The organism is Sphingomonas arabinosi, assembly GCF_036663715.1.
Classification (GTDB): domain Bacteria; phylum Pseudomonadota; class Alphaproteobacteria; order Sphingomonadales; family Sphingomonadaceae; genus Sphingomonas.
In genome coordinates, this window is the sequence record NZ_JAXOJN010000007.1 from 171,700 (window position 1) to 229,370 (window position 57,671).

General features: G+C 64.0%; 52 protein-coding genes (2 of these 52 only partly in view). 30 read left to right on the forward strand and 22 right to left on the reverse strand.

Annotated elements, in window-relative coordinates; all coding sequences use genetic code 11:
• A protein-coding gene (locus tag U1708_RS13380; RefSeq protein ID WP_332746345.1) for a carbamoyl phosphate synthase small subunit crosses the window boundary here: on the reverse strand, window positions 1-1,197 show its 5' portion. Its footprint begins 126 nt before the window's first position; the window shows 1,197 of its 1,323 coding nt (coding positions 1-1,197); it begins with the start codon at window positions 1,195-1,197; the stop codon falls past the left edge of the window.
• A gap of 140 nt (window positions 1,198-1,337) precedes the next feature.
• On the opposite strand from U1708_RS13380, the gene U1708_RS13385 reads away from it, so the two are divergent.
• The 6 genes from U1708_RS13385 to U1708_RS13410 all read left to right on the forward strand — a co-directional run bounded on the left by U1708_RS13385 (window position 1,338) and on the right by U1708_RS13410 (window position 8,206).
• The gene (locus tag U1708_RS13385; protein WP_332746346.1) at window positions 1,338-1,790 is read left to right on the forward strand and encodes a GatB/YqeY domain-containing protein; all 453 of its coding nucleotides are present in this window, start codon (window positions 1,338-1,340) and stop codon (window positions 1,788-1,790) included.
• Window positions 1,791-2,273, forward strand: a complete 483-nt coding sequence (locus tag U1708_RS13390) for an endonuclease domain-containing protein (RefSeq protein WP_332746347.1) — start codon at window positions 1,791-1,793, stop codon at window positions 2,271-2,273. It abuts the gene before it with no gap.
• Window positions 2,274-4,136: a DNA primase gene (gene dnaG, locus U1708_RS13395; protein ID WP_332746348.1), complete on the forward strand. Its 1,863-nt coding sequence runs from the start codon at window positions 2,274-2,276 to the stop codon at window positions 4,134-4,136.
• Entirely contained in the window at window positions 4,136-6,163 is a 2,028-nt protein-coding gene (gene rpoD / locus U1708_RS13400) for an RNA polymerase sigma factor RpoD (protein WP_332746349.1), read from the forward strand. Before dnaG ends, rpoD begins: the two co-directional genes overlap by 1 nt.
• Before the next feature lie 348 nt (window positions 6,164-6,511).
• Window positions 6,512-7,441, forward strand: coding sequence for a BstA C-terminal domain-containing protein (locus tag U1708_RS13405; RefSeq protein WP_332746350.1), 930 nt, complete (start codon window positions 6,512-6,514; stop codon window positions 7,439-7,441).
• Window positions 7,442-7,666: 225 nt separating this feature from the next.
• Entirely contained in the window at window positions 7,667-8,206 is a 540-nt protein-coding gene (locus tag U1708_RS13410) for a pseudouridine synthase (RefSeq protein ID WP_332746351.1), read from the forward strand.
• A gap of 931 nt (window positions 8,207-9,137) precedes the next feature.
• On the opposite strand, the gene rplS is transcribed toward U1708_RS13410, so the two are convergent.
• Both rplS and trmD read right to left on the reverse strand, forming a co-directional pair.
• On the reverse strand, window positions 9,138-9,530 hold the full coding sequence (rplS, locus tag U1708_RS13415) for a 50S ribosomal protein L19 (RefSeq protein WP_031395442.1): 393 nt from the start codon (window positions 9,528-9,530) through the stop codon (window positions 9,138-9,140).
• A complete protein-coding gene (gene trmD / locus U1708_RS13420; RefSeq protein ID WP_332746352.1) occupies window positions 9,527-10,258 on the reverse strand; it encodes a tRNA (guanosine(37)-N1)-methyltransferase TrmD in 732 nt (243 codons plus the stop codon). The genes rplS and trmD overlap by 4 nt, the downstream gene beginning before the upstream one ends.
• A gap of 108 nt (window positions 10,259-10,366) precedes the next feature.
• Here trmD and U1708_RS13425 point away from each other — a divergent pair, with 108 nt between their 5' ends.
• A complete protein-coding gene (locus tag U1708_RS13425; RefSeq protein WP_332746353.1) occupies window positions 10,367-11,272 on the forward strand; it encodes an NAD(P)/FAD-dependent oxidoreductase in 906 nt (301 codons plus the stop codon).
• On the opposite strand, the gene rimM is transcribed toward U1708_RS13425, so the two are convergent.
• The 4 genes from rimM to ffh form a co-directional block, all read right to left on the reverse strand.
• Window positions 11,273-11,734, reverse strand: a complete 462-nt coding sequence (gene rimM / locus U1708_RS13430) for a ribosome maturation factor RimM (protein WP_332746354.1) — start codon at window positions 11,732-11,734, stop codon at window positions 11,273-11,275.
• A gap of 25 nt (window positions 11,735-11,759) precedes the next feature.
• Window positions 11,760-11,984 carry a hypothetical protein gene (locus tag U1708_RS13435; protein ID WP_332746355.1) on the reverse strand — a complete coding sequence of 75 codons (225 nt, stop codon included), beginning with the start codon at window positions 11,982-11,984 and terminating at the stop codon, window positions 11,760-11,762.
• A 132-nt stretch (window positions 11,985-12,116) separates the two neighbouring features.
• Window positions 12,117-12,563, reverse strand: a complete 447-nt coding sequence (gene rpsP / locus U1708_RS13440) for a 30S ribosomal protein S16 (RefSeq protein WP_107961785.1) — start codon at window positions 12,561-12,563, stop codon at window positions 12,117-12,119.
• Between the two features lie 67 nt (window positions 12,564-12,630).
• Window positions 12,631-14,172, reverse strand: coding sequence for a signal recognition particle protein (gene ffh / locus U1708_RS13445; RefSeq protein WP_332746356.1), 1,542 nt, complete (start codon window positions 14,170-14,172; stop codon window positions 12,631-12,633).
• Between the two features lie 332 nt (window positions 14,173-14,504).
• Between ffh and U1708_RS13450 the strand changes: the two genes are divergently transcribed.
• From U1708_RS13450 to U1708_RS13465, 4 genes are all read left to right on the forward strand, one after another.
• Complete coding sequence (locus tag U1708_RS13450) at window positions 14,505-16,130, forward strand: putative bifunctional diguanylate cyclase/phosphodiesterase (protein WP_332746357.1); 1,626 nt, start codon at window positions 14,505-14,507, stop codon at window positions 16,128-16,130.
• A 307-nt stretch (window positions 16,131-16,437) separates the two neighbouring features.
• Window positions 16,438-17,685: a tRNA (N(6)-L-threonylcarbamoyladenosine(37)-C(2))-methylthiotransferase MtaB gene (mtaB, locus tag U1708_RS13455; protein ID WP_332746358.1), complete on the forward strand. Its 1,248-nt coding sequence runs from the start codon at window positions 16,438-16,440 to the stop codon at window positions 17,683-17,685.
• Window positions 17,682-18,617: a signal recognition particle-docking protein FtsY gene (ftsY, locus tag U1708_RS13460; RefSeq protein WP_132740487.1), complete on the forward strand. Its 936-nt coding sequence runs from the start codon at window positions 17,682-17,684 to the stop codon at window positions 18,615-18,617. Before mtaB ends, ftsY begins: the two co-directional genes overlap by 4 nt.
• Window positions 18,618-18,728: 111 nt before the next feature.
• Window positions 18,729-19,355: a septation protein A gene (locus U1708_RS13465; RefSeq protein WP_332746422.1), complete on the forward strand. Its 627-nt coding sequence runs from the start codon at window positions 18,729-18,731 to the stop codon at window positions 19,353-19,355.
• Window positions 19,356-19,485: 130 nt separating this feature from the next.
• On the opposite strand, the gene U1708_RS13470 is transcribed toward U1708_RS13465, so the two are convergent.
• The 6 genes from U1708_RS13470 to U1708_RS13495 form a co-directional block, all read right to left on the reverse strand.
• Entirely contained in the window at window positions 19,486-20,100 is a 615-nt protein-coding gene (locus tag U1708_RS13470; protein ID WP_332746359.1) for a superoxide dismutase, read from the reverse strand.
• 102 nt (window positions 20,101-20,202) lie between these two features.
• Window positions 20,203-21,000, reverse strand: coding sequence for an SDR family NAD(P)-dependent oxidoreductase (locus tag U1708_RS13475; RefSeq protein ID WP_332746360.1), 798 nt, complete (start codon window positions 20,998-21,000; stop codon window positions 20,203-20,205).
• Between the two features lie 15 nt (window positions 21,001-21,015).
• Window positions 21,016-21,780: an SDR family oxidoreductase gene (locus U1708_RS13480; RefSeq protein WP_332746361.1), complete on the reverse strand. Its 765-nt coding sequence runs from the start codon at window positions 21,778-21,780 to the stop codon at window positions 21,016-21,018.
• A 125-nt stretch (window positions 21,781-21,905) separates the two neighbouring features.
• Entirely contained in the window at window positions 21,906-22,970 is a 1,065-nt protein-coding gene (locus tag U1708_RS13485) for a phosphotransferase family protein (RefSeq protein ID WP_332746362.1), read from the reverse strand.
• A complete protein-coding gene (locus tag U1708_RS13490) occupies window positions 22,967-24,049 on the reverse strand; it encodes a Zn-dependent alcohol dehydrogenase (protein WP_332746363.1) in 1,083 nt (360 codons plus the stop codon). The genes U1708_RS13485 and U1708_RS13490 overlap by 4 nt, the downstream gene beginning before the upstream one ends.
• A 125-nt stretch (window positions 24,050-24,174) precedes the next feature.
• Window positions 24,175-25,458, reverse strand: a complete 1,284-nt coding sequence (locus tag U1708_RS13495) for an acyl-CoA dehydrogenase family protein (RefSeq protein ID WP_332746364.1) — start codon at window positions 25,456-25,458, stop codon at window positions 24,175-24,177.
• A 156-nt stretch (window positions 25,459-25,614) separates the two neighbouring features.
• Here U1708_RS13495 and U1708_RS13500 point away from each other — a divergent pair, with 156 nt between their 5' ends.
• Entirely contained in the window at window positions 25,615-26,859 is a 1,245-nt protein-coding gene (locus U1708_RS13500; RefSeq protein ID WP_332746365.1) for a TetR/AcrR family transcriptional regulator, read from the forward strand.
• Window positions 26,860-27,248: 389 nt separating this feature from the next.
• Here the strand turns inward: U1708_RS13500 and U1708_RS13505 are convergent, their stop codons facing one another.
• Window positions 27,249-28,583, reverse strand: coding sequence for a spinster family MFS transporter (locus tag U1708_RS13505; RefSeq protein ID WP_332746366.1), 1,335 nt, complete (start codon window positions 28,581-28,583; stop codon window positions 27,249-27,251).
• Between the two features lie 421 nt (window positions 28,584-29,004).
• Here U1708_RS13505 and U1708_RS13510 point away from each other — a divergent pair, with 421 nt between their 5' ends.
• Window positions 29,005-29,700 (forward strand): glutathione binding-like protein, encoded by a 696-nt coding sequence (locus tag U1708_RS13510; RefSeq protein WP_332746367.1) that lies wholly within the window; start codon window positions 29,005-29,007, stop codon window positions 29,698-29,700.
• Window positions 29,701-29,925: 225 nt separating this feature from the next.
• On the opposite strand, the gene U1708_RS13515 is transcribed toward U1708_RS13510, so the two are convergent.
• Complete coding sequence (locus tag U1708_RS13515; RefSeq protein ID WP_332746368.1) at window positions 29,926-30,219, reverse strand: SDR family NAD(P)-dependent oxidoreductase; 294 nt, start codon at window positions 30,217-30,219, stop codon at window positions 29,926-29,928.
• 29 nt (window positions 30,220-30,248) lie between these two features.
• Complete coding sequence (locus tag U1708_RS13520; RefSeq protein WP_332746369.1) at window positions 30,249-30,863, reverse strand: glutathione S-transferase family protein; 615 nt, start codon at window positions 30,861-30,863, stop codon at window positions 30,249-30,251.
• A 75-nt stretch (window positions 30,864-30,938) separates the two neighbouring features.
• Between U1708_RS13520 and U1708_RS13525 the strand changes: the two genes are divergently transcribed.
• From U1708_RS13525 to U1708_RS13545, 5 genes are all read left to right on the forward strand, one after another.
• Window positions 30,939-32,522 (forward strand): class I adenylate-forming enzyme family protein, encoded by a 1,584-nt coding sequence (locus U1708_RS13525; RefSeq protein WP_332746370.1) that lies wholly within the window; start codon window positions 30,939-30,941, stop codon window positions 32,520-32,522.
• Window positions 32,523-32,612: 90 nt separating this feature from the next.
• A complete protein-coding gene (locus tag U1708_RS13530; RefSeq protein ID WP_332746371.1) occupies window positions 32,613-33,389 on the forward strand; it encodes a thioesterase family protein in 777 nt (258 codons plus the stop codon).
• Between the two features lie 125 nt (window positions 33,390-33,514).
• Window positions 33,515-34,027: an EF-hand domain-containing protein gene (locus tag U1708_RS13535; protein ID WP_332746372.1), complete on the forward strand. Its 513-nt coding sequence runs from the start codon at window positions 33,515-33,517 to the stop codon at window positions 34,025-34,027.
• Window positions 34,028-34,099: 72 nt separating this feature from the next.
• The gene (locus U1708_RS13540; protein WP_332746423.1) at window positions 34,100-34,819 is read left to right on the forward strand and encodes a response regulator; all 720 of its coding nucleotides are present in this window, start codon (window positions 34,100-34,102) and stop codon (window positions 34,817-34,819) included.
• A 38-nt stretch (window positions 34,820-34,857) separates the two neighbouring features.
• The gene (locus U1708_RS13545; RefSeq protein ID WP_332746373.1) at window positions 34,858-36,174 is read left to right on the forward strand and encodes a sensor histidine kinase; all 1,317 of its coding nucleotides are present in this window, start codon (window positions 34,858-34,860) and stop codon (window positions 36,172-36,174) included.
• Between the two features lie 122 nt (window positions 36,175-36,296).
• Here the strand turns inward: U1708_RS13545 and U1708_RS13550 are convergent, their stop codons facing one another.
• From U1708_RS13550 to U1708_RS13565, 4 genes are all read right to left on the reverse strand, one after another.
• Window positions 36,297-37,592, reverse strand: a complete 1,296-nt coding sequence (locus U1708_RS13550; RefSeq protein WP_332746374.1) for an MFS transporter — start codon at window positions 37,590-37,592, stop codon at window positions 36,297-36,299.
• On the reverse strand, window positions 37,592-39,724 hold the full coding sequence (locus U1708_RS13555) for a M3 family metallopeptidase (RefSeq protein WP_332746375.1): 2,133 nt from the start codon (window positions 39,722-39,724) through the stop codon (window positions 37,592-37,594). Before U1708_RS13555 ends, U1708_RS13550 begins: the two co-directional genes overlap by 1 nt.
• 117 nt (window positions 39,725-39,841) lie before the next feature.
• Window positions 39,842-40,024, reverse strand: a complete 183-nt coding sequence (locus tag U1708_RS13560; protein WP_307083898.1) for a hypothetical protein — start codon at window positions 40,022-40,024, stop codon at window positions 39,842-39,844.
• A gap of 41 nt (window positions 40,025-40,065) precedes the next feature.
• Window positions 40,066-40,782, reverse strand: a complete 717-nt coding sequence (locus tag U1708_RS13565) for a Crp/Fnr family transcriptional regulator (protein ID WP_307083895.1) — start codon at window positions 40,780-40,782, stop codon at window positions 40,066-40,068.
• Window positions 40,783-40,913: 131 nt separating this feature from the next.
• Here U1708_RS13565 and gntA point away from each other — a divergent pair, with 131 nt between their 5' ends.
• Together gntA and U1708_RS13575 are read left to right on the forward strand one after the other, a co-directional pair.
• The gene (gene gntA, locus U1708_RS13570) at window positions 40,914-41,600 is read left to right on the forward strand and encodes a guanitoxin biosynthesis heme-dependent pre-guanitoxin N-hydroxylase GntA (protein ID WP_443030051.1); all 687 of its coding nucleotides are present in this window, start codon (window positions 40,914-40,916) and stop codon (window positions 41,598-41,600) included.
• Window positions 41,593-42,180, forward strand: a complete 588-nt coding sequence (locus U1708_RS13575; RefSeq protein ID WP_332746377.1) for a DUF1989 domain-containing protein — start codon at window positions 41,593-41,595, stop codon at window positions 42,178-42,180. The genes gntA and U1708_RS13575 overlap by 8 nt, the downstream gene beginning before the upstream one ends.
• Window positions 42,181-42,185: 5 nt before the next feature.
• Here U1708_RS13575 and U1708_RS13580 read toward each other — a convergent pair whose 3' ends face one another.
• The gene (locus U1708_RS13580; RefSeq protein WP_332746378.1) at window positions 42,186-42,857 is read right to left on the reverse strand and encodes a cell wall hydrolase; all 672 of its coding nucleotides are present in this window, start codon (window positions 42,855-42,857) and stop codon (window positions 42,186-42,188) included.
• Between the two features lie 905 nt (window positions 42,858-43,762).
• Between U1708_RS13580 and U1708_RS13585 the strand changes: the two genes are divergently transcribed.
• The 8 genes from U1708_RS13585 (at window position 43,763) to U1708_RS13620 (ending at window position 52,102) form a co-directional block, all read left to right on the forward strand.
• Entirely contained in the window at window positions 43,763-43,966 is a 204-nt protein-coding gene (locus tag U1708_RS13585; protein WP_332746379.1) for a cation:proton antiporter domain-containing protein, read from the forward strand.
• A 7-nt stretch (window positions 43,967-43,973) separates the two neighbouring features.
• Window positions 43,974-44,351 (forward strand): cation:proton antiporter domain-containing protein, encoded by a 378-nt coding sequence (locus U1708_RS13590; RefSeq protein WP_332746380.1) that lies wholly within the window; start codon window positions 43,974-43,976, stop codon window positions 44,349-44,351.
• A 143-nt stretch (window positions 44,352-44,494) separates the two neighbouring features.
• Entirely contained in the window at window positions 44,495-44,857 is a 363-nt protein-coding gene (locus tag U1708_RS13595) for a hypothetical protein (RefSeq protein WP_332746424.1), read from the forward strand.
• Between the two features lie 165 nt (window positions 44,858-45,022).
• On the forward strand, window positions 45,023-46,270 hold the full coding sequence (locus tag U1708_RS13600; protein ID WP_332746381.1) for a DUF2254 domain-containing protein: 1,248 nt from the start codon (window positions 45,023-45,025) through the stop codon (window positions 46,268-46,270).
• Window positions 46,271-46,638: 368 nt separating this feature from the next.
• Window positions 46,639-48,249 (forward strand): alpha-N-arabinofuranosidase, encoded by a 1,611-nt coding sequence (locus tag U1708_RS13605; protein WP_332746382.1) that lies wholly within the window; start codon window positions 46,639-46,641, stop codon window positions 48,247-48,249.
• 101 nt (window positions 48,250-48,350) lie between these two features.
• Window positions 48,351-49,973 carry a DUF5597 domain-containing protein gene (locus U1708_RS13610; RefSeq protein ID WP_332746383.1) on the forward strand — a complete coding sequence of 541 codons (1,623 nt, stop codon included), beginning with the start codon at window positions 48,351-48,353 and terminating at the stop codon, window positions 49,971-49,973.
• 258 nt (window positions 49,974-50,231) lie between these two features.
• Window positions 50,232-50,627, forward strand: a complete 396-nt coding sequence (locus U1708_RS13615; RefSeq protein WP_332746425.1) for a PH domain-containing protein — start codon at window positions 50,232-50,234, stop codon at window positions 50,625-50,627.
• Between the two features lie 59 nt (window positions 50,628-50,686).
• The gene (locus U1708_RS13620; protein WP_332746384.1) at window positions 50,687-52,102 is read left to right on the forward strand and encodes a PH domain-containing protein; all 1,416 of its coding nucleotides are present in this window, start codon (window positions 50,687-50,689) and stop codon (window positions 52,100-52,102) included.
• 254 nt (window positions 52,103-52,356) lie between these two features.
• Here U1708_RS13620 and U1708_RS13625 read toward each other — a convergent pair whose 3' ends face one another.
• Window positions 52,357-53,214 carry a serine hydrolase gene (locus U1708_RS13625; protein WP_332746385.1) on the reverse strand — a complete coding sequence of 286 codons (858 nt, stop codon included), beginning with the start codon at window positions 53,212-53,214 and terminating at the stop codon, window positions 52,357-52,359.
• A 654-nt stretch (window positions 53,215-53,868) separates the two neighbouring features.
• Here U1708_RS13625 and U1708_RS13630 point away from each other — a divergent pair.
• Window positions 53,869-56,508: a TonB-dependent receptor gene (locus tag U1708_RS13630; protein ID WP_332746386.1), complete on the forward strand. Its 2,640-nt coding sequence runs from the start codon at window positions 53,869-53,871 to the stop codon at window positions 56,506-56,508.
• 22 nt (window positions 56,509-56,530) lie between these two features.
• A protein-coding gene (locus U1708_RS13635) for an alkaline phosphatase D family protein (protein ID WP_332746387.1) crosses the window boundary here: on the forward strand, window positions 56,531-57,671 show its 5' portion. The gene runs 452 nt beyond the window's last position; the window shows 1,141 of its 1,593 coding nt (coding positions 1-1,141); it begins with the start codon at window positions 56,531-56,533; the stop codon falls past the right edge of the window.

Here is a 57,671-nt window from a genome sequence, read left to right on the forward strand (position 1 = left end):
GAACAGCGACACATGCGTCTCGCGGACGTTCGCCGGCAGGCTGTCACGCTCGACTGCGAAGCCGTGGTTCATGCTGGTGATCTCGACCGCACCGTCGGAAAGGCGCTTGACCGGGTGGTTGGCGCCGCGGTGGCCCTGGAACATCTTGGTCGTGGTCGCGCCGACCGCGAGGCCGAGCAACTGGTGGCCGAGGCAGATGCCGAACAGCGGCTTGCCCGTATCGAGCAGTTCGCGGATCACTGGCACCGCGTATTCGGCGGTCGCGGCGGGGTCGCCGGGGCCGTTCGACAGGAAGATGCCGTCGGGGGCGAGTGCCATCACGTCGTCGAAACTGGCGGTGGCGCTTACGACGGACACCTTGGCGCCGGCCGCGACGAGGTTGCGGAAGATGTTGCGCTTAGAGCCGTAATCGATCGCGACGACATGGGGGCGAGCTTCACTTGAGCCCCCTCCCGCAAGCGGGAGGGGGTTGGGGGTGGGCTCGCGCTCACCTGCCGGGGGGACGGTGGAAGAATGCTCGACCGCACCGCCGTCTGTCGAGGAAGGCGCGAGCCCACCCCCGGCCCCTCCCGCCTGCGGGAGGGGGGAAGAAGAATATCCGAAGCCCAGCTTCCAAACCCCGCCGGGCGCATCCTCACCCCAGCCATAGTGCATCTCGGTCGACACGTCCTTGGCGAGGTCCATCCCCTCCAGCCCCGGCCACGCCCGCGCCATCGCCAGCAACGCCGGCACGTCGAACTCGCCACTCGCCGAATGCGCGATCACGCCATTAGGCGCGCCCGCGACCCGGATCCGCCGCGTCAGCGCGCGCGTGTCGACGCCCGACAGGCCGATCCGCGCATGCCGCTTCATCCAGCCATCCAGCCCCTCGACGGCGCGGAAGCTCGACGGCTGCGTCACGTCCTCGCGGACAATGATACCGAGTGCATGCGGGTCGTCCGCCTCGACGTCGTCGGGGTTCGCGCCGACGTTGCCGATGTGCGGAAACGTGAAGCAGATCATCTGCCCGGCGAAGGACGGGTCGGTCAGCACCTCCTGATAGCCGGTCATGGCGGTGTGGAAGCACACTTCGCCGACCGCACTGCCCTCCGCGCCGAACCCGCGACCCCAGATCACGTCGCCATTGGCGAGGACGAGGACGCCGGTGGCGCCGGCTGGCTTTGCCACAGGCACGGGTGTTGGCAGGGCGTCGGCCATCAGGCTGGGCACTCTCTTTAGATTGTCGATGTCGCTAAGTGGTGTCCGCTAAGGCCGCCGCGCCGCAGCGTCAATCTGTTAAACATTCGGCGGACGCGCTATCCCGTCGGGCTATCCCGAACCGCCTGAAAGACCAGTACATGATTCGCGACGACATCAAGGCTGCGCAGCTGACCGCCATGAAGGCCGGCGACAAGCAGAGCCGCAACGCTATCTCGTTGATCCAGGCCGCAATCAAGAACCGCGACATCGAGGCGCGGACCGGAAAGGCGCCCGAGAGCGACGATGCGCTGGTGATCGAAGTGCTGCAGAAGATGGTCAAGCAGCGCCGCGAGTCGATCGAGATGTTCTCGAAGGGCGGCCGCCAGGAGCTCGCCGATGCGGAGACCGCGGAGGTCGCGGTGATCGAACGCTTCCTCCCGCAGCAGATGAGCGAGGCGGAAACATCGGCGGCGATCGAGGCGATCAAGGCGGAACTCGGCGCGTCGGGCATGAAGGACATGGGCCGCGTGATGGCCGAACTGAAGGCCCGCCATGCCAGCGAGCTGGACATGAGCAAGGCCAGCGGCCTGGTAAAGGCAGCGCTGTCGTAAATGGATAAGGGCGGCCCCCTTCTTCCTCCCCTCCCGCAAGCGGGAGGGGACCGAGGGGTGGGCCCGCGCCATCGACTGGACCGACCAACAGAGAGAGCACGCGACCTCCGCAACGACGCGACGAATGCCGAGCAGATGCTATGGCGGCAGCTGAAGGGCTCCAGGTTGCAGGACCTGAAGTTCAGCCGCCAGATGCCGATCGCCGGATATTTCGCCGACTTCGTATGCCGCTCGCACAAGCTGATCGTCGAGCTGGACGGTAGCCAGCACGTCGAAGCTTCCGCCTATGATGCGAGCCGGACGCAAGCACTCGCAGCCGCCGGCTACCGCGTCGTCCGCTTCTGGAACAATGATCTGACCTCGAACATGCCCGGCGTATTGGAGACAATTCTGACCGCAGCGATCGGAACCGAGCGCGCGCCCACCCCCCAGCCCCCTCCCGCAAGCGGGCGGGGGGGCTCTGTCGTGGGCGGGGCGAGTTAAGTGGCCCTAACCCCACAATTCCTCGACGAACTCCGCGGCCGCACCTCGCTCTCGGCGCTCGTCGGCAAGACCACCAAGCTCACCAAGGCCGGTCGCGAGCACAAGGGCTGCTGCCCATTCCACAACGAGAAGACGCCGTCGTTCTACGTCAACGACGACAAGGGCTTCTACCACTGCTTCGGCTGCTCGGCCCACGGCGACGCGATCAAGTGGATGACCGACCAGCGCGGCCTCCCCTTCATGGACGCGGTCAAGGAACTCGCGCAGGCCGCCGGGATGGACATGCCCGCGATGGACCGCCAATCCGCCGCCAAGGCCGAGCGCGCCAAGGGCCTGCACGAGGTAATGTCCGACGCCGCCGACTGGTTCACCGAGCAACTGAACGGCCTCCCCGGCACCGAAGCTCGCGCGCTTCTCGACCGCCGCGGGATCAAGCCCGAGACGGCGCGCGCGTTCGGCATGGGGTTCGCCCCCGACAGCCGCGGCAAGCTCAAGACCGCGCTCAAGGACTACGGCGACCCGATGCTGGTCGAATCCGGCATGCTGATATCGGTCGAAGGCAAGGACCCGTACGACCGGTTCCGTGGCCGCCTGATGATCCCGATCCGCGACCCCCGCGGCCGGACGATCGCGTTCGGCGGCCGCGTGCTCGACGGTGGCGAGCCGAAGTACCTCAACTCCCCCGACACGCCGCTCTTCGACAAGGGCCGCACGCTCTACAATCTCGACAAGGCCGCCCCCGCCTCGCGCAAATCGGGCCGCGTGCTGGTGGTCGAGGGATACATGGACGTCATCGCACTCGCCCAGGCCGGGTTCGGCGAAGCGGTCGCCCCGCTCGGCACGGCGCTCACCGAAGCGCAGCTCGAACGGCTGTGGCGGATGGTCGACGTCCCCCTGCTCTGCTTCGACGGCGACGGCGCCGGCCAGAAGGCGTCGCTCCGGGCCGCCCACCGCGCGCTCCCGCTGCTCGCCCCCGGCCGCAGCCTCGCCTTCGTCACGCTCCCGCAAGGCCAGGACCCCGACGATCTCGTCCGCTCGGGCGGCCCCGCCGCGTTCGAAGCGTTGCTCAAAACCCCCGAACAGCTCGTCGACCGGCTCTGGGCCTCCGAAGTCGCCGCCGAGGCGCTCGACACCCCCGAACAGCGTGCCGGCCTCAAGCGCCGCCTCCACGAACTCGCCGAAGGCATCGCCGACCCGTCGGTGAAGCAGCAATACCACGCCGAGTTCAAGAACCGCTTCTACGAGCATTTCAAACCCGTCCGCGCGCCCTTCGTACCTAGAGGCGAGCGCCCTAAAGGCGGCTGGAAGCCCCCCGCCGCGCCCGTCACCGAAGACGCGAAGGCCTTCCTCGCCACCGGCATCGACCGCGTATTGGCCAAGGCGGTGCTCGCCGGCCTGATCCGCCACCCGGTCGAGATCGCGCGCCACATGGAGGTGCTCGGCTCGCTGCAAATGATCGACGGCGCGCTCGGTCGTTTGTTCGAGGCCGTCGTAGATGTTGCACTTGAGGACCAGAAGCTTGATAGCGGGCGCTTGCTCACCATATTGGCGAGGTCCGGTTTCAATTCAGTCGCGAGTGACCTGTTGAGAGCCGATACGATGCCCTACTCGTTCACGCAGACCACGGCCGATCCAGCCCGCGTCCGTGCCGACCTCGACGAGGCGATCGCGATCATGGTCGCGCGGCCTGAGGTAGACGCGGCATTGAAGCAGGCGACCGCGGCGATGCAGACGCACTTCACCGAAGAGGCGTTCGAACGACAAGTGGCTATGGTAAGAGAGAAACAGGCGTTGGAAGTCCGACTTGCAAATCTTGTACAGTCGAACGAAGACGCCCGAGCGTTGGGTACCGAGGGCGATTGATGGCTAAGGCGAACATGGCGGAACCCGCCGAGACGAACGAAACCGGCGATGCGCCGCTGATCGACATGAACGATGCGTCGATCAAGAAGGTCATCGCGCGCGCCAAGAAGCGCGGCTACATCACCTATGAGCAGCTCAACGAGGCGCTGCCGCAGGGCGAGATGTCGTCCGACCAGATCGAGGACATCAGCGCTGCGCTGAGCGAGATGGGCATCAACATCGTCGAGAACGACGAAGCCGGCGAGGACGGCGAGACCGAGCCCGCCAAGGACGACGAGGACGAGCCGGAGGCCGCCGACGCGGATGCCGACACAGGCCCCGCGATTGAGAAGAAGAAAGAGACGATCGATCGCACCGACGATCCGGTCCGCATGTACCTGCGCGAGATGGGCGCGGTCGAGCTGCTCAGCCGCGAGGGCGAGATCGCGATCGCCAAGCGGATCGAGGCGGGTCGCGACACGATGATCCTGGGTCTCTGCGAATCGCCGATCACCTTCAACGCGATCATCGACTGGTCGACCGCGCTGAACGAGGGCACGATGCAGCTGCGTGAGATCATGGATCTCGATGCGATGCTGTCGAAGGACCCTGCGCCGGAAGCGATGGCCGAGGACGGCGAAGCCGACGACGGCGAGATCAGCGAGAAGAACGCCGGCCCTTCGTTCAAGGAAGAGGCCGAGCCCGAAGAGCCGTCCGCCGACGAGGACGAGGACGGCGAGCGCCGGACTCCGCGCGCATCGGACGACGAGGAGGAGGACAACACCCTCAGCCTCGCGCAGATGGAGGAACAGCTCAAGCCGATCGCGCTCGAGCGCTTCGCCAGCATCACCGCGCTCTACAAGAAGTTCAGCAAGATCCAGCAAGCCCGCGTCGACGCGATGGGCATCGGCGGCGATTTCTCCGCGGCCGACGAGCGCAAGTACCAGAAGCTGCGCGAGGAACTCACGGCGGAAGTCGAGAGCGTCCAGTTCCACAACGCCAAGATCGAATATCTGGTCGATCAGCTCTATGCCTATAACCGTCGCCTGACCGCGCTGGGCGGCCAGATGCTGCGCCTCGCCGAGCGCCACAAGGTGCCGCGCAAGGACTTCCTCGATCGCTATATCGGTCACGAGATCGACGAGAACTGGCTGACGACGGTCAACAAGGTCGACAAGAAGTGGACCGCGTTCGTCGCGAACGAGGGCGAGGCGGTCGAGCGCATCCGCGCCGAGATCGCCGACATCACGCAGCAGACCGGCATGGCGCTCACCGAGTTCCGCCGGATCGTCAACATGGTCCAGAAGGGCGAGCGCGAGGCGCGGATCGCCAAGAAGGAGATGGTCGAGGCGAACCTGCGGCTGGTGATCTCGATCGCCAAGAAATACACGAACCGCGGCCTGCAGTTCCTGGATCTCATCCAGGAGGGCAATATCGGCCTGATGAAGGCGGTCGACAAGTTCGAGTATCGCCGAGGCTACAAGTTCAGCACCTACGCGACCTGGTGGATCCGCCAGGCGATCACCCGCTCGATCGCGGACCAGGCGCGCACGATCCGCATCCCGGTCCACATGATCGAGACGATCAACAAGCTGGTCCGCACCAGCCGCCAGTTCCTCCACGAGCAGGGCCGCGAGCCGACCCCGGAGGAGATGGCCGAGCGCCTCTCCATGCCGCTCGAGAAGGTCCGCAAGGTGATGAAAATCGCCAAGGAGCCGATCAGCCTCGAAACGCCGATCGGCGACGAGGAGGATTCGCATCTCGGCGACTTCATCGAGGACAAGAACGCGATCATCCCGGTGGACGCCGCGATCCAGGCGAACTTGAAGGAGACGGTGACGCGGGTGCTGGCGTCGTTGACGCCGCGCGAAGAGCGCGTGCTGCGCATGCGCTTCGGCATCGGCATGAACACCGACCACACGCTCGAGGAAGTCGGCCAGCAGTTCAGCGTGACGCGCGAACGCATCCGCCAGATCGAGGCGAAGGCACTGCGGAAGCTGAAGCATCCGTCGCGTAGCCGCAAGATGCGGAGCTTCCTCGACCAGTAAGGGTTGGGGAATTGTTAATCGAACGAACGGGCCGCGGTGGAAACACCGCGGCTTTTTTAATTCTACGACGCCTCCAATATTTAACGGGCCACCGTTGATGGCGCTTCCTTCCAAATCACCGGCATCATGAAAGCCCATCAAGCAAGCGATGAAGGATCATTTGGCGATGAGGCCACGGGGCAGTATACGCCAAGCAACTAATAATCGCCTGCGGTTCGGGCAGTTCGACGTATTAAAATCGCCCCCTTGTCAGGCTGACGTTCTCGCGTAACATATGATGATTAAATCGTTAGGTCGTGTTCCGGAATATATAGAACTCTGCCACGACGTTTGTAAGGATATGCGCCTTTGACCACAGGTAACGCGTTAACTGCACCCATCCCTCGACAGGGAGTTCTCGATCTCGGTGTTGAGGTTGAACGGGTTGTGGCAGGTGTGGAAATGGGCGTGCTGGAAAACGGCGTCCCTTTTCTGACACAACGTGGTCTTGCCGAAATGTCTGGAGCAGCGCGCAAAACAATTCAGGAGTTGAGCCAAGAATGGGCGGAAGCCCAGATCACAGGGGTTTTTCCGAAGGGAAGACTGACTTTCTTTAGAGATTACCTATCCCGAAACGGCTATGATGAGCCAAGCCTTTATATCGAGACGAAGACAGGCGGCTCTCCACACTATGCCTATCCTGATGTAGTCTGCATGGCAGTGATCGAATATTTTGCTTTTGAGGCGCAGCGCACTAACGAAACGGCTATTAAAAATTACCGAAATCTTGCTAGGTTTGGGCTTCAGAGCTTTATTTATCAGGCTCTTGGATACGCGCCACCTGATAAGTGGAAGTATCACCATGACAGGGTTTCTCTTCTGCAAGGAGGCGCCCCAGACGGCCACTTTATAATTTTCAATGAGGTGAGTGGATTAGTAATCGATCTCATAAATGCCGACTTGGCCGTAAATGATAAAACCATACCTGACATTAGCGTGGGGCGCTGCTGGGGCGATCACTGGAATGCCAGCAGCTTCGAAACAATGTTCGGGCCTCGCGTTAAGTTTGAGCATAACTATCCGATCTACTATCCGCAGTCTGCTAGCAACCCGCAGTTCCCTTGGGCTTATCCCAATGAAGCTCTAGCTGAGTTCCGCCGATGGTTCCGACATGACTATCTCGTAACTCGTTTCCCTCGCTACATTCTGACCAAGGCTCATCTTTTGGGCGGGCAAGCGGCCGCGAAGCAACTCGGCAACCTATACCAACCCGCCGCTATCGCGGGACCGGGGCGGTGAGATTGTCCTCCCCCTCCGCCTGACCAGTACCAGCCACTCCGCCAATCCATCAGATCGTTCTTTAATCCTATCCTCCCCTGTAAGGGGAGGTGGCGCGAAGCGACGGAGGGGTGACGCCCTATCGTGAGCGGGTCACCCCTCCGTCAGCGCTGTGCGCTGCCACCTCCCCTTGCAGGGGAGGAATTACGGTCGAACCCGGTCGACAATCCCTCTAAAGCCCCCGCCATGCCCCGGGTAATCCTGTTCAACAAACCGTACGACGTCCTCAGCCAGTTCACCGACGTGAACAGTCCGACGCCCCGCGCGACGCTGTCGCAGTTCGTCGATGTGCCGGGAGTCTATCCGGCGGGGCGGCTCGACCGCGATAGCGAGGGGCTGTTGCTGCTGACCGACGACGGTCGCCTCCAGGCGCGGATCGCGGACCCGAAGTTCAAGCTGCCGAAAACCTATCTCGTGCAGGTCGAGGGCGATGCCGATCCCGCCGCGCTCGATCGGTTGCGACAGGGCGTCGTGCTGAAGGACGGCCCTGCCCGCGCCGACGTCGAGCGGATCGACGCGCCCGACCTCTGGCCGCGCGTGCCGCCGATCCGCGTCCGCGCGAGCATCCCCGATTGCTGGCTCAAGATAACGATCCGCGAAGGCCGCAACCGCCAGGTCCGCCGCATGACCGCCGCGATCGACCACCCGACGCTGCGGCTGGTCCGGTGGAGCATCGGCGAGTGGACCTTGACGGATTTGGCACCGGGGACATGGCGCGACGCCTGACGGGCGGTTGAGGTGGGCTGACGGCCGCCTGCGGGCCAGCGGAGGCGCGGCCGCCCCGCTAAGACCCGCCCTTCGGACGGCAGCGTTCGTGACTACAAGCGAAACGCCTCCCCGCCCCCACCGTCATCCTGACGAAAGTCAGGACCCAGGGTCACGAACGCCACGCTGCCTGGCTCTGGGTCCTGACTTTCGTCAGGATGACGGGTGGGGGGGTTACGTCCTGCCCGGCCAACGATCGTCATTCCCGCGGAGGCGGGAACCCATAATGGCTGGCCTCGCAATATGATCAAGAACTCCTGAGGATATGGATCCCCGCCTGCGCGGGGATGACGACGCACTGCGGGATGCGGAATGCGTCTGGGTGAAAGGCATAACTCCCTCCCCTTCAGGGGAGGGTCGGGGTGGGGCAGTGCCCCAAGCGGCGCTCAGCATGGCAAGGCCCCGCCCTCCAAAGAACGGCCACCCCAAAGCTTGTTCCCCCGCGAAGGCGGGGGCCCAGACTGGACTCCCGCCTTCGCGGGAGAACAAGGAAGCGGGAGCAGGCCTGCGCAGGAACGCGCGTCCCTGTCCGCCCAAAAAACCGCCTCCCACACCCCAAGGACAGAAGAGGCGCGCAGACACCACGGCCACCACACGCCAAATTGCTAATCAACTGTCCTACACGCCACGAGAAGCGCACCGTCGCCGGATGCCTACGAACGCCCCTTTAACCGCGACACCGCCCCCACACCCCTACGCCACAGCCGCGGCGAAAATGCTTCCCAGCGTCTATACTTCTTATACTTCCGCACTGCAGCATAGACGCGCGCCGCACAGAAACCGCAGCGCTTCCAACCACTTGCCGCCCCAACCAGCCCCTACCCCCCGCACAACGAAAAAGGGCGCGGGGACCATCGCCCCCGCGCCCTTCCTCAACTCTGGCAGGCTCCGATTACTCGGCGGCTGCGGTGCCCTTCGCAGGGCGCATGTCGCGACGCTCGGCGATACGCGCTGCCTTGCCGGTGCGGCCACGCAGGTAATACAGCTTGGCGCGACGCACGGCGCCCTTGCGGACGACTTCGATCGAATCGACGTTCGGCGAGTAGAGCGGGAAGACGCGCTCGACGCCCTCGCCGAAGCTCATCTTACGTACGGTGAAGTTCGAGCCCATGCCCTTGTTCGAGCGCGCGATGCACACGCCCTCGTAGTTCTGAATACGCGTGCGCTCGCCTTCGACGACCTTCACGCCGACCTTCAGCGTATCGCCAGGGCGGAAATCGGGGATCGTCTTGTTGGCCAGGAACTTCGCGATGTTCTCGGCTTCGATCGTCTGCAACAGGTTCATGTCTCGTCCTCGTGTCGCTGCGCGCCAGAGGGCGACTGGACCCGAGCACCCTCATGGCGCTCCCAAAGGTCCGGTCGCCGTGACCGTGTATCGATCTCCGCACGGCGTTTGCGCCATGCCGCGATCTTCGCATGATCCCCCGATCGCAGCACCTGCGGGATCGTGCGCCCTTCCCATATCTGAGGTCGGGTATAGTGCGGATATTCGAGCAGCCCCGTTTCGAAGCTCTCGTCATCCCCACTAGAAGCCGCGCCCATTACGCCGGGAAGCAGTCGAATGCAAGCATCGAGCAGCACCAGCGCCCCCATCTCGCCGCCCGACAGGATGTAGTCGCCGATCGAGACTTCCTCGATTGCGCGCGCCTCGAACAGCCGCTCGTCGAACCCCTCGAACCGACCGCACAAAATGGTGACGCCGGGGCCTTGCGCGAGTTCGCGAACCCGCTCCTGGGTAAGAGGCTTCCCCCGAGGGGTCATGGCCAGCACCGGCCGCCCATCGGCAACGCTGTCGATCGCAGAGGCCACAACGTCGGCCCGCAGCACCATCCCCGCACCACCACCAGCCGGGGTATGGTCGACGGACTTGTGCTTGTCGGTAGCAAAATCCCGGATCTGCACCGGCGAGCAGGACCACCGCCCCTCCCCCAGCGCCCGGCCCGCAAGCGACGTCCCCAACGGCCCGGGAAACATCTCCGGATACAGCGTCAATATCGTGGCAGCGAAAGTCACAGCGTCCAATTCTCTATGCGTTTGCGCCATCGTGCGGCGCCGAATGCGCCCAGCACCTATACGGATCGGCGCAGTGGAACAATTACGCTGGCGAAACGCTCGCGGCGAATGGACGATTGCATCATCATCGGCGCCGGCCCGGCCGGGCTGACCGCGGCCATCTATCTCGCCCGGTTCCACCTCTCGATCCGGCTGTTCGATTGCGGCAGCAGCCGCGCAGCGCTGATCCCCTGCACGCACAACCACGCCGGCTATCCCAAAGGTATCCGCGGCACCGATCTGCTCGCGTCGATGCTCGCGCAAGCGGAGAAATATGGTGCGGTGCGTGAGGGTGTCCGGGTCGATGCGATCGAGGTCGACGAGGACGGCTTCACCGTGCGGCTCGGCGATCGGCGGGCCCGCGCGCGGAGCGTCCTGCTCGCCACCGGGGTCGTCAACAACCGCCCGGACATCCCCGATGCCGTTCATGACGAGGCGTTGGAGGCGGGACTGTTCCGCTACTGCCCGATCTGCGACGGCTACGAAGTCACCGACAAGCGCGTCGGCGTCATCGGCACCGGCGACCACGGCATGCGCGAGGCCCTGTTCCTCCGCGGCTACACAAAGGACGTGACGCTCATCGCTCCCAAGGGTGGCCACGATCTCGATCCGAAATGCGAGGCTGCCCTAGACGAAGCCGGCATCGTCCGCGTCGGCGGCCCCTGCGGCAACTACGCGATCGAGGAGGGCAAGCTCGCGCTCGATACGGTCGAAGGGCGGATGGCGTTCGACAGCGTCTATCCCGCGCTAGGCTCGGTGATCCGCTCGGAACTCGCCGTCGCCGCCGGCGCGAGCGCGTCCGAGGACGGGTGCCTGGAGGTCGACTCGCACCAGCGCACCTCGATCCCCGGCCTGTTCGCGGCTGGCGACGTCGTGAAGGGGCTAGACCAGATCAGCCACGCAATGGGCGAAGCCGGCGTCGCCGCCACCACGATCCGCAACATGCTTGCCGAGCAACGGCCGCTGCGGCGATGACTATTCGGCGGCGAAGGAGGCCTCGACCACGAGCCGCTCGGCATCCCACTCGGGCACCGCCTCGACCCGCATCGGCACCATGAAACGCTTGGCGGTCGGCCGCTCGATCTCGATGACATCGCCGGCACCGAAATTGTCGATCGCCACGACACGCCCGATCGCCTCCCCGTCGGTCGAAACGACATCGAGTCCGATCAGGTCGGTATGATAATACTCGCCCTCTTCAAGCGGCGGCAGCGAAGCCCGCGGCACGGTCAGTTCGGTCCCACGCATTGCCTCAGCGGCATTGCGGTCGGCCACCTCGGCGAACCGTGCGATCATGCCGTTGTTGCCGCTGCGCGCAGACTTCAGCGACAGCGCGCCATCATTGAAGCTCTTATAGCTTCCAAAATTCTCGGCGAAGACCTTCAGCCGTACTTCGCCACCGATGCCATGCGCACCGATGACGACGGCAAGCGTCACCTCATCCTTGCGCGGAGCCGCCTTCTCAGCCTTCGGCAGAACCGGGGTCGCGGCCGGGGGTGTCGTCGGAGCCTTCGGCGGGGTCGTCGGCGGAGACGCCTTGGTTGGTGGCATCTTCGATGTCCTCGGGTGCGGGGGCTGTGCGGGGGTCGGATTCGGGGGCCATCATGCGCTCCTGTTCGGGGTTACCGATGAAGAACGCACGAACGGCCGATCGGGTGCGGAGCGCGTCCACTACCCAATCCGTCATCCTGGGCTCGACCCAGGATCCAGGGTCACGAACGCTGCCGTCCCTGGCTCTGGATCCCAGCTTTCACTGGGATGACGGGGTTGGAGAAATGACAAAACAAGGGCGGCCGAGGTTTCCCGACCGCCCCAAATCTTACGAAGCGCTCGTAGCGTCTTCGACTTCGGCAGCGACGACCTGCTCGGTCTCTTCGTTGCTACCCGTAGCAGGTGCAGCCTTTGCAGCTGCTTCGGCCTCTGCAGCTTCAGCCGCCTTGGTCGCACGCTCTTCAGCGCGCTCGGTGGCCTTCTCGCCGGGCTTGCCCTTGTTCGGGTTGTTGCGCGCCGAACGCTCGAGCACGCCAGCCTGATCGAGGAAGCGCGCAACGCGGTCGGTCGGCTGCGCGCCGACGCTCAGCCAATGCTTCGCGCGGTCGGCGTCGAGCTGCACGCGCTGCTCGTTGTCCTTGGCGAGGAGCGGGTTGTAGTTGCCGATCTTTTCGATGAAGCGGCCATCACGCGGGCTACGCGCATCGGCAACGACGATCTTGTAATAGGGACGCTTCTTGGAGCCACCGCGCGCGAGGCGAATGTTGATTGCCATGATATTTTCCTTCGTTTTCTAGATAGGTTCCCCAGCGCGAGCCGAGGTGTCGTGGTTGGATAAGAGATTATTTCTTCTTCAGAAAATCGTCGAAACCGGCAGGCATCTGCGGCATCTTGGGGCCACCAAGCCCCGGCAGACCGCCGCCACCGCCCGGCAGGCCACCAGCGCCAGCCTTGTTGAGCATGTCGCCCATCTGCGGCCCGCCAATCGCATTGCCGATGCCACCGAGACCGCCACCCATGCCGCCCTTGCCGAGCATCGCCATCATGCCCTTCATGCCGCCCATCTTCTTGATCTTCTTCATGGCGGTCGACATTTCGAGGTGCATCTTGAGCAGCTTGTTGACCTCCTGCACCGTGGTGCCGGAGCCCTTGGCGATACGGATCTTGCGCTTGGCGTTGATCAGTTCGGGCTTGTTGCGCTCCTTGATCGTCATCGATCCGATCATCGCGTCCATGTGCACCAGCACCTTTTCGCCACCGACCGACGCGACCGCCCCCTGCGCCTTCTTCATGCCGGGGATCATACCCGCCAGCGCGCCGAGTCCGCCCATCCGCTGCATCTGCGCCAACTGGGCACGCAGGTCGTTCATGTCGAACTGACCCTTGGCCATCTTGGCGGCCATCCGCTCGGCGTCTTCCTGCTGGATAGACTCCGCGGCGCGCTCGACCAGGCTGACGACGTCGCCCATGCCGAGGATGCGGCCGGCGACGCGCTCGGGATGGAACGCCTCGAGCGCGTCGAGCTTCTCGCCGGTCCCTGCAAACTTGATCGGCTTGCCGGTGACCGCGCGCATCGACAGCGCCGCGCCGCCACGAGCATCGCCGTCCATGCGGGTCAGCACGATGCCCGTCAGCGGCACCTGATCGCTGAAGTTCTGCGCGACGTTGACTGCGTCCTGACCGGTCAGCGAATCGACGACCAGCAGGATCTCGGCCGGGTTCGCGACGTCGGCAACCGCCTTCATCTCGTCCATCAACGCCTGGTCGACATGGAGTCGGCCGGCTGTGTCGAGCATCAGGACGTCATAGCCCTGGAGCTTGGCCGCCTGCATCGCGCGGCGCGCGATATCGACGGGCTGCTGGCCCTGCACGATCGGCAGCGTCGCGACGTCGATCTGCGTGCCGAGTGTCGCCAGCTGCTCCTGCGCGTTCGGGCGATTGACGTCGAGCGACGCCATCAGCACCTTCTTGCGCTCGCGAGCGCCCTGTCCGAAATTGGCCTGCCCGGCCGCCAGCCGCTTGGCGATCTTGGCGGTGGTGGTCGTCTTGCCCGAACCCTGGAGGCCGACCATCATGATCACGGCCGGCGGGGTGACGCCCAGCTCGAGCTCGGAAGCCTCGGAACCAAGCATCTCGACCAGCGCATCGCTGACGATCTTGACGACCTGCTGACCCGGCGTGACCGAGCGCAGGACGTTCTGGCCGATCGCCTTCTCGGTCGCCTTGTCGACGAACTCGCGCGCCACGGGCAGCGCGACGTCGGCTTCGAGCAACGCGACGCGCACCTCGCGCATCGCCGAACGCACGTCCGCTTCGGTCAGCGCACCCCGGCCGCGAAGGCGGTCGAAGACGCCGCCAAGTCGATCGCTCAGGCTTTCGAACATCGAAATACTCCCTATCACCGTCACCAAACGCAAAAGCGCCGGCGGGCGAAACCTCGCCGGCCAGCGTGCATCCTTGGATGCTCGTCATATGCGCTCCGTAACGGAACGTGATGGGCCACCTACTGGAACGCCGCGGCGGATGCAAGATGGGTCGAGGATCGGACGATCAGGCGGCACCCACTCATCGCTGCTTGGCCATATACCGTACCCGGTACTCTGCAACCAATCGCACCTGCGCCTCGCCCCGTCTCGCTTACACGGCTTCTTAAGATATCTTACACGGGTCGCGTGGCACACTGCAGGCCAATCAGAAGACCGAACAGGCCAACCCCATGACCGTGAAGTCGGTAGCGACGCGTTCGCTCCGCAACATCAGTCGGGAATTCATGACCGGTGCCGTCACGGGCGCCGCACTGCTTCTGTTCGTCGGCACCGCGGGCACCGCTATCGTCAAGGCGCTGGCACAGTGGCACGGTAGCGATGCGGTGATCGATCGCGCCTTGATCGCGGCGCTGCTATTGAACGCGGCACTGATCCTGTTCGGCTGGTTCCGATACCGGGCGTTATCGGAAGAGTTGAGCGACCTGACCGACGCCGGCCGCCATGCCCACGCGCTTGCGCAGCGTGATCCGCTCACCGGCTTCCTCAATCGCCGCAGCCTTTCCGAAGACGGGGCGACGCTGTTCTCCAGCGCCCGCCGTCGCGGCAAGGTGATGGCCATGCTGACGATCGACATCGATCACTTCAAGAGCGTCAACGATCTGCACGGCTATGCAGTCGGCGACCTGTTGCTCGCTCACGTCGCGGAGACGATCGCGGCGATCGCGCCCGGCACCAGCCTGCTCGCGCGCCTGGGAGCCGATGAATTCGCCTGCACCTTCGTCTTCGACTCTCCGCGCAAGAACGTCGCCGACCGGATCGCCGAGCGCATGGTCGCAGGCCTTGCATCGCCGTTCCGCACCAACGGCGTCGACATCCACACCAGCGTCTCGATTGGCATCGCCCTGTCCGATCGCGATTGCCCCTCGATCGACGCACTGCTGCGTAACGCCGACATCGCGCTCCACGCTGCCAAGACCGCCGGACGCAGCCGTCACGCGTGGTTCGACACGTCGATGGAGCAATCACTGCAACTGCGCGGCGAACTCGAAGCAGGTCTCCGCAGTGCCATCCCGGCGCAGGAGGTCGTTCCGTATTTCGAGCAGCAGGTCGACCTGACCACCGGCCTCATCACCGGCTTCGAGGTGCTGGCGCGCTGGGAACACCCGACGCGCGGCACGATCGCGCCCGACGTGTTCATCCCGATCGCGGAGGAAACCGGGCTGATCGGAGAGCTCTCGCTGTCGATCATGCGCCAGGCATTCGCCGCCGCGCGCGACTGGGACGCGGCACTCAGCCTGTCGGTCAATGTCTCGCCGCTGCAACTGCGCGACGCGTGGCTCGCACAGAAGATCATCAAGACGCTAGTCGAGACGGGCTTCCCCGCCAGCCGGCTTGAAATCGAGATTACCGAGAGTGCGCTGCTCGACAACCTCCCGCTCGCGCAGTCGATCGTCGGCAGCCTGAAGAACCAAGGCATACGCATCGCCCTTGACGACTTTGGCACCGGCTATTCGAGCTTGGCGCATCTGAGGGCACTGCCGTTTGACCGGATCAAGATCGACAAGAGCTTCGTCTCGTCGATCCTCGACAATCCGGAGAGCATGGCGATCGTGAATACGATCGTGCGGCTGGGGGACAGCCTCAACCTGCCCACGACCGCAGAGGGAATCGAGGACGCCGCAATCGAGGAGCGTCTGCGTGCGATCGGATGCACGAAGGGCCAGGGATATCTGTACGGGCGACCGCTCGGCACGGCACAGGTCCGGCGCTTGCTGGCGGAAAAGCGACTGCTGGCACAGCGCCCCGACCGCGACGCGCCGCCACCGCGAGGGATTGCGCCTCGATTGGCGAGCTAAGACCCACCAAACGCCACCCCGGCCGATGCCGGGGCCCAATTGGAAAGGTCGCAGTAACCGCGGACCGTCCTTCACCATCATCGTCTCCCAACTGGGCCCCGGCCTCCGCCGGGGTGGTGTTGGGTGAAGGACCGCTCCTCAATCTGTTCTCCCGCGAAGGCGGGAGCCCAGGACCAAGCAGCGCTCCGTTTGATCCCCTGGGCTCCTGCGTTCGCAGGAGAACGGCGGTGGACAGCCGGGCATTTCCCACAGACCATAAAACCGCAAAGCGTGGACTTCCCCCCCCGCCCCTCCTAAATCGCGCGCTATGCCATCTGCCCCGCAGCCAGAGGTCATCAGCCTCGGCTGCCGCCTCAACATTGCCGAAAGCGAGACCATCCGCGCGCTCGTCGCCGGGCGGGACATGGTCGTGGTCAACAGCTGCGCCGTCACCAACGCCGCCGTGAAAGCCACACGGGTTGCCATCCGCCGGGCCAGGCGCGACCGCCCCGAGGCCCAGATCGTCGTCACCGGATGCGCCGCGCAGATCGACCCCGCCAGCTTCGCCGCCATGCCCGAAGTCGACCGCGTCATCGGCAACGCGGACAAGCTGACCGCACAAGCGTGGCAGACCGAGGCCCCGGTTGTCGTCTCCGACATCATGCAAATCCGCGAGACCGCACCGCATCTCGCCGCCAGCTTCTCCGCCCACGCGCGGGCGTTCGTCGAGGTCCAGAACGGGTGCGACCATCGCTGCACCTTCTGCGCGATCCCGTTCGGCCGAGGCCCGAGCCGCTCGGTCCCCGCCGGCGCGGTCGTCGACCGGATCGCCGGCCTGGTCGATTCAGGCCACAGGGAGATCGTCCTCACCGGCGTCGACCTCACCAGTTACGGTCCCGACCTTCCCGGTACGCCAACGCTAGGCCAGCTCGTCGAGCGCATCCTGAATCATGTGCCAAAGCTGGAACGCCTGCGCCTGTCATCGCTCGATGGCATCGAGATCGACGACCGCCTCTTCGCGCTGCTCACGGGCGAAGCGCGCATCATGCCGCACGTCCACCTCTCGCTCCAGGCCGGCGACGACATGATCCTCAAGCGCATGAAGCGCCGCCACTCGCGCGCCGAAAGCGTCGCCCTCGTCGAACGCCTCAAAGCCGCCCGCCCCGACATCGCGATCGGCGCAGACCTGATCGCCGGCTTCCCGACCGAGGACGCGGCGATGTTCGCCAACACGCTTGCGCTGATCGACGACTGCCACATCGTCCACCCGCACATCTTCCCCTATTCGCCGCGCGCCGGCACCCCTGCCGCGCGGATGCCGCAAGTCGAACCCGAAGTCCGCCGCCAACGCGCCGCCCTGCTCCGCCAAGCCGGTGAAACGGCGCGAGTGAACTGGCTCCAAACGGTGGTCGGCACCTCGCAGGACGTACTCGTCGAACGCCCCGGCGACCGCGGCCATATCGGCAATTTCGCAGAAGTCGTACTGGACGAACCTGCGATACCCGGCGACATCGTCCGCATCACGATCACCGGCGCCACGTCCGACCGCCTTAGCGCAACACGAGAACCATTATGAGCACCACCCCAACCTGGCACGACAAGCTGATCGGCGGCTTCAAGCGCACCTCCGACCGGCTCGTCGGCAACCTCGCCGGCCTCGGCGGCGCGCGGCTCGACAACGCGACGCTCGACGACATCGAGGAAGCGCTGATCGCCTCCGATCTCGGCCCCGAGACCGCCGGCCGCATCCGCCACCGCCTCGCCGAGGGCAGCTTCGAGCGCAACATGGAGGAGCTCGGCATCCGCGTGATCGTCGCGGAAGAGGTCGAGAAGGTCCTCGCCACCGTCGCCAAGCCGATCGAGATCGACGCCTTCCCGCGCCCGCAGGTGATCCTCGTCATCGGCGTCAACGGCTCGGGCAAGACCACCACCATCGCCAAGCTCGCGCATCTGCTGATGGAGCAGGATTACGGCGTGATGCTGGCGGCGGGCGATACCTTCCGCGCGGCTGCGATCGGCCAGCTCCGCACCTGGGCCGAGCGCGTCGGCGTGCCGATCGTGACCGGCCCCGAGGGCGGCGACGCGGCAGGCGTGGTGTGGGACGCGGTCAAGAAGGCGACCGAGACCGGCATCGACGTGCTGATCGTCGACACCGCCGGGCGCTTGCAGAACAAGCGCGAACTGATGGACGAACTGGCGAAGATCCGCCGCGTCCTCGGTCGCATCAACCCGGAGAGCCCGCACGACATCGTCCTCGTGCTCGATGCGACCACCGGCCAGAACGCACTCCAGCAGATCGAGGTCTTCAAGGAAGTCGCGGGCGTCACCGGGCTCGTGATGACCAAGCTCGACGGTACCGCGCGCGGTGGCGTGCTCGTTGCGGCGGCGGAGAAATACGGCCTCCCGATCCACGCGATCGGGATCGGCGAGGGCATGACTGACCTGCGGCCGTTCGATGCTAACGAGGTCAGCCGGATCATCGCGGGCGTCGAGAGCGTTCGGAAGTAACGCTACTCCATTCGCCCCGACCCTCTTTTTCCGTTCGTCCTGAGCGTAGTCGAAGGACCGGCCCGTTTGTGGCATGTCCTTCGACTAATCTCAGGACGAACGGTATTCTGGATTGATCTCGTGACCCCCACCAAGCCCCCCTTATCCCCCGGCCTCCGCATGGCCATCGACTATGGCCCACTCGCGATCTTCTTCGCGGTGAATTTCCTCACGCCCGGCCTGCCGATCGTCCGCGTCGTCGCCGCCACCACCGCGTTCATCATCGCCACGGTCGCGGCGATGATCGTGTCGAAGGTTAAAACCGGCCATATCTCGCCGATGCTGTGGCTGTCGGGCGCGCTGATCGTCGTGTTCGGCGGGCTGACGATCTACTTCCACGACCAGCGCTTCATCCAGATGAAGCCGACGATCATCTACGCGATGTTCGCCGCAATCCTGACCTTCGGGCTCGTCACCGGGCGACCGCTCCTCCAGTCGCTGCTCGGCACCGCCTATCCCGGCCTGTCCGCCGATGGCTGGCGCAAGCTGACGCGCAATTGGGCGGTGTTCTTCGTCTTCATGGCGGTGCTGAACGAAGCGGTGTGGCGCAACACGACCTGGGATTTCTGGGTCGGCTTCAAGCTGTGGGGCTCGATCCCGCTGACGTTGCTGTTTGCATTCGCCAACATCCCGATGCTGCTGAAGCATGGATTGCAAACGGGCGACAAAGCCGTGACCGACCTGCCGCCCGAAGGGTAATCTCTGCTCTGCTCTGCTCCCCTCCCGCCTGCGGGAAGGGTTGGGGGAGGGCCTGACCAAACAGAGCGGACGCCAGTACGTACGTCGCGCCCTCCCCTAGCCCTTCCCGCGAGCGGGAGGGGAATGCGCCTCAGCCCGCGACCTTCGCGTAGCGCTCGCCTACGACGTCCCAGTTCACGATGTCCCACCAAGCCTTCAAATAGCCCGGACGATCATTCTTGTACGTCAGGTAATAGGCATGCTCCCACACGTCGTTACCGAGCAGAGGCGTACCCGGCTCCTTGGCGTCATCCATCAGCGGATTGTCCTGGTTCGGCGTGCTCGTCACCTTCAGCTTGCCGCTCGCATCCGCGATAAGCCATGCCCAGCCCGAGCCGAACTGCCCAGCACCCTTGGTGTTGAACTCTTCCTTCAGCTTGTCGAGGCTACCGAAGTCGCGATCGATCGCCTCGGCGAGCTTACCTGACGGTGCTTGGCCGCTCTTAGCCGCCATCGTCTTCCAGAAGAAGTCGTGGTTCCAGAAGCCACCACCATTGTTGCGGACCAGCGGCGGCTGCGACGAGATCATGCCGAGGATGTCCTCGATCGACTTGCCTTGCAGCGCCGAATCCTTCTCGACACCCTCGTTCAGCTTCGCCGTGTACGCCGCGTGATGCTTGTCGTGATGAAACTTCATCGTTTCCTGATCGATCACCGGCTCGAGCGCATCATAGGCGTAAGGCAGCGGTGGGAGTTCGAAAGCCATGGGGTTTCTCCTTTATGGGGTCGGACGTGAAACGCCCGCGCGCTCCAAATGGTCCCCAGAAACTCGTTACGCAAGCGTGCCCGTCGTCGTCGAGCCAGTCCGTCAGGCGGCGGTCTTGCCGTATTCCTGCCGTGTCACCGGGTGGCTCGACGAGAGCCCCCCATCGACCGCGATCGCCTGGCCGTTGACGTAGCTCGCGTCGTCGGAGGCGAGGAACAGTGCCACCTTCGCCAGTTCCTCGGGCTGTGCGCCGCGGTGGAGCGGGTTGAGGCGGCCGACGCGGTCCATCTTGTTCGCCTCGCGCGCGTAGTCGAAGACGGGCTTGGTCATCCCGGTTTCGGTCAGGCCGGGGCAGATCGCATTGACGCGGACATTGGAGCCGGTGAGTTGCTGCGCGGAGACGGCGGCGAGGTTGATGACGCCGGCCTTGGACGCGGAATAGGCGGGCGAGCCCGCGCCGGAGCGGATGCCGGCGACGCTAGCGGTAAGGACGATGGCCCCCTTGCCGCGTTCGGCGATGCGCGGGGCGGCGTGCTTCGTCGCGAGGAACGGGCCGATCAGGTTGACGCGGAGTACTTCGGTGATGAGCGCGACGTCGGTATCGAACAGGTTCGCCATGCCGCCCGAGATACCCGCATTGGCGAACATCACGTCGACCCCGCCGAAGCTGTCGCACGCGAGCACGACCGTACGGATCACGTCCTCTTCGAGGCCAGCGTCGATGCGGATCGCCTTGGCCGTGCCGCCGGCTTGCGCGATCAGGTGGGCGGTTTCGTCCGCGCCTTCGGTCTTGTCGGCGACGATGACCTTGCCTCCTTCGCTCGCGAACAGGAGCGCGGCGGCGCGGCCTATGCCGGAACCTGCGCCGGTGACGATGATCGACTTGTTCTCGAAACGCATGGGGTTCCCTTCCGGTTAGATCGTGACACCGCCGTCGATGACCATCGTCTGGCCGGTCATGAACGCGCTGGCCTGCGAGGCGAGGAAGACGACCGCGCCGGCGATCTCCTCAGGCTCGCCGATCCGGCGGAGCGGAACGCGCGTGTTCGCGGCCTCGATCCGGTCCGGGTCCTCCCAGAGCGCGCGTGCGAAGTCGGTCTTGATCAGGCCGGGCGCGATGCAGTTCACGCGGACGTTGGACGGCCCGAACTCGACCGCGAGGTTGCGCGCGAGCTGCATGTCGGCGGCCTTGCTGATGCAGTAGGCGCCGATGACGGGCGAGCCGCGCAGGCCGCCGATCGACGAGATGATGATTATGCTGCCGCTGCGGCGCTCCAGCATCTCGGGCGCGACCATCTGGATCAGCCAGTGATTGGAGACGATGTTGTTGTCGAGAATCTTGCGGAACTGGTCGTCGGCGATGCCGGCCTGCGGTCCGTAATAGGGGTTCGAAGCGGCGTTGCAGACGAGGACGTCGATCCGGCCGAACCGGGCGCGCGTCTCGTCGACGAGGTGTTGCAGCGCTGCCTTGTCGGAGATGCTCGCGGCGATGGCGATCGCGGTACCGTCGCCGTGCTTGGCGTTGAGCTCCGCGGCGACGGCATCGCAGGCGTCCTGCTTGCGGCTGGAGATCACAAGCTTAGCACCGTGCCCGGCGAGTTCGCGCGCGGATGCGAGGCCGATCCCGCGCGACGATCCGGTGACGATGGCGACGTGTCCCGTAAGATCGAACTGCGACATTCCTGCTTCTCCCCTCCCGCATGCGGGAGGGGCCGGGGGTGGGCACCCGGCCAGCCACAAACGGTATCGGTTATGGTGAGCGCGAGCCCACCCCTAGCCCCTCCCGCACGCGGGAGGGGGATGAACTAAGCCCCCGCCCTCACCGCGAACCCCCAGGCCGCATCCGCCAGCCCGTGGATCTTCGCCACCGTCTTCTCCGCTTGCGCGCTCGACGCGGTGCCGTCGACGATGCGCTTCTTGATGCCCTGGACGATGCCGGTCAGCCGGAAGAGATTGTAGGCGAAATACCAGTTTAGATCGGGCACCCCATCGCGGCCGGTCGCAGCGCAATAGCGCTCGACGACCTGCTCGATCGTCGGGATCCCCGTTTCCGGCCCGGTCATGCCGAGCACGCCCGAGCGCCCTTCGGGTTCGGTCACCCAGCTCATCAGCAGATACGAGAAGTCGGCGAGCGGATCGCCGAGAGTCGACAATTCCCAGTCGAGAACAGCGGTGACTTTCGGCTCAGACGGCGCGAAAATCATGTTGTCGATGCGGTAGTCGCCGTGGACGATCGAGGTACGCGTCTGCTCGGGGAGCGTTCTTGGCAACCATTCGATCAGCCGCTCGACCGACTCCATCCGCTCGGTCTCGGCGGCACGGTATTGCTTGGTCCATCGGCCGACCTGGCGCTCGAAATAATTGCCGGGCTTGCCGTAGTCGCCGAGCCCCGCCGCCGCATAATCGGTGTTGTGGAGCGCGGCGAGCGTGTCGACCATCGCCTCGTAATGTGCAGTCCGCTCGGGCGGGGTCGCGCCGGGCATCGCGCCGTCCCAGATCGTCCGGCCCTCGACCATCTCCATGACGTAGAAGGCCGAACCGATCACGGCCGCGTCTTCGCAGAGACCATAGGGCCGTGGGACCGGGAAGCCGGTCGGATGCAGCCCCGCGATCACGCGGTATTCGCGGTCGACGGCATGCGCGCTCGGCAGGATCGGGCCGAATGGTTTCCGGCGCAGGACGTAGGCGCGGGCCAGCGTATCGAGGCGGTAGGTCGGGTTCGACTGCCCGCCGGCGAACTTCGCGTACGTCAGCGGCCCCGTATAGCCCGGTACATTGGCGGTCATCCACGCGCCGAGCTTTTCGAGGTCGAGCTTGTCGCGCTCGCCGACTTCGATCGTGCCGACCATGCTTGTCGATGCGTCGCTCATGCGAACGTGATCACACTGCGGGTGGTGTCACCGCGACGAAGCTCGTCGAACGCGTCGTTGATCCGCTCCAGCGGCATCCGGTCGGCGATGATAGTGTCGAGATCGAGCAGCCCGCGCATGTAGAAATCGACCAGCCGCGGGATGTCGACCGGGAAGCGGTTCGAGCCCATGAAACCGCCCTGCAACCGCTTGCCCGACAGCAGGTCCATCGCCGAAAGCCCGACCTTCTCGCCGAGCGGCATCATCCCGAGGATCGTCGCTGTGCCGCCCCGTCGCAGCACCTTCACCGCAGTGGCGGCCGATTGCGCGCGCCCGACCGCCTCGATCGCGTGATGCACGCCGCCCTTGGTGATCGCGACAACCTCGTCGGCGGCGGTGTCGGACAGCGCATCGATACTGTGCGTCGCGCCGAGCTTCTCCGCCATCGCGCGCTTCTCGGGCACCGGATCGAGCGCGATGATCTTCCCTGCGCCGGCGATCTTGGCCGCGTTGACCGCCGCGAGGCCGATTCCGCCACAGCCGACCACGCAGACCGTCTCGCCCGGCGTCACGTCGGTGGTATTGAACACCGCCCCCGCCCCGGTCGTAATCGCGCAGCCGAGCAACGCCGCGCGGTCCATCGGCATGTCGCGGTCGATTGCCACACACGCGTGTTCGTGGACCAGCATCATCTCGGCATAGGCGCTGAGGTTCAGCATCTGCGCGATCGGCCGGTCGCCGAGCACGAGCCGCGGTGCGGCGCCCTTGGGACGGCGCACGCTGGCGTCGATGCACAGCGACATCCGCCCGGTGACGCAGAACTCGCACTGGCCGCAGAAGGCCGAGAGACAGGTCACGACATGGTCGCCGACCTTCACCCCGCGTACTTCGTCGCCGACTGCCTCGACTACGCCGCAAGCCTCGTGCCCCGGGATCGTCGGCATCGCATGCGGATAGGCGCCGTCGACGAAATGCAGATCGGAGCGGCACACGCCGACCGCCATCGTGCGGATCAGCACCTCGTGCGCCATCGGCTTCGAGACGGTCACATCCTCGATGCTGAGCGGGGTGTTGGCTTCGAAAAGGACTGCGGCTTTCATGTTTAGTCAGGCTCCGAAAATGGCGGACGCACAATCAAAATTCCGTTCGTCCTGAGCGCAGTCGAAGGACATTGCCCCAAGCCAGCCGGTCCTTCGACTTCGCTCAGGACGAACGGGGGATGGGGTTACCGGCTCACACCGACGTCCCCGCTGGACACGCCACCCTTGCGGAAGTCGCCATATTTCCCGAACTCGTTGCGCGCGATCGAGCGGTTGTGGACCTCGTCCGGACCATCCGCGAACCGGAGAGTCCGCATCGCCGCCCAGTCATGCGCGAGCCGGAAGTCGCCCGAAACACCGCCGCCGCCATGCGCCTGGATTGCGTCGTCGAGGATGCGCAGCGCCATATTGGGAGCAGCGACCTTGATCATCGAAATCTCGATCTGCGCGGACTTGTTGCCGGCCTTGTCCATCATGTCCGCCGCCTTGAGGCACAGCAATCGCGTCATCTCGATGTCGATGCGCGCCGTCGCAATGCGCTCCTCCCACACCGAGAAGTCGGCGATCCGCTTGCCGAACGCGACACGGTCGAGCAACCGCCGCGCCATCGCCTCGATCGCGGTCTCCGCCACGCCGATGGTCCGCATGCAGTGATGGATACGCCCCGGCCCCAGCCGCCCCTGCGCAATCTCGAACCCACGCCCCTCGCCGAGCAGCACGTTCTCGACCGGCACGCGGACATTCTCCAGCACGACCTCACCATGCCCGTGCGGCGCATGGTCATAGCCGTACACCGACAGCATCCGCTTGATCGTCACACCGGGCGTATCCATCGGCACGAGGATCTGGCTCTGCTGCTGGTGCCGCGAACCCTCGAAGCTCGTCTTGCCCATCACGATAGCGATCTTGCAGCGCGGATCGCCCACGCCCGACGACCACCATTTCGTACCATTGATGACGTAGTGATCGCCATGGCGCACCATCGACGTTTCGATGTTGGTCGCATCCGACGACGCCACCGCGGGTTCGGTCATCAGGAACGCCGAGCGGATCTCGCCACGCATCAGCGGGCCGAGCCACCGGTCCTTCTGGTCGCGCGTGCCATAGCGGTGAAACACCTCCATATTGCCAGTATCGGGCGCCGAACAGTTGAAACACTCGCTCGCCCAACCGACCTTGCCCATCTCCTCCGCGCATAACGCATATTCGAGATTGGTGAGCTGCGTGCCTTCGAACTCGAACGAATCGTCGACGTGCGTCTGGCCCGAATGCGGCGGCATGAAGAAATTCCAGAGGCCGGCGGCCTTGGCCTTCTCCTTCATCTCCTCGATTACCGGAATCACCTTCCAGCGCTCGCCCTCATGCGCCTGCTGGTCGTAATCGGCCTGTCGCGGGCGAATATTCTGGTCGATGAAATCGCGGACCCGATCCCGGAAATACGTCTCTCGTTCGCTCAGCGTAAAATCCATGCGGGCTCTCCGTTCGTCATCGCTTTTGTGGCGGGTTAGACCATACCGCGTATTCGGTAAAGCGTGTGGAGGGCCCCGGAAAGCATGTTTTCAAGTCCGCCCTGAAACCGCCTAAAAAGCACTGTATCTTCAAATCGAAGCTGTTAGGGTGTTTCGATGAAGGTTCCGGCAGAGGCCAGCGACGAGAGCGAACAGGGGACCAAGCGCTTCCGTGCGAAGCGTGACGCGATCCTCGCCGCGGCGGCAGAAGCGATCAACGAACAGAGTGCCAAGGGCATGACGTTCGCGGACGTGGCGCGGCGCGTCGGGCTCAATACGACCAGCGTTACCTATTATTTCAAGCGCAAGGAAGACCTTGCCGCCGCCGCGTTCGAGAACACGCTCGAATCCCTGATCGCGATGCTCGACGTAGCGGCGGAAGAAGCGACGCCAGAGGACCGCGTGCGGCGTTATCTCGCGCTCAACATGGACCGGCTCGGGCGGATTCAGCGCGGCGAGGAGAAGGCGTTCGCGGTCCTCTCCGATCTGCGTGCGACCGAGGAGCCGATGCGCGGCCGGCTGATGGCGGGCTGGCGCGAGGTGTTCCGCCGGACGCGCCTGTTGTGGGGGCCGACGTCCTCCCGCGCTCAGACCGATCTCAACGGCGCACGCGCGCATGTGCTGCTGGAGAACACGTTCTGGCTGCCGATCTGGCTCACCCGCTACGAGCCCGATCAATATGGTCGCGTCGAGGAACGCCTGATGGACGTGTTCGCGCACGGCATCGCGGGGAAGGACACCAGATGGTCGCCTACCCTGCTCGACTTGAGCCACGACGAGGCCGAGCCGGGGCGCGAGGCGTTCCTGCTGGCGGCGACGCGCCTGATCAACGAACTCGGCTATCGCGGCGCATCTGTGCAGAAGATCGCATCCGAACTGAACGTCACCAAGGGCAGCTTCTACCACCATCTCGATGCGAAGGACGATCTCGTCATAGCCTGCTACCGGCGCAGCTTCGACACGATCGCCGATGCGCAGAGCCGCGGCGAGGCCGAGGGCGGGAGCTACTGGCACAAGCTGTCGAGCACCGTCGCGACCTTGCTCGACGTGCAGTTCGCCGAGCGTGGGCCGTTGCTGCGTACCACGGCGCTGAGCGGCCTGCCGGTCGGCGTGCGCAATGCGATGGTCGATCGCTCGAACGGCATCGCGCGGCGCTATGCGGGCATGATGATGGACGGGATCGGCGAAGGCTCGATCCGCGCGGTCGATGCGCTGATCGCGGCGCAGGCGTTGATGGCGCTCCAGAATGCGGCGTTCGACATGCGGAAGTGGGCGTCGACGATGCCGCGCGAACGGGCGATCGCGATGTATGCTTCGACGCTGATGTACGGCCTGTTCGACGATCGGATGGCGAAGGCCTGACCGTTCTGCCAGGACTGGTCGACGTTCGCGGCCGGAACGGTTGGTTACGCCGCGTTAACCGCGGACGGCTGGTTCCCGGCATCCACGGAGGCCGCACGCAGACCATCCCGACCGATCTTGCGACGGGTATCATCGAGGTCGACGCGTCCGGCTTCTGGACGATGCGGTGTTCGACGATCGGGCGACGGCGCTGGCATAGATGATGGAAGATGGGCCTAACGGATAGCCTGGCTAAACCGCACCTCGTCAATCATCCCGCGGCCACGTGGTGATCGTCAACCCCTCCCCCACCCCGTCATCCTAACGAAAGTCAGGACCCAGGATTGCAAGGGGCGGCGTTCGTGACTTTGGGTCCTGACTTTCGTCAGGATGACGGAGGAAGGCGTACGTTACCTGACCAAATCTTCGTCCCGCTTCAGCAGAACCCCCGCGCGCCAATAATGGAACAGCGCCCACGGCGTCATCAGCACGATGATCACCAGCGCATAGCGCAACGAATCCTCGCCGAATCCCGGCTTCAACAGATCGCTCAGCCACCCCACCAGCGTCGGCCCGAGCCCGAGCCCGACCAGGTTGATCACCAGCAGCGTGATCGCCGCCCACATCGCGCGGATCTGCAGCGGCGCGAGATGCTGGATCAGCGCGAAGCTCGGCCCGAGATAAGAATTGGCGAAGATCAGCGAGACGAAATAGCTGCCGATCGCGATCCCCGGCGCGTCGATCAGGTAGAAGGCGAGCGCGAACGGCAGCGATAGCCCCTTCATCCCCAGCACGACCCAAGCCTGCACATGCAGGCCGTGGCGCTTCGCCAGCACGTCCGCGATCTTGCCGCCCGCAAGCGCCGAGACCGCGCCGAACAACGCCCCCGGCAACGCGACATAGCGCGAGATATCGAGCATCGACACGCCGAGCGAGCGCTGCATGTAGCTCGGTCCCCAGCCGGTCAGCGCATAGCCGATCATCGAGGTGAGCGTGACGCCGACGACCAGATGCCGCGCCGGCGCGCTCGCCCACATCGATGCGAAGCCTTGCGCGACGCTCGGCATCGGCTTCACCTCGGTCGCGCGGGCGGCATCGGACAGGCCGCGGCGAGGCTCAACCATGAACAGGCGGACGAGAACCGCCAACGCGATTCCCGGCAGCCCCACCGTCATCATCGCGATCCGCCAGCCGTACGAGTGCGCGACAACGCCGCCGATCAGCGTACCGAACCCAGCGCCGAGCACGACGCCGAGCGAATACACCGCCATCGCACTCGCACGCTTCTCGGGCGGATACAGGTCGGCAATGATCGAGTGGCTGGGCGGGCTCGACCCCGCCTCGCCGATGCCGACGCCTATCCGGAAGAGCATCAGCTGCGTGAAGTTCTGCGCGAGCCCGCACAGCGCGGTCATCGCACTCCAGATCGTCAGGCTGGCGGCGATGATGTTGCGGCGGCTGGTCCGATCCGCCAGCCGCGCGACCGGAATGCCGAGCGTCGCGTAGAAGATCGCAAACACGAGTCCGGAGAGCAGCCCGAGCTGCGTATCGGTCAACAGCAGATCAGCCTTGATCCGTTCGAGCAGGATCGCGAGGATCTGACGGTCCATGTAGCTGAAGAAATAGGTGAAGGTGAGCAGCGCGAGCGTCAGACCCCGTCGCTTCATCGCCAAGGCATCGGCGATCTCGGGATGGGACTGATACGCGACGGCCATCGGCAATACCTCGAAGTCGAAACAGACCATACGCTAAGGCAATCGAGGCGTACCAGACAAGCTAAAGCTGAGCTTCGCGCCGACTTGCGACAAACCGAGCGCCCAAGCGCGACAAGCTGAATTAGCGCTAAGAAGCAAAGTATTGGATTTTGCAGGTAGCCGCGGGTTTCACGAGAAGGACGGCGGAAGATGCGTCCTCATTCGGGTCGCTCTTCCGCCTTATCCCCTCTCCAACGTCGTGGCCGGGCTCGTCTCCACATCGTCGAGGGAGCGGAGCGTCCGGGCAATCTGAATACCGGGTATGCGGCTCCCCTCGCATAGATTCGCGCTGTTGCAAAGCGACTTTTCCTTACTGGTTTCCCTCAAGCAAGAATCCTTGGCTCTGCGCGTTGCTTGTGGTCGACGGCCCCCTGCCCCATTTGCGAAGCGACGCAATCGCTGGAGCATTCCGATGATCGACCTGTTTTACTGGCCCACGCCGAACGGCCACAAGATCACGCTGTTCCTGGAAGAAGCCGGGTTGGACTACACGATCAAGCCCATCAACATCGGTAAGGGCGAACAGTTCGCTCCCGAATTCCTGAAGATCGCGCCGAACAACCGGATGCCCGCGATCGTCGATCACGCACCCACCGATGGCGGCGAGCCGATCTCGGTCTTCGAATCGGGCGCGATCCTCCTGTATCTGGCGGAAAAGACCGGGAGGTTTGGTGGTCGCGATTTGCGCGGCCGGACGGACGTGACGCAGTGGCTGATGTGGCAGATGGGCGGGCTTGGCCCGATGCTCGGGCAGAACCACCATTTTAACCGCTATGCGCCCGAGAAGATTCCGTACGCGATCGACCGGTACGTGAAGGAAACCAACCGGTTGTACGGCGTGCTCGATCGCCGGCTCGAAGGGCGGGACTTCCTCGCGGGCGACTATTCGATCGCGGACATGGCAGCCTATCCCTGGATCGTGCCGTACGAGGCACAGGGCCAGCGGCTGGAGGATTTCCCGAATTTGAAGCGCTGGTTCGAAACGATCGCGGCGCGGCCGGCGACGATCGCTGCGTATAAGAAGGGCAAGGCGGTGCATGACACCAGCGTGCCGATGACCGACGAGGCTAAGAAGATGCTGTTCGGGCAGACCGCAGCTGCTCGATAAGGGCGCGGTAAATCGCCCCCTCCGTTCGGCGTGACGGCAACGTGAAGGCAAGTTTGCCCTCTTAAACACTACCCCGGCGAAGGCCGGGGCCCAGTTGGGGGCCGCTGCTCAACTTAAGGCAGCGCTTCGTCACGAGAGCCGTTCCATTTGGCCCCCGGCCTCCGCCGGGGTGGTGACTTAACTGTCCACTTCGATCGGTTCGACCCGTGGCTTCGGTTTGAAATCTCAAGGCTCGCGGCGCATCGGCATCGACCCGGATCTTGGGGCAAGGACACGCGCCAAGGTCTTAGTCATCATCACCAACGCGCCCTTCGAGTCGGCGGGGGCGACCGACAATCCCATGCCAAAAACGCCCGCGACACTCGCCACGCTGACGACCGCGCCCATCGGGCTCGCGCGCAACGCTGGGACCATCTGGAACGGGGCGATCGTGTTGAGCCCGTAGAGGTCGATGAAGTCCTCGACGTCGAGCGCATCGCGATCCTCGTGCCCGCCGATCCCTGGGCCGCCGCCCGCCACGACGGCGACGGCACCTCGCTAGGCATTGCTCATGCCTGCGCACTCGGGCGAGCCGATGCGCGAGCGTGCCACGCCTTTAGGTGCGTCAGATCGTCGGGCACCACGAGGCCGACGAACTTCGCGAAGTCGATCGTCGTCAGCAGGACGATGTCGGCGATCGTGTAGCGCTCGCCGTCGAGCCAGTCGCGGCCGTCGAGCGCATGATCGAACTCCGTCATCGCCGCCAGCACGCGCGGGCGCTGGCTATCGCCGAATTCGGTATATTGTGGCTGGACGATCCGCGCGGTCCAGGGATGCGTGTGCAGCCACACCATCGACAGCGGCGTCATCAGCCGCAGCTCGATCCGCCGGATCCACATGTCTATCTCGGCGATGTTGTGAGCGCCATTGCCGAACAGCGGGGGCTCGGGGTGCAACACCTCGAAATAGCGACAGATCGCCACGCTTTCGGTCAACACGCGACCGTCGTCGAACGCGAGCGCGGGAGTCTGGCCGAGCGCATTGACCGACAGGAACGAGGCCGACTTGTGTTCGGCCTTGGGGATCGAGATCTGCGCCATCGGCACGCGGACATGCTTTTCGGCGAGGAAGATACGGACGCGACGTGGGTTGGGCGCGGGTAGCGCGCTATCGTAGAACAGCAAATCCGCTTCTCCTCGATTTCGGTTTTCGAATATACCGTATGGCATCGCCGGACGCATTCGCCTAGCGATGCGCGGATGACGACTGCCGCAGACATGCTCACCACGGGCTTCGCCACGCTGCCCGATCTGATCCACGCGCATGCGCTCGAACGGGGGGATCGCACTGCGGTTGCGGATGCGCAGGGCAGCATCGACTATCGGACGCTCGATGGGATGATGAACCGGGTCGCTGCGGCGTTGCAGCGCGACGGGGTGACACCGGGGGCTGCGGTGGCCATCGTTGCGGCACCGACGACGGACTATGCAGCCGCTTTCCTTGGTGCGGTACGTGCGGGGTGTGTCGCGACGCCGATCGCGCCATCCGCTACGCCGGCGGCGATCGCGGCGATGATTGCGGATAGCGGCGCGCCGATCGTGTTCCTCGATGCGGAGAATGCTCGGGCGCTGGAGAGGCAAACGCTTTCAGCCCGTCCCATCTTGTTCCCCCGCGAAGGCGGGAGTCCAGACTGGGCCCCCGCCTTCGCGGGGGAACAAGCTTACTCGAAGTGGCTCGCCCCAGAAAACGCAAGCCCGGCGCGCGTCGCGATCGCTTCCGAAGACCCGTTCAACATCATCTACTCATCGGGCACGACCGGCACGCCCAAGGGCATCGTCCAGAGCCATGCGATGCGCTGGGCCCACATTTCGCGCAACACCGCAGCGGGGTTCGACACCGCAGTCACGATGATCGCCACCCCGCTCTATTCGAACACCACATTGGTCAGCTTCCTGCCGACGCTCGGCTGGGGTGGCACCGTCGTACTGATGGGGAAGTTCGAGGCGCGCGCGTATCTCGAACTCGCCGAGTGGTACCGCGCGACGCACACGATGCTGGTCCCGGTCCAGTATCAGCGGATCATGGCGCTGCCCGATTTCGATGACTTCGACCTGTCGGCATTCCGCTTCAAGACCAGTACCAGCGCGCCCTTCTCCGCAGCGCTGAAGGCCGATGTGGTCGCGCGCTGGCCGGGTGTGCTGGTCGAATTCTACGGCATGACCGAGGGCGGCGCGAGTTGCGCGTTGAACGCGACAGCCAACCCAACCAAGCTCCACACCGTCGGCCAGCCGATGCCGGGCCACGAAATCCGCCTGATCGACGATGACGGTGTCGAGGTCGCGCCAGGGGAAATGGGCGAAGTCGTCGGTCGCAGCCCGGCGATGATGAACGGCTATCACGGCCGCGCGGATGCGACGCGCGATGCCGAATGGCATGACGCGGACGGCAACCGCTACATCCGCCACGGCGACGTCGGGCGGTTCGACGAGGACGGTTTCCTCACGCTGATGGACCGGAAGAAGGACCTGATCATCTCGGGCGGGTTCAACATCTATCCGTCCGACCTGGAGGCGGTGTTGGCGCAGCATCCGGCGGTCGCGGACTGTGCGGTGATCGGCGTACCGTCGGAGGCCTGGGGCGAGACGCCGGTCGGCTTCTACGTCCCGCGCAATGGCGCGACCGAAGATGCGCCGTCGATCCTGGCGTGGGCGAACGCGCAACTCGGCAAGACGCAGCGACTGTCCGCGCTCCACATAGCCGAGGAACTGCCTCGAAGCGCGATCGGCAAGGTGCTCAAGCGCGAACTCCGCGATCGGCTTATTGCAACTCTTCCGTCATCCTGACGAAAGTCAGGATCCAGAGCCATAGGCGTCGGGCTGCTTGGCTCTGGATCCTGGGTCGAGCCCAGGATGAAAACATGGAAAGGACCCCAAATGACCAGCCTCAAACAGGCGATCGACGCGCTGGTGCGGACCGAAGATGGCTTACGCGGGACGGTGCCGGAGAACTGGCTGCAGGGCCGGACTGCATATGGCGGGTTCTCGGCAGCGCTTGCTCTGCATGCCGCGCAGCAGTCCGACATCGACCTGCCGCCGCTGCGGTCCGCGCAGGTGTCGTTCATCGGGCCGCTGTCGGGCGACATCACGATCCGTGCGAGCCGACTACGGCGCGGGCGCAACGCCGCGTTCGTCCAGGCGGATGTCGAGAGCGAGGCCGGGCTCGGCCTACGCGCGACCTTCGTATTCATGGGCTTGGTGGAGTCGCGCGTCGATCACCAGACCGGCGGCGCGCCGGACTTTCCGATGCCGCAGCCCGATACGCAGACGTTCCGCGGCCATAGCGCGGTCGCGTTCTCGCGCAATTTCGACCTGCTCGACCGCCGCGACGACAGCGTCGGGCCCGCCGAGTGGCTCCGCTGGGCCCGGCTGGTCGACCGTGACGGGCTCGATCCTATGGTCGAACTCATGGCCGTCGCGGATTGCCTGCCGCCTGCCGCGCTGAAGCTGCTCGGCGGGCCTGCGCCGCTCAGTTCGATGACATGGCTGCTCAACATTCTCGGCCCGCAGCCGGTAACGCGCGACGGCTGGTGGCTGCTTCGTGCGACGACCGACTATACGAAGGACGGCAGTTCGAGCCAGCAGATGGCGATCTGGAACGCCGACGGCATGCCGGTCGCCGAACAGATGCAGAGCGTCGCGATCTTCGCCTGACCCCATATCCCGGCCCCTGACATATCTTGCGACACATTGCCGCCACGGCGGCAGAACCGTGCGACAACCGGGGTTTAGACGGCGGTTATTCGATGGGAATTCGTCCCACTCCGCCGGAGACCGACATGCGCAAGACCGTCCTCACCCTGATGATCGCCGCCAGCGCGATCACCTCCGCCGCCAGCAATGCGCAAACTGCCCCCGTGGCGCCTATGCGTCAGGATGCGAGCGGCGTCGCCACGCGCGCGGAAGCGATCGCGCAGGCCGACGCCCGGTTCGCGCAGATGGATACCGATCGCGACGGCCGGGTGACCGGCGGCGAGATGCAGGCCTATCGTGCCGCGCTGCACGATCGGATGGTCGCGAGCGGTCGCGATGGTCCCGTGCCGTCGCCGGGCAGGCGCAAGCATGATGGCATGGGTCGTGGGATGGCCTCCGACGGCGACGGCAGCGTGACGCGCGAGGCGTTCACAGCTCGCGCGCTCAAGCGGTTCGACCGGATGGACGCCAATCACGACGGCACGATCGACGCAACCGAGCGTGCCAATGCCGCCGAGATGCGCCACGTCGACCGGCGCGAACGCCGCGGCGGCGTGACCGCGCCCGTGACCGTGCCCGCACCTACGCCTGCTCGATAACTAGGAAACGGGGAAGCAGCGGGTGAACCCCGATGCTTCCCCTGGACAGCCGCCATGCTAGACACTGCCCCGATGGGAGATATGCCGCATTTGCTGCTCGTCGACGACGAGCGCTCGATCCGCGAGCCGTTGGCCGTGTACCTCACCAAGCAGGGGTTCCGCGTCACGCAGGCGGGCGATGCCGAGGCGGCGAGGACGCGGCTGACGGCGTATGCGATCGATCTCGTCATCCTCGACATCATGATGCCGGGCGAGGACGGGCTGTCGCTGTGCCGCCACATCGCCGCGACGAGCGACGTGCCGGTGATCCTGCTGACCGCGCGCGCGGAGGAGACGGACCGGATCGTCGGGCTGGAGATGGGCGCGGACGATTACGTCGTTAAGCCGTTCTCGCCGCGCGAACTGGCAACGCGGGTCAAGGTGGTGCTGCGGCGCGCGACCGCGGGTGGTTCACGGCAACATGCGCCGGAGAGCAGTTCGTACGGGTTCGCCGGTTGGGTGCTGAAATCTGGCGAGCGTGCGCTGGTCGACCGCGAGGGCGTGTCGGTCCCGCTGTCGACCGGCGAGTATAATTTGCTGCTCGCGCTCGTGACGCGGCCGCGCCAGGTGCTGACGCGCGACCAGTTGCTCGACCTGACGCAGGGGCGCGAGGCGGCGGCGTTCGACCGTGCGATCGACAACCAGATCAGCCGGCTGCGACGGAAGATCGAGGCGGATGCGAAGACACCCGAACTGATCAAGACGGTGTGGGGCGGCGGCTATACGCTGGCGGCGGAAGTCACGCGCTTGTGACGCGGTTCCGGCCGTGGCCGCGCAGTCTCGCTGGCCAGATGGCGCTGCTGATCGCACTCGCGCTGTTGGTGGCGCAGGTCATCAATTTAGGGCTCGTCCTGCGCGATCGTGTCGAGTTCCGCCTGTCCCAAGCGACCCGCCCCGTCGCGATCCGGATCGCCGACGCGCTCGACCGGGAAGCGCATGCCGGCCGACCGCTCACAGCGGATCGCGGGAGGGTCCGCCGTCTCGCGCAGAATCCCATTCCCCCGGGCGCGTATGAACGCCACCCCGAGGTCGCCGAGGAATTGCGACGGCAACTTGCCGATCAGGGCGTGACGGTGGGTGTGATCGATACCGGGCTCAGACCGTCCTCGGACCAGGATGCAGAAGCTGAACACGACGACCGCCGCCGCGCCGGTATCCACCGCCGCGACCCCGACGGTGCCACGCTGTTGATCGCCGTTCAACAACCCGGTCGTGGCTGGCTGACTGCGGCGGCACCCTGGCCGCAACCGGGATGGCGCCTGCTGATCGCGCTGCTCACCCAGACCGCGATCCTGTACATCATCGTGCTCTTACCCGTGCTGTGGATCGTCCGCCGGCTATCGCGACCGCTCCGCGATCTCCGCGTCGCAGCAGAGTCCTTTCGTCCAGGCGAGCCCGGTACGCCGATGCGCGCGGACGGGCCCGACGACGTCGCGGCGCTGATCACCGCGTTCAACGCGCTGCGGCTGCGCGTGACGGGCATGCTCGACGAGAAGGACCGGATGCTCGGCGCGATCGGCCATGATCTGCGCACGCCGCTGGCGGCCTTGCGCGTGCGGATCGAGTCGGTCGAGGACGATACCGACCGCGTGAAGATGATCGACACCGTGGCGGAGATGAACCGCACGCTCGACGACATCCTGTCGCTGGCGAGGCTCGGGCGACCGAGCGAGCCGCTGACCGATGTCGATTTGGCGGCGCTAGTCGATGCCGTGGTCGAGGATTTTCGCGATATCGGCAGCGATGTAAGCTTCGTCGAAACTGAGCGGCTGCGGATGCATCTGCGCCCGTCGCTGATCCGTCGCGCGGTCCGCAACCTGATCGAGAACGCAATCAAATACGGCGTGTCGGCGGAGGTACGCGTTGAGGCGGACCCGCGCTGCGTCGCGATCGTCGTAGCGGATCAGGGACCGGGGATCCCGGAGGACCGGATGGGCGACGTGTTCGACGCGTTCACCCGGCTGGAGAGTTCGCGTAATCGCGAGACCGGGGGCATCGGCCTTGGTCTCGCCCTCGCCCGCGCGATCGTGCGTGAAGCCGGCGGCGAAATCCGCCTGATCAACCGCGCGACCGGCGGCCTCGACGCGATCATCGAGCTGCCGCGGTAGTTCTTCCTGCTCCCTCTCCCCTCCGGGGAGAGGGTCGGGGTGAGGGGCAGCCAAGCAGCGGGACGCCTGGAGCAGCCCCTCACCCCAGCCCTCTCCCCGCAGGGGAGAGGAACAGCGCGCACCTAGTCTTCGAGGATCTGGCTGTGCGTCCGCGTGTCCTTCATGCGGAGGTACACGATCAGCGACACGCCGATCATCGCGGTCACATACCAGTAGAACCCACGCTCCATGCCCTCGTTCTTCAGCCACAGTGCGACATACTCCGCGGTCCCACCGAACATCGTGTTCGCCAGGGCATACGGCAAAGCGACACCCAGCGCGCGGACGTGCGCCGGGAACAGTTCCGCCTTCACCACCGCGTTGATCGCGGTGTAGCCGGTCACGATGAACAGCGACCCGACCACCAGACCGAACGCCAGATAGGGGTTCGTGGCAGTCTCAAGCACGGTGAAGATCGGCACCGTGCACAGCACGCCGGCGATCCCGAACCCGACCATCAGCGGTTTCCGCCCGATCCGATCCGACAATGCCCCGGCCGCCGGCTGGAACGCTGCGTATAACGCCAGCGCCGCGGTCATGATCAGCGTCGCGGATTCACGGCTGAACCCACTCGTATTGACCAGGAACTTCTGCATGTACGTGGTGTACGCATAGAAGGCGAGCGTACCGCCCGCGGTGAGCAGCAGCACGGTGAACGCCTCGCGCGGATATTTGCTGAACAACAGCCACCCGCTCGATTTCGGCGTGCCATCAGCCTTGGCGTTCTGATAGCTCTCGGTCTCGAGCAGCCCGCGACGGATGCGGAACACGACCAGCGCGAGCACGCCGCCGATCGCGAACGGAATCCGCCAGCCCCAGGCGTCGAGCTGTGCCGTGTCCAGCGTCGACTGCAGCAGCAGCAACACGCCGAGCGCCAGCAACTGCCCCGCGATCAGCGTAACGTACTGGAAACTGGAGAAGAAGCCGCGCCGCGACTTGCCCGCCATTTCCGACAGATACACCGCACTCGCGCCATATTCGCCGCCGACGCTGAGACCCTGCATCAGGCGTGCGAGGATCAGCAACGCCGGCGCGATCCAGCCGATCGTCGCGAAGCCCGGCGTGATCGCGATCAGGAACGAGCCCGCGCACATCAGCGTCACCGACAGCGTCAGGCCCGATTTGCGCCCGTGGCGATCGGCATAGATGCCCATCACCCACGCGCCGATCGGCCGCATCAGGAAGCCGACCGCGAACACCGCGGCGACGCTCATCAACTGCGCGGTCGAATTGCCCTTGGGGAAGAACACCGGCGCGAAATACAGCCCGAATGCCGAATAGACGTACCAGTCGAACCACTCGACGAGATTGCCTGCAGACCCACCAAGGATCGATTTAAGGCGGTGGTTCTTCTCCGGCGCGATTGTGCTGCTCGCCATCACTTGGTCCCCTGCGTTGCAAAGCCGCGCTTCTTGAGCAGCGCGTTCACATCCGGATCACGACCGCGGAACGCGCGATACGCCTCGGCGCGATCGGTCTCGTTACCCGTCGACAGCAGCACGCGCGCGAACTTGTCCGCCGTCGCCTTGTCCCAAGGACTGCCCGCTTCCTCGAACGCCGCGAAGGTGTCAGCGTCCATCGTCTCGGACCAGAGGTAGCTGTAATAGCCCGCCGAATAGCTGTCCGACGCGAACAGATGCTGGAACTGCGGCACGCGGTGACGCATCACCAGCTGCTTCGGCATGCCGATCTCGGCGAGCGTCGCGGCCTCGAACTTGTCGGGATCGATCACGCCGTCGGGCACGGTGTGGATCTTCATGTCGACGATCGCCGACGACAGATATTCGGTGGTCGCGAAGCCCTGGTTGAAGGTGCGCGATTTCTCGATCTTGTCGAGCAGGTCCTGCGGCATCGCCGCCTTGGTCTGGTAATGCCGCGCGTATTTGTCGAGCACGTCGCGGGTCAGCAGCCAATGCTCGTTCACCTGGCTCGGATATTCCACGAAGTCGCGCGGCGTGCCGGCGAGCCCCGGATAATAGACGTTCTGGAGCATCGCATGGATCGCATGGCCGAACTCGTGGAACAGCGTCTGCGCATCATCGAGACTGATCAGGATCGGCTCGCCGGGCGCACCCTTGGCGAAATTATTGTTGTTCGACGACAGCACCAGCTGCGCCGGGGCAAGGCCCCGCTGGCCACGATACGTGTTCGCCCACGCACCCGACCGCTTGCCGGTCCGCGCGAAATCGTCGCGATAGAACAGCCCGACGTCCTTGCCATTCTTGTCGGTGACGCTCCACACGCGCATGTTCGGCTCGAACACCGGCACCGTCCCGGTGATCTCCTTGAAGTTCAGCCCGTAAAGCCGGTTGGCGGCGTACAGCGACCCCTGGATGATGTTGCCGAGCTCGAAATACGGCTTCAGCTGCGCCTGATCGAGATCGTAGCGGGCTTTGCGCACCTTCTCCTGGTAGAAGCGATAATCCCACGGTTCGATCGTCAGCGAGGTGCCGGCGACCTTCTGCATGTCCGCGACCTCTTCGGCGACGCGCCCCTTGGCGGCGGGCCAGACGCGCATCATCAGGTCCATCGCCGCGGCAGGCGTCTTCGCCATCGTGTCCTGCATGCGCCAGTCGGCATGCGTCTTGAACCCGAGCAGGTGCGCACGGTCGGCGCGCAGCTTGACGATCTGCGCGATCGTCGCGTTCGTGTCGTTCGCATCGCCGTTATCGCCGCGGTTGACGAACGCGCGCCACACCTTCTCGCGCAGTGCACGGTCGGTGGCGTAGGTCAGGACCGGATCGACCGCCGACCGCGTGTTGACGATCGCAAAACCCGGCAGCTTCCGCTCGGCCGCCGCGGCCTTGGCTACCGCCTTCACGCTGTCGGGAAGCCCGGCGAGTTGCGCCTCGTCGGCGACCGAGATGGCCTTGCTCTCGTCCGCGAGCAGCTTCTCGCCGAACGTCGAGAACGCGGTCGCGAGCTGCTGATTATACTGCGAAAGCTGCGCCTTCTGCGCATCGTTCAGCTTGGCGCCCTGCCGCACATAGCTGTCGTAGATCCGCGTCACGAGCCGGATTTGCTGGGCATTCAACCCGCTCGAATTGCGCGTATCGTAGATCGCCTGAATCCGCGCGAACAGCGGCTTGTCGAAGGTGATCGCGTCCGACGCCGCGGAGAATTTCGGCGACCATTCGCGGTCGAGCTTCTGGTAGGCGGGCGTGTTCATGTTGCCGGTCATCACGCCGAACAGCGTCATCACCTGGCCGTAACGCTTGCCGGCTAGCTGCATCGGCACGATCGTGTTGGCGAAAGTCGGCTTGGCCGGATTGTCGGCGATCTTGCGATAGTCGGCGGTCCGCTCGGCCAGCGTCGTCTCGAACGCCTGCGGGAACAGCTCGGGGCGAACCTTGTCCCACGGTGGCACGCCGCCCATCGGGCCGGTCCAGTCGGCGAGCAAAGGGTTACTGGCAGGCGTCGTAGCCGGACTGGTCCGAGCGCCCGTCTGCGCGATGACGGAGGTAGACGCCATCAGCGCGACGGCACTGGCGGCGAGGTATAGAAATTGCACATGGATCTCCCGGTCGACGTTCCGGGTAGCATAGAGATAAAGTTACGTAGCGGAACCCGTATGGCTCATTTGGCCCCGGCCCTCCCCCGTGGAATTCCCGTCAGATTCCGTTTCCGGTCAATCCAAAGGCAATTCGTCGGTCGCTTGCGTAGCCGCCAGTGCCGCCGCCGCGATCAGCCGGCGACCCGTTTCCGCAGCCGCCTCGGGCGTCATCGCGATGGCCAGGCCGTCGGCCCCGTCCAGCGTTACGACGCCATTCTCCGCTGCTGCTACGCCCGGTATCGTTTCCGGCTTCAACATCATCGCACTCCAGACCCGGTCCGGTCGGCGACCCGCAGCAGTCAGTCGCCCCTGTAACCGTACAGATATTGTGGTTCGAACTCCGCAACGGCTGCCAGCGCTTTATGATCCAGAATATTTACCTCGCCGGCCTTGAACGTCAGGAGATTTTTCTCGCGGAGCGCCCTCAGCACGCGGTTGACGTGGACCCCGGTCAGCCCGCTCGCCTCGGCCAGGTCGGGTTGTGTCATCGGCAGCATGTAGCGCCCATCGGCCGCCATCCCGACCATTTCCAGCCGCGCATTCAGCTCGCAGAACAGATGCGCGATGCGGCCCTCCGCGCCTAGACGCCCCAGCCGGAATATCCACTCGCGGTGCATTGCCGCGTCGAGCAGCGTGCTGAACCACAGTTTCTGCGTCAGGTGCGGATAACGCTCGGTGATCGACTGCAGCGTGCGGTGTTCGAAGCAGGCGATCTTCACGGGCCCGAGCGTCGCGATATCGTGATCGAGCCGCTTCATCGGAAACGCGTGCAGGTCGACGAAATCGCCGGGCACGTGCACCGCGACCAGCTGACGCTGGCCCTCGCGGTCGTCCATGTAGCGGCACACGAAACCTTCGAGCAACAGAGTGCTCGTATCGATCAGGTCGCCCGCACGGACGATCTGCTTGCGCGCAGGCACCTGGCGAACGGATTCGATACCGTCCTCCAGAACCTGCTTTTCTTCGCTGCTGAGTTCATGGCGGCCTCGCCCCATGAGGAATTTTTCCGAGATCATCGACGCCCCTTCTTCGTCTGCTCCCGTACCGCCACGCCGGCAAAAAGAACAGATCGGGATTCGTACTGATACGTATCAAAGGTTGTACCATGAGCGAAACATTGCTGCGGTTCGCGGGTTCCTCCCCGACCATGTATCAGCCAGTTTTCCAAAATGATCATCCCTTGGCGCGCAAGTTCATCGAGAACGTGCAGGCACCACAGTTCCCCTGCGTCGGCGCGAAATCCGCGCTTGCCAAGGGGCAGATGGATATCCTCGTCGCGCGCGACGTGCGATCCGCTTGGGATGACATGCGAATTTCTCCGGCACTGGGCGAGACAGTCCGGAAATACCGCGAGGATCGTGCGATCTTTCGGACGCTTATCATTCTCTTCGAAGCGCCTGCTTTGCTGTCGGAGGAAGAGTTCGAAGCCCATCTTTGGGCGCGTGCTCAATCACTTAGCGACAAGGACGAGTGGCTCGGCTACCGTCCGGATCCGTCGGTGAGCAGCGATCCCGACGATCCGCATTTCTCGCTGAGCTTTGCGGGCGAGGCGTTCTTCGTGGTTGGCTTGCATCCGAACGCTAGCCGTCCCGCGCGTAAATTTGAATCGCCGGCGATGGTATTCAACCTGCACGACCAGTTCGAGGTGCTGCGTGATCAGCAACGCTACGACAAGCTTCGCTCGTCGATCCTTGCGCGCGATCTGGAATATGCAGGATCGATGAACCCGATGCTGTCGCGCCATGGAGAATCGAGCGAGGCACGACAATATAGCGGGCGCGTCGTCGACGAATCCTGGAAATGCCCTTTCAAGCGAGGCGAAGCACGTGGCTGACATCAAGACGATCCCGCCGCGTTCGGGTGCTGGGTTCACGCTCGACAAGGGGCAGACACTGACCGTGATCGATCCCGAGGGGCGGCAGGTTTCCGATCTCCTTGCCTACAACCGGGCGGACGTGCGGGAGGCGATCTCGTCGGGGCGGACGCTCGATTACGCAAGCCGGTTGTATCTCACGACCGGCGACCTGCTCTATTCGAACCGCAGCAACGTGATGCTGGAGATCGTGTCGGACGATGTCGGCCGGCACGACTTCCTGCTGACGCCGTGCTCGAAGGAAACCTTCGCGATCATCTATGGCGACACCGATCCGCATCGGGGCTGCTTCGGCAATCTCGCGGAGGCGCTCGAGCCTTGGGGCGTGGAGCCGGACCAGATTCCGGTCGCGTTCAACTGCTTCATGAACGTGCCGATCAACGGCGAGACCGGGACGTTCACGGTCGAGCCTCCGCTGAGCAAGGCTGGCGATACGATCGTGTTCCGCGCGGCGATGGACCTGGTGATCGGCATGACTGCATGCTCGGCGCTGCAATCGAACGGGGGCTCGTTCAAGCCGGTCCAGTACAGGATCGACTGAACCGCTCAGCGGCGCTGGTAGAAGATGTGTGACTCCACGGTCGCAACCTTGACGAGCGAGCCGCGCCAGTACGGCACCAGCCAATCGGTATGGTAATGGGTCGCGCGGCCGACTGGCCTGTAGACGTAGCCGTTCATCGCTCGGCGCGCGGCGCGTCTTGCTTGGTCCCATCCGTCGTGTTCGGGTCGGCGTGTCTGTGATCCGTCGCAAGTGAACGAGAATTGACATCCCGTCTTGCGGTTTGAACCTTGGTAGACGACTCCGCACACGGTCTTTGGAAAGCCGCGGGCACCGACCCGATTGAGCACCACTTGAATGACTGCGCGCTGCGCGTCACGGTCGCTGCCCGCTTCGTAGAGCGCGGCGGTCGCGAGGCAGTCGGTCGCCTGGAGGCGTGCTGCAGGTCCGCCGCGGAAGCGGAACGGTGCCGCCCTTTTGCGTTTGTCCGCTACGATCGGAACGAGCGCGTTGGAGACCCGAGCCTGAGCCATCGTCAACCGTGGCTTGCGATCAGTTGTAGTGGTTTCGGTCGGCCAAGGCAGATCGGTCAGCGATCCGAAGATCGCGGCAAACGCGACCACGGCGCCGAGCAGGAGAAGCCAATGCTCGGACGATGGCCTCCGCCCGGATCCGTTGCGTCGTCGCGATGAGACATATCGGGCCGGTCGCTTCGCCATCCCGCGTCCTTACCGGCGAAATTTTCGCAAGGAAACGATCCGCGTGCCCCTCCCCCGGAGGGTCGAAGCGTGATCGTCGTAAAGAGATGGTGCCCCTGGCCTCTGCCGGTTTTTGCCTATCATGATATTGTTTTTCCTGTGGTTTCATAATTCGTTGATTTGGAAAGTGCCCCCTTAAGTGCCCCTATCCTCAGAGCGTAGGGGGCACGCCCACTGTCTAGTCCCGAGGCAGTGCGCCAACTCATGATGGCACAGCTCGCCACAGCCGACTGATCCAGATTCGAATTTTGCATAATCCGCGCTGACTGGGCCGCCTCCTGGCTGTTGTTCCTGAACGGGGTTGTCCAAATCGGCTATGCCGATCCGCCCAGAACATCGCGGGTTCCACCCGATTGGCGTGAGTTGTCTGCGGCGATACGGTTCCGGCGCGGGAAAAGCCGGTGCGAACGCTGCGATCGGCCGCACGGCTGCAAGGTTAAGGTTCGGCGCAGGCAACTGCGCTAACGAAGTTGGAAAGGGCGAACAGACGCTAATGCAACAAGCCGGTTGAACCGCCGAATCGGGAAACCCGAACCGCCCGAGCGTCCGAACTCGGGCGGTTTCTGCAGCTTCTAGCTTGCCCGATAGGATGGACCAAGCCTTGACCGCCGGCTTAGGTTTCGCCGGAAGCCGCTCGAGCCTTTAGTCGCCGCATGACAAAATCACCTTGCGAAGCCAGCACCTCGAAGAAGCCACCTCTCAATGGTTGGCTCGGGATAGGCATCGTGCTTGTCACTATGACGATCTCGTTCTTCGTGGCTTACGCCTGCCTGCTACCGTAAATTCCTCTGGATCAGCCAGCCGCGAACGTCGGCAATCGGTCCTTGATGGCCCGGCCATGATGCGTCGCATCTGAAAGGGGCCTGATGGCAGAGATAGGACTGACGGAGCTCGGCACGATGCTGGTCGTGGCTTCTCTCGTGGCGATGCTGCCCCGGCGCATCGGTCTTCCCTACACGGCGGGTCTCGTCCTTGCGGGCATCGGACTCGCCTATATACCGATCGGCGCTGACCTCCCGCTATCGCGCGAGCTGATATTCAACGTCTTCCTGCCGCCATTGATCTTTTGAAGCGGCGATGCAGCTGCGTTGGTCACGGTTTCGGGCGAAGTTGCCGCTCACGATCGTACTCGCTTTTGCCGGTGTGGCGATCAGTGCGGCGGTGGTGACGGCGGGCATGCACTTCCTGCTAGGCTGGAGCGTGCTCGGCGCGGCGTTCTTCGGCGTGCTGATCGCTGCTACCGACCCGGTGTCGGTGATCGCCGCGTTCAAGGAGATGAAGGCGGAACCCCGGCTGAGCATGGTCGTCGAGTCCGAGAGCCTGCTCAACGACGGCGGCGCGGCAGTCGGCTTTGCGATCCTCGTCGGTATCGCCAATGGTGGGACACTGACCGCTGCAGAAACGTCGCTTGTGCTGCTGTGGCGGTCGTGGGCGGGGTCGCTATCGGCGCTGTGATCGGCATAGCCGTTCTGACCGTCGCGGGACGAACGACGGATCATCGGGTCGAGGTCACACTGACGACCGTCGTCGCCTGAGGATCATTTCTTCTGGCAGAACATGTACATGCATCAGGCGTCTTCGCCGCTCTGGCGGCAGGGCTGATCAACGGCAATGTCGGACCACGCGGATCGATATCGGTCGCCGGCCGCCAGCACGTGCTGGACTTCTCGGCCTATGCCGCCTTTCTCGACAACTCCTGCCTGTTCTTGTTGATCGGTAGCCACGAGGCGCACCAACCCATCGCACTGGTATCGCTGCCTCTGGTCAGCGTGATCGTCCTGACCCTGATTGGTCGCGCAGCGGCGGTCTATCCGCTTGCCCTGCCGTTCGCACGATCCGGGCTGCGGCTTCCGGCGACCTATCAGTGTTTTGGTTATGGGGTGGCCTGCGCGGTGCGGTCGGGCTGGCGCTTGCCCTGGCGGTGCCTGTCAGCGTCGTCGAACGGGGCGAGATCGTTGTGATCACCTTTGGCGTGGTGGCCCTCTCGATCTTTGCTCAGGGATTGACGATGCTGCGGCTGCTCCGCCGATGGAGCCTGACTGAATCAGCCGGAGTAAGGCATTGATACGGTCCTACCTGGAACCGGAGCAGCTCGCCAATGCTTGGACGCTCGAAGGGGAACGGCTTTGACGCGGTGGCAGTGGCTCATCCGCCTGCTGACACGCAGGATGTGGTTCCGAGCAGCATTAGTAAGCGCGTTCGGGGGCGCACTCGCCCTTGCAGGTGCACTGGTTGGACACACCATCTCCTACCAGTTCGCCGCGACCATCGGCGCAAAGTCGGTCGATGGCATCCTGACGATCCTGGCGTCGAGCATGTTGGCGGTGACCACCTTCTCGCTGACCGCGATGGTGTCTGCCTATTCGGGCGCGACCAGCACGATAACGCCCCGCGCGGTCCAGCTGCTGATCGACGACAGCACGGCGCAAAACACGCTCGCGACTTTTTTAGGCAGCTTCCTGTTCGCCATCGTTGGCATCATCGCACTGTCGACCGGGCTGTACAGCGAGACCGGGCGTGTCATCCTCCTGGCCGGCACGGTTGCAGTCATCATCTTCATCGTCGTCACCCTGTTGCGCTGGATCGAGCATATCACGCGGTTCGGACGGGTGTCCGACACGATCGATCGGGTAGAGCGGGCGGCAATAGCGGCAGTTGACACGATCCCCGTTCCGCTAGCGCTCGGCACCGAGCGGACGCAGCCAGACGCTCGCGGCATGACGCCAGTCATGCCGAAGACGATGGCGCGGGTCACCCACGTCGACGTTGCGGTGCTCGGAAAGCTGGCAGAGGCGATCGGTGCGGATATCCATGTCCTCGCGTTGCCCGGCAAGCTCGTCGAACCCGAGCGGCCGATAGCGCTTGTCGCGGGCGGGTGCGACGACACTGCGGTCGACAAGGTCAGACAGGCGTTTACCCTGTCCCACCACCGCACATTTGATCACGATCCACGGTTTGGGCTGGTCGTGCTATCCGAGATCGCGTCACGCGCATTGTCACCGGCGGTCAACGATCCCGGAACGGCAATCGCGGTGATCGAAGCGAGTGCCCGTGTGATGTTGCGCTTGGCTGATCATCGTATAAAGGAGGGTACGCAGCTGCCCGCCCGGGTTCATGTCCCGCCGATACACTTTACCGAGTTGCTCGACGACTGGTGTCGTCCGATCGCGCGCGATGGCGCGGCGATCGTTGAAGTCGGCATCAGGCTGCAAAAAGCCCTTGGTGCATTAGCCCGACATGCCGAGCTGTTCCGACCGCTCATCAAACAGGAAGCGCACGATGCGGCAGAGCGCTCGAAGGCGGCGATGACGAACGAACGAGACCACATGCTCCTAGAGCACACGCACTATAGTCACTTCGCCGAACCAGGCTGATAGTTCCGACTAGGCAAACCTGACCCATAAGTTGCCGTTCAGGCTCTCCGCCCCACTTCCCACAGTCGGTCGCTAGTTCATCTTCCGCTCGTAGCTCGGATCGAGCCGTTTGCGGTCTGGCGCTTTAAGACGGGAAAACCACAAGCTACGCTTCGTCAAGCTCGGCTACCCCCGCGTCCAAACGTTATTAGCCGGCCACTCTGGTCAACTCGGACTCTCGGCGCATGAGGACCTGAACGAAACGACCAGCGGGATAGCGACCAAGGTCGGTTTTTAGGCAACCCGCGCGGAATTGTTCCTGCGAATGGTTTGCGCTATAATGTCCGACAAATGCACGCCGTTCAAGGCGGCTGCAAGGGGGGGATGGCATGAGAAAGCTCTTCAGTATGGTCGCGGCAGCGATGGCTGCGTCTTCGGCATCCTCGTCTCCTCCCCAAGCAGCACGGATTACGGTTTCGATCGCGGCGGATGGCACCGGCCCCCGGATCGATCGCGACATCTTTGGCCAGTTTGCCGAAAATCTGGGCACTGGGATTTACGGGGGCGTATGGGTTGGCGACGGCTCGCCCATCCCGAACGTTCGCGGCCTGCGCACCGACGTTCTGACTGCACTGAAGGCGTTGAAGGTACCCAGCGTCCGCTGGCCCGGCGGATGTTTCGCCGACGAATATCATTGGCGCGATGGCATCGGTCCGCGGGCAAAGCGGGCCGTCACCGTCAACGGCAGCTGGGGCAACGCGCTCGAGAAGAACGATTTCGGCACGGACGAGTTTTTCGACTTCATCCAGCAGATCGGATCCGAGGCCTATATTTCGGTCAACATGGGATCGGGCAGCGTCAAGGAAGCTGCCGACTGGATGGCGTATATGACCGCCGATCCGGGCACGACTGCCGGTGCCGAACGCGCCGCCAACGGTCACCGCGAACCGTATCAGGTGAAGTTCCTCGGCATCGGCAACGAAAGCTGGAGCTGCGGCGGCGCGTATCGATCGGAATATTATGTCGACGAAATGAAGCGCTACGCCCGCTTCGCGCGCAACCTGAACCTCGAGCAGCAGGGGACCGACAATCCGGCGGGCGGATCGGTTGCCGGGTCGAATCCGATGCAGCGCATCGCGGTCGGGCCGGGATCGCCCGGGACCGACTATACCGAGGCGGTGATGCGCGCCTGGAAGGGACACGACTGGAGCTGGAGCATCGAAGGGCTGTCGCTGCACAATTATACCTGGGTCAGTTGGCCGCCGGCCTATGCCAGCACCGGGTTCGGTGAGCGTGAATATGCGACCCTGATCAAGGACACGCTGAAGATGGAGGACATGATCCGCATCCACTCGGCGGTCATGGACAAGTACGACCCGGTGAAGAAGGTCCCGCTGGTCATCGACGAATGGGGCGTCTGGCTGGCCAAGCTGCCCGGCAGCCGCGACGGCTTCCTGCATCAGCAGAACTCGATCCGCGACGCGATCATCGCTTCCATCAACCTGAACATGTTCACGCGCCATGCAGACCGCGTTCGGATGACCGCGATCGCTCAGATGGTGAACGTGCTTCAGGCGATGATCCTGACCGACGGACCGAAGATGGTGCTGACGCCCACCTACCATCTGTTCAAGATGTACGTGCCGTTCCAGGATGCGACGCGGTTGCCGATCACCTTTGACGCCGGCACCTATCGTTTCGACGATGTCAGCGTGCCGCGCATCGACGCGATCGCCGCGCGTGCCCAGAATGGAAAGCTGTGGATCGCGCTGACGAACGTCGACGCCAACGCGCCGGCGCAGATCGATGCGCAGTTCCAGGGCATACGGGCAAGGACTGCGTCCGGAACGGTGCTGACCGCCGACCGGGTCGATGCCGTCAACACCTACGACAAGCCGGACTCGGTCGTACCGCGGCAGATTGCTGCCCGGGTGAGCAACGGGCGGATCAGCCTGACACTACCGCCGAGATCGGTCACGGTGCTCTCGGTCACGCAGTAGCGCGCGCCGTTTAAAAATCATACAAATCGCTGCGGGACGCCGTTTGTGTTTGATGCGATGTCCACGACGGGCAAGCGGGTTACAGGGTAAGGCGAGAAAAAATGCTCCATTCAGTCAAGCACATATCCCTCGTGGCGCTTCTTGGCGTGGCGATGGGCGGCATCGCGTCAGCGGCAGACTTACCCCGCCTGGTCGAGAAGGATGGCCGTCACGCATTGATCGTCGACGGCGCGCCATTCCTTATGCTCGGGCTTCAGGCGAACAATTCGGCCAATTATCCGTCTCAACTGCCGACTGTGTGGCCGGCGGTGAAGGCTGCCCATGCCAATACACTGGAGATGCCGATCGCCTGGGAGCAGATCGAGCCGACCGAAGGAACGTTCGATTTCTCGTTCGTCGACGAACTGCTCAAGCAGGCACGGACGAACGACGTCAAGCTGGTTCTGCTCTGGTTCGGAACCTGGAAGAACAACAATCCCGACTATGCACCGGAATGGGTGAAACTGAACAACGCCCGCTTTCCACGCGTCGTGACCGCAAAAGGCGAGGTCAAGAACTCGCTGTCACCACACTTCCGGTCAACGCTCGACGCGGACAAGCGCGCATTCGTCGGGCTGATGCAGCATCTCAAGGCTGTCGATCAGGACCACAGCGTCATCATGGTTCAGGTCGAGAACGAGACGGGCACCTACAGCGCCGTTCGCGACTTCTCGCCCACGGCACAGCAGCTTTTCGACAAGCCCGTACCCGCAGAGCTGATCAAGGCGATGCGCGCCAAGCCCGGCACCTGGACACAGGCTTTCGGCAAGGATGCCGACGAGTATTTTCACGCCTGGCATATCGAAAAGTACGTGAACGAGATTGCCGCCGCGGGTAAGCGGGAGCTGCCGTTGCCGATGTACGTCAATGCCGCGCTACGCGACCCGTTCAAATATCAGGATCCGTTCACCTATTCCTCTGGCGGTCCGACGTGGAACGTCTTGAGCATATGGAAGGCTGCCGGGCCGGCGATCGATGCCATCGCGCCGGATATCTACGACCGCGACAGCTCCAGGGTGCGTAAGACGCTGGATCAATATGGCGGCCCGGCCAATGCCCTGTTCGTTCCGGAAATCGGGAGCGACAAGGGCTATGCGCGGCACTTCTACGATGTCCTAGGTCGGCAGGGCATCGGCTTTGCGCCCTTCGGCCTCGATTACTCGGGATTTTCGAACTACCCGCTTGGCGCCAGGGAAGTGAACGCACAGGCCGTCGAGAACTTTGCCGTTCACTACAAACGATTTGCCCCGATGGCGCGGGAATGGGCCAAGCTTTCATTCGAAAACAAGGTCTGGGGCGCGGGCGAGGCCGATGATCGAAAGCCCGAAACGTTGCGGCTTGGCGATCGCTGGACTGCAACGCTAACCTATGGCGAATGGCAGATGGGAACCGTCGGTGACAGTTGGTTGGGGAAGACCGAACCGGTACCGGATCGCGCTATACCCGACGGCGGAGCCGTGATCGCCCAATTGTCACCCAATGAGTTTCTGCTTGTGGGACACCGCGTCCGTGTCCGCTTCGACTCAGCGAAGAACGAACGGTTCATGCTCGCCAAGGTTGAGGAAGGCCATTTCGAGAATGGTGTATGGGTATTCGATCGTATCTGGAACGGTGACCAGACAGGGAGCGGCCTCAACCTGACGACGTTGCCACAAGTCTTGCGGATCAAGCTGGCAGCATATTAATCAGGCCGGTAACCCCGACGTCGACCGCGGACGACCTGTCCGGAATGCCTCAAGCGACTCGCAGCAGGACGATGATGATGACCTCGACTTCGATATCCCCCCATTACCCACGTTGACGTGGAACGAAAGCACGGCTTGAGTCCGCCTGCAGGCTGCTTCCATAGGGTAGAAATGAAACCAGTACCTGTCGCTCTAAGTCGCCTGGAACCTGGGCAGCAAGCCGTAATGCACGTCGGAGCTCTTGTCCCCTCGTTGATCGTGGGTGGCGCCATCGCGATGCTCGGTAGAGTCGTGAACGATCAGCTGGGATGGCCGAGCTGGCCGGGCTTCGCCATCGGGGCGTTAGTGGCGCTGTGGTTGGCCGTGATCACACCTCGGCGGCGCTGGCGCGCTTGGGGCTGGGCGCTAGCACCTGACGAACTTCACGTGGCCCACGGAACCTGGACGCAGGTCCATACCGTGGTTCCCCTCACGCGAGTTCAACATATCGACGTCTCGCAAGGCCCGGTCGAACGTGCCTTCGGCGTCGCCCGCCTGATCCTGCATACCGCGGGTACGTCGCATGCCGTCGTTGTCCTGCCCGGACTGTCTCGCGTCAAAGCTGAAGAACTGCGTGACTCGATCCGTGTGCGCATCCGCCCGGAGGCTTGGTGAGCAAGACTGATACTCCGTTACGTCTCGATGAAGCGCCGCGTCGGCTGCACCCAGCTTCGATGATCATCTCCGTCATCCGCAAGGCGCCGTCGACGCTGCTCGGTATCCCCGCCCTGCTCGCGGTGGTGGCACGTGCTGATTGGTGGATGGTGGTGACTGGCGGCATTACCGCCGCCCTTGCCGTGGCCTTGGTCCGCCTTTTGACATGGTACCGGTTTACGTACGCGCTAGCCGCCGACGCGATCGTCATCGAGAGCGGGATGTTCAGCCGCAATCGTCGCACCATACCCTATGAGCGCCTTGCCGACATCGGCATCGAGCGTGGTCCGCTGCAACGCATGTTCGCGCTCGCCAAGGTAACGTTGGAAACCGGCGGCTCCGGTATCGACGAGGGTTCGCTGGACAGCGTATCGTACGCGGAGGCCAAAAGGCTCCGCGCTGCTCTGCATCGCCGACGCACTGTTACGCTCGAGAATCCTAGTGTCGGCACCGAAGAGGCAGCAACTGTTCCTGCCGCCGAAACACCACTCTTTGCTATGAGCACAAGACGCGTGCTGCTCTGGGGATCTTTCAACTTCTCGCTGGTCTGGATCGCGATAGGACTCGGCGCTCTTCAGTATCTCGCCGGACTGATGAACGTGGATCGCAGCGTCCTCTGGAAAGCGGCTGCGGCGAGTACCGACACTGTTCGGTCGTTGCCTGTGCTTGCTTGGGCAGGCGCTCTTGCCGCTGGCACTATGGTCGTGCTGACGATCGGCCTTACGGCGGGAATCGTACGTACGATGCTGCGCGACCACGCCTTTAAGCTTATGAAAGAAGACGGACGCTTACGGCGCATGCGCGGACTATTCACGCGCATCGAGACGATCATCTCTCTTCCTCGCGTACAACTCGCCGTCATTGATGACGGGCTGTTACGCCGCCATTTCGGCTGGTCGCGCCTGCGAACGCAACTGCTCGGCGGCGAAGGCGCCGAAGGGCTCCAGGATTTGGCACCACTGGGTCATACAGCCGAAATCGACCACCTCCTCATCGAACTGCGACTGCCAAGAAGAAGGTCAGACGACTTATGTGTCGTTGCCCGCGGCCATGTGTGGCGTGCGTTCCTAAGACGTGCGGCGATACCCACCCTGCTCATCCTCGGCGCTTCGTGGTTCTATCCCCCCACTCTGCTTGCGTTGGCGCTCCTTGTACCGTTGTGCGGGCTGTCCTTGCTCGAACGCCGCCATCACCGCTACGGCTTCACACCTGAGCTATTGCAGGTACAACGTGGCGTTCTCACTCGTCACACCTGGGTTATTCCAGTCTCGCGTATCCAAGCGGTTACGCTGCGACAGACCTGGATTCAACGACGACTGGGGCTGGCCAGTGTCCTCATCGACACGGCGGGAGGCAACCGCTTCTATGGCCCGAACATTCATGATGTTTACGAGGCCGACGGATGGATGCTCGTCGATCATCTGTCTGAGATTTGACGGCAAAACAACGCCGCAAGCCGACGGAGATATATGCTGTCGGTAGCTTTTCAGGTCTGACCCAGAACCGGCCATTCTGGTGAAATTCGCGCGGCCCAACTTCGATCGTTCGTTCATGCGGAGCGAGGACGGATAGCAGCGGCCGCGAACGCTCGCAGCAATGTCGCGAAATGGGGCTTTCCAGCCGATCCTATTGTCCAGAGCGAGCGGCGATTTCGAGATCGCCTGCCGAAGCCACCCCTGCTAAACTCGGGTCACTGCATTTGCATGAAAAGCGCGACCGCGTTGCGGACGCTATCCGCAAAGCGGTCGTAGATCGCGCGTGCGACTTCGGCAATGACAGGCTGGCGATCGCGTCCACCTCGCGCGAATACAACGACCGCCACGCGTCGACCGTCGGGCATTGTAATGAACCCCACATCATTGGTGATACCGTCCAGCGTGCCGGTCTTGTCCTCTACCCGAGCACCTGCGGGGAGCAGGGCGCGGATGCGGCGGGTTCCGGTTGCGCATCGGCTCATCAGTCCAAGCAGAAAGGCACGGCTTTTCGCGGTCAGAACGGTACCGTTATCCAGCTTGTTCAACAGCTTGACCATGGCAATCGGCGTGGCAACGTCCTTGCTGTCGGCAAGGTGGCCGCGGTCGCGAAGCAACTGGGCTATGGTCCTGTCCATCCGGATCCCAGGTATATCCTGGGACGACAGCCACTGCTGGATCGCGACAGGGCCGCCAAGCGCGGCGAGCAACTGGTCGGTTGCCTGGTTGTCACTTCGGATAATCATCAACTCCATGACTTTCGCCGCGGATCGGCCAACAATCATGTCCCCGAGGCTCCGTCGCCCTTGATCGACCTCGGCGAGGTAGGTAGCCGCGATGGCGAGCTTGACCGTGCTCGCCATCGGGAACGGGGTGTCGCCGTTGATGGAAACGATCGCGCCATCGCGAAGGTCGAGCGCCGCAATCCCGTAGTCTCCCGAGCGTTGCGCGACGAGATTGCTCAGCGCGCTCTCAAGCCCGATGAGTTCAGGGGAGCTCGCGGCCGCCGGTGCCGGGACAAGGAGGTTTGCGGCAACACTGAAAAGAAGCAGACGGGAAAGCACGGGCGCGCGCATCGATCATCCTCGAGTGTTGGCTTTGAGCGACGTGGCCACCGTGAACCGAAAGCCTCAACATTTCATGTTACATGTCGTTGAGGTTCGGACAACAGCAGGTCGCCAAGCCAGTGAGTTGCACCTACGACCCGGAAGCTTTTGGGCGAGGCCCGCCGAGCCTCCATGTCTAAGATCGGGGCCCCGCCATCCGACCGATTTGAAGACGACAAGCGTCGACACCCGCCCTTCCCGAACTACCGTCGCCTCGATCCATAAGTCGCCGTTGGGCCGCCCTTCCGCGCCTCCCAACTTCCGAAGTTCATTCGTCGAGCTCCACGGCAGCGCTTGCCTTCGGTTTAAGCGGTCGGTCGAAATGACTGCCTAGGAATCGATGAATTCCGAAAGTCATCCCGACCGATGCGAGATTGGCTGCCTTGCCTAGTCCGCGCTGCTAAGTACGGGCCTAGCTCAGTACCAAACAGCTTGATACGCGACCGAACAGTGCGCCTGAATAATGCCGACTGTCATAAAAGGTCAGCAAAACTGACGCGGTTATGTCGTGTCGATATCATAGGCGAGGCGCTCAAGGCCATAGATTGGTCTCACAATGGGTAGGGCCAGCCTTTCCGTTTCTAGGAAGCCTCTCTGCTCGTCCCTTTCGGAGATGCTGGCCCAATGTTGTTCCTTTCGCCCGCCAGACGCGTCCGGTTGGTCGCGTCTGCAGCCTGTGCGCTTCCACTGCTGTTCGCAGCTAGTACTGCAAACGCCGAAGACCCGACCGGTGATCCCGATCAGACAAAGTCCGACATCATCGTCATGGCCGATCGCGCGACCCGCTCGGACAAGGAGCAATCGACGTCGGTACGTGATTCAATCGTATTCGACGATCTCGAGACGCTGTCAGCCGACGGTAGCGTCGCGGGTCAGCTGATCCTGCTGCCCGGGATCAGCGCGATCGAGGACGGCGATGCGCCGCGCTTCGTCAGCATCCGGGGCATCTCGCCCGATCTCAACCAGACCACGATCGACGGGATCACCCTCGCCACGATCGGCAACGACGGCGAAGGCTCGCGCAAGGTCAACCTCCAGCAGATCCCGTCCGAACTCGCCTTCCACAACGACGTCTACAAGACCTTCACCGCCGAGCAGGACGGCGCGGCGATCGGCGGCATCGTCGACGTCGTCACGCGCAGCGCCTTCGCGCTGAAGCGGCGCTACGTGATGATCGACGGCTACGGCATCTATTCGTCGTTCAAGGGCGATGGCGGCAGCAACGCCGGCAACGGCAGCACGCCGCATTTCGGCGGCGGCGGCAAGATGGTGTTCGCGGACAAGTTCGGTGCGGGCGACCAGTTCGGCGTGGTCCTTTCGGCGCGGTACGAAAACCGCATCCGCAACTCGCGCAAATGGTGGCAGGACACCAAATATTACTTCAGCGACGCCGGCAAGAAGCTGGCGGGGCCGGACGATCCGGCGTGGAACGGCATCGCCGTGCCCTACAACCACAGCTATGGCAGCTACACCAATCGGCTCCAGACCGCGGGCAGCTCGGCGAAGTTCGAATGGCGCCCACTCGGCACCGATATCTATGCGTCGCTACTCGGGTTCAATTATCGTCAGTGGGAATCCTCGACGATGAACAAGAACGATTTCTACACCAAGAATGCGGTCAGCGATCTTACCGCCGAGGGCGGCGGATCGGACATCAACAGCATCTATTCGCGCTATCGCTACGATACCTGGAACAAGGCGACGGTCGGCGCGATCGGCAATGTCGAATGGCATGACGACCGCTCGTCGCTGCGCGTTCGCGGCGGCTATACGCGCGCCAGGTACGACAATACGCAGCCCTATATCGGCGTTCGGACGTATCCGACCGGGCTTTCGCTGGACTGGGCCGCGGGAAACGACGGTAATGGTGGCCTGCCGTACGTCACCGGGATCAACAAGCCCGGCATGGTGATCGGGTCGCCCTACAAGCTCAGCACCGCACAGACGACCTACCGCATGGCCAACGAGGGGCTGGCGAATACGCGCGTCGATTATGGCTGGAACGCCGAGCCCGAGGATCGTGGCTTCGGCTTCGTCACAGGGATCGAATTCCGCAACCTGGAACTGTCGCGCAACGTCGATATGACCGAATACAAGCTCGGCCAGGCGATGAACGATTATCTCTACGATCCCGGCTATGTACCGGTCGGCGCGCCGCAATCCTTCCCCTGGGTCGATTACGCGCGGGTGAAGAGCGAGCTTTGGCCCAAGTTCGTCAAGGACGTGCCCAATTCAACCTATGACAGCATCACCGGCGACTATCGCTATACCGAACGGCTGGTGACGCCGTATCTGTCGCTCCACTACGCCACCGACGACACGACGCTGGTCGCCGGCGTTCGCTACGACCACACGCGCTTTTCCGCGTTCCAGCCGACGATCACCGGCGGCACGGCGTCGGCGGTGATGACGCGAAGCAAGGGCGGGTACCAGTATCTGCTGCCGTCGTTCACCGGCATCCAGGACTTCGCCGGCGGCAAGAAGCTGCGGTTCTCGTACAGCCGCACGCTCGGGCGTCCGACGCCCGGCAACATCGCCCAGCCGGAATCGCTCAATTGCGGCGACGAGGACAGCGGCGGGGCGGATTGCTCGATCAGCCGCGGCAACCCCGATCTGCGCCCACGCCGATCGGACAATCTCGATGTCCAGCTCGAGCAGTATTTCCACAAGGACGGAATCATCTCGCTTGGTGCCTTCGCCAAGTGGATCAAGGACGACATCTTTACGCTGACGACCACCCAGCTGATCGACGACGTCAACTACCGCGTCCGCCAGCCGCTCAATGCGAACAGCTCGCGACTGTACGGCGTGGAGTTCCAGGCGGCCGATCACGACGTGAACCTGTTCGGCCAGCGGATCGATCCGTTTTTCAACGCGACCTGGCTGAAGGGCCGGATGTCGATCACCAGCGATGCCGGGACGCGCTCGCTAGACCGGCTGATCTACCAGCCGAAATGGATCGTCAACGGCGGTGCCACGCTGCGCCTGCCCGCGATCGACGGGGCGTTCCGCGCCACCGTGACGCACCGCGGCAGCTATATGGAGGGCATCGGCGAGACCGCGCAGGACGACAACGGCCGCGCCGAGCTGACCACCGTCAACCTCGGGCTGTGGCACCGCGTGACGAAACACGTGACGTTCAAATACGAGATCACCAACCTGCTCAACGACCAGCCGAAGTTCCTGGTCGGTAACGGACTGCGCTATGTCAGCGAAGTCGACGACTATGGCCAGGGTGCCTTTTTCCACATCATGCTGCGCTGATCTGCCGAACGGAGTTACGACCATGTACGAAGTCGACCGCCGCTATCTCCTGTCCGCTTTGGGAAGCCTGACCGCCGCCGGTCTGCTGCCGTGGCGCGCGGGTGCCGCCGAGGTGCGCCCGCGCAACCTGATCGAGGACCCGCGCTTTCCGACGCCGCCGTTCACGCTCGGCGTCGCGGCGGGCGATCCGGATGCCAATGGCTTCGTCATCTGGACCCGCCTCGCGCCGCTGCCTCTCCAGCCCGATGGCGGCATGGTGATGGCCCCCGTGCTGGTCGCGTGGGAAGTCGCCGCCGACCCCGAATTCGGCCAGGTGCTCCAGCGCGGCGAGACGATCGCGCACCCTGAGCTGGCGCATTCGGTGCATGTCGAGGTCGCCGGGCTCGACCCCGCGCGGCCCTATTGGTACCGCTTCACCTGCGGCGGCGAGCGCAGCGCCGCCGGGCGCGGCGCCACCCTGCCCCCGCCCGGCGCACCGCTCGACCGCGTGCGCTTCGCGGTCGCCGGGTGCCAGCATTACGAGGAAGGCTATTACACCGCGTGGCGGCACATCGCCGCCGAGCCGATCGACTTCGTGTTCCACTACGGCGATTACATCTACGAGGGGCCCGATCGCGGCGAGCAACCGCGCAATGCCAAAAAGCCGCTGGTCCGCCGCCATCTCGGCCACGAGATTTATTCGATCGGCGATTACCGCCAGCGCTACGCCCAATATAAGAGCGATCCCGATCTCCAGGCCGCGCACGCCGCCGCGCCGTGGTTCGTCAGCTTCGACGATCACGAGATCGACAATAACTGGGCCGGCGACATCGATCAGGACAACACCGCGCCGGAAGTGTTCCGCACACGCCGCGCGATGGCGATGCAGGCCTATTACGAGCACATGCCGCTGCGCCGCTCGTCGATGCCCGACGGATCGCATATGCAGATGTATCGCGGCGCGCGTTTCGGCGACCTGATGGACGCATTCTTCCTCGATACGCGGCAATATCGCTCGGATCAGGTCTACGGCGATCGTGACGCGCCGCAGGGGCCGGAGGCGTTCGCGACCGACCGGTCGATCACGGGCGCGCCGCAGGAAGCATGGCTGTTCAAGGGGCTCGATCGTTCGAAGGCACGCTGGAACCTGATCGCGCAACAGGTCTGCCTGATGAACCTTGGCT

Coding starts and splice junctions, on each gene's coding strand:
- U1708_RS13385 (WP_332746346.1), top strand. CDS start 1,338: ATGATTCGCGACGACATCAAGGCTGCGCAGCTGACCGCCATGAAGGCC.
- U1708_RS13390 (WP_332746347.1), top strand. CDS start 1,791: ATGGATAAGGGCGGCCCCCTTCTTCCTCCCCTCCCGCAAGCGGGAGGG.
- rpoD (WP_332746349.1), top strand. CDS start 4,136: ATGGCTAAGGCGAACATGGCGGAACCCGCCGAGACGAACGAAACCGGC.
- U1708_RS13410 (WP_332746351.1), top strand. CDS start 7,667: ATGCCCCGGGTAATCCTGTTCAACAAACCGTACGACGTCCTCAGCCAG.
- rplS (WP_031395442.1), bottom strand. CDS start 9,530: ATGAACCTGTTGCAGACGATCGAAGCCGAGAACATCGCGAAGTTCCTG.
- U1708_RS13425 (WP_332746353.1), top strand. CDS start 10,367: ATGGACGATTGCATCATCATCGGCGCCGGCCCGGCCGGGCTGACCGCG.
- U1708_RS13435 (WP_332746355.1), bottom strand. CDS start 11,984: ATGACGGATTGGGTAGTGGACGCGCTCCGCACCCGATCGGCCGTTCGT.
- rpsP (WP_107961785.1), bottom strand. CDS start 12,563: ATGGCAATCAACATTCGCCTCGCGCGCGGTGGCTCCAAGAAGCGTCCC.
- ffh (WP_332746356.1), bottom strand. CDS start 14,172: ATGTTCGAAAGCCTGAGCGATCGACTTGGCGGCGTCTTCGACCGCCTT.
- U1708_RS13450 (WP_332746357.1), top strand. CDS start 14,505: ATGACCGTGAAGTCGGTAGCGACGCGTTCGCTCCGCAACATCAGTCGG.
- mtaB (WP_332746358.1), top strand. CDS start 16,438: ATGCCATCTGCCCCGCAGCCAGAGGTCATCAGCCTCGGCTGCCGCCTC.
- ftsY (WP_132740487.1), top strand. CDS start 17,682: ATGAGCACCACCCCAACCTGGCACGACAAGCTGATCGGCGGCTTCAAG.
- U1708_RS13470 (WP_332746359.1), bottom strand. CDS start 20,100: ATGGCTTTCGAACTCCCACCGCTGCCTTACGCCTATGATGCGCTCGAG.
- U1708_RS13475 (WP_332746360.1), bottom strand. CDS start 21,000: ATGCGTTTCGAGAACAAGTCGATCATCGTCACCGGCGCAGGTTCCGGC.
- U1708_RS13480 (WP_332746361.1), bottom strand. CDS start 21,780: ATGTCGCAGTTCGATCTTACGGGACACGTCGCCATCGTCACCGGATCG.
- U1708_RS13485 (WP_332746362.1), bottom strand. CDS start 22,970: ATGAGCGACGCATCGACAAGCATGGTCGGCACGATCGAAGTCGGCGAG.
- U1708_RS13490 (WP_332746363.1), bottom strand. CDS start 24,049: ATGAAAGCCGCAGTCCTTTTCGAAGCCAACACCCCGCTCAGCATCGAG.
- U1708_RS13495 (WP_332746364.1), bottom strand. CDS start 25,458: ATGGATTTTACGCTGAGCGAACGAGAGACGTATTTCCGGGATCGGGTC.
- U1708_RS13500 (WP_332746365.1), top strand. CDS start 25,615: ATGAAGGTTCCGGCAGAGGCCAGCGACGAGAGCGAACAGGGGACCAAG.
- U1708_RS13505 (WP_332746366.1), bottom strand. CDS start 28,583: ATGGTCTGTTTCGACTTCGAGGTATTGCCGATGGCCGTCGCGTATCAG.
- U1708_RS13510 (WP_332746367.1), top strand. CDS start 29,005: ATGATCGACCTGTTTTACTGGCCCACGCCGAACGGCCACAAGATCACG.
- U1708_RS13525 (WP_332746370.1), top strand. CDS start 30,939: ATGACGACTGCCGCAGACATGCTCACCACGGGCTTCGCCACGCTGCCC.
- U1708_RS13530 (WP_332746371.1), top strand. CDS start 32,613: ATGACCAGCCTCAAACAGGCGATCGACGCGCTGGTGCGGACCGAAGAT.
- U1708_RS13535 (WP_332746372.1), top strand. CDS start 33,515: ATGCGCAAGACCGTCCTCACCCTGATGATCGCCGCCAGCGCGATCACC.
- U1708_RS13540 (WP_332746423.1), top strand. CDS start 34,100: ATGGGAGATATGCCGCATTTGCTGCTCGTCGACGACGAGCGCTCGATC.
- U1708_RS13545 (WP_332746373.1), top strand. CDS start 34,858: ATGGCGCTGCTGATCGCACTCGCGCTGTTGGTGGCGCAGGTCATCAAT.
- U1708_RS13550 (WP_332746374.1), bottom strand. CDS start 37,592: ATGGCGAGCAGCACAATCGCGCCGGAGAAGAACCACCGCCTTAAATCG.
- U1708_RS13560 (WP_307083898.1), bottom strand. CDS start 40,024: ATGTTGAAGCCGGAAACGATACCGGGCGTAGCAGCAGCGGAGAATGGC.
- U1708_RS13565 (WP_307083895.1), bottom strand. CDS start 40,782: ATGATCTCGGAAAAATTCCTCATGGGGCGAGGCCGCCATGAACTCAGC.
- gntA (WP_443030051.1), top strand. CDS start 40,914: ATGTATCAGCCAGTTTTCCAAAATGATCATCCCTTGGCGCGCAAGTTC.
- U1708_RS13580 (WP_332746378.1), bottom strand. CDS start 42,857: ATGGCGAAGCGACCGGCCCGATATGTCTCATCGCGACGACGCAACGGA.
- U1708_RS13585 (WP_332746379.1), top strand. CDS start 43,763: ATGGCAGAGATAGGACTGACGGAGCTCGGCACGATGCTGGTCGTGGCT.
- U1708_RS13590 (WP_332746380.1), top strand. CDS start 43,974: ATGCAGCTGCGTTGGTCACGGTTTCGGGCGAAGTTGCCGCTCACGATC.
- U1708_RS13605 (WP_332746382.1), top strand. CDS start 46,639: ATGAGAAAGCTCTTCAGTATGGTCGCGGCAGCGATGGCTGCGTCTTCG.
- U1708_RS13610 (WP_332746383.1), top strand. CDS start 48,351: ATGCTCCATTCAGTCAAGCACATATCCCTCGTGGCGCTTCTTGGCGTG.
- U1708_RS13620 (WP_332746384.1), top strand. CDS start 50,687: ATGATCATCTCCGTCATCCGCAAGGCGCCGTCGACGCTGCTCGGTATC.
- U1708_RS13625 (WP_332746385.1), bottom strand. CDS start 53,214: ATGCGCGCGCCCGTGCTTTCCCGTCTGCTTCTTTTCAGTGTTGCCGCA.
- U1708_RS13630 (WP_332746386.1), top strand. CDS start 53,869: ATGTTGTTCCTTTCGCCCGCCAGACGCGTCCGGTTGGTCGCGTCTGCA.